This window comes from Microvirga yunnanensis (assembly GCF_025460875.1).
In genome coordinates, this window is sequence record NZ_JAMXFI010000030.1 from 1 (window position 1) to 57,291 (window position 57,291).

Annotated in this window: 51 protein-coding genes, 1 tRNA gene and 3 pseudogenes (1 of these 55 only partly in view); 30 read left to right on the plus strand and 25 right to left on the minus strand. The window is 61.1% G+C overall.

Annotated elements, in window-relative coordinates:
- Window positions 1-662 (plus strand): IS91 family transposase (locus tag NF876_RS16310; RefSeq protein WP_262269840.1); only part of this gene is annotated, 662 nt, incomplete at its 5' end.
- 604 nt (window positions 663-1,266) lie between these two features.
- Window positions 1,267-1,827 (plus strand): cupin domain-containing protein, encoded by a 561-nt coding sequence (locus NF876_RS16315; protein ID WP_262269841.1) that lies wholly within the window; start codon window positions 1,267-1,269, stop codon window positions 1,825-1,827.
- 36 nt (window positions 1,828-1,863) lie between these two features.
- Here the strand turns inward: NF876_RS16315 and NF876_RS16320 are convergent, their stop codons facing one another.
- From NF876_RS16320 to NF876_RS16340, 5 genes are all read right to left on the minus strand, one after another.
- The gene (locus NF876_RS16320; RefSeq protein ID WP_262269842.1) at window positions 1,864-3,654 is read right to left on the minus strand and encodes a twin-arginine translocation signal domain-containing protein; all 1,791 of its coding nucleotides are present in this window, start codon (window positions 3,652-3,654) and stop codon (window positions 1,864-1,866) included.
- A gap of 751 nt (window positions 3,655-4,405) precedes the next feature.
- On the minus strand, window positions 4,406-4,789 hold the full coding sequence (locus NF876_RS16325) for a hypothetical protein (RefSeq protein WP_262269843.1): 384 nt from the start codon (window positions 4,787-4,789) through the stop codon (window positions 4,406-4,408).
- Between the two features lie 133 nt (window positions 4,790-4,922).
- A complete protein-coding gene (locus tag NF876_RS16330; protein ID WP_262269844.1) occupies window positions 4,923-5,342 on the minus strand; it encodes a GFA family protein in 420 nt (139 codons plus the stop codon).
- A 46-nt stretch (window positions 5,343-5,388) separates the two neighbouring features.
- Window positions 5,389-5,577, minus strand: coding sequence for a hypothetical protein (locus tag NF876_RS16335; RefSeq protein WP_262269845.1), 189 nt, complete (start codon window positions 5,575-5,577; stop codon window positions 5,389-5,391).
- Window positions 5,578-5,902: 325 nt separating this feature from the next.
- Window positions 5,903-6,280: a hypothetical protein gene (locus NF876_RS16340; protein WP_262269846.1), complete on the minus strand. Its 378-nt coding sequence runs from the start codon at window positions 6,278-6,280 to the stop codon at window positions 5,903-5,905.
- A gap of 261 nt (window positions 6,281-6,541) precedes the next feature.
- Here NF876_RS16340 and NF876_RS16345 point away from each other — a divergent pair, with 261 nt between their 5' ends.
- From NF876_RS16345 to NF876_RS16355, 3 genes are all read left to right on the plus strand, one after another.
- Complete coding sequence (locus NF876_RS16345) at window positions 6,542-6,745, plus strand: hypothetical protein (RefSeq protein WP_262269847.1); 204 nt, start codon at window positions 6,542-6,544, stop codon at window positions 6,743-6,745.
- A 27-nt stretch (window positions 6,746-6,772) separates the two neighbouring features.
- Window positions 6,773-8,047, plus strand: a complete 1,275-nt coding sequence (locus NF876_RS16350; protein ID WP_262269848.1) for an IS701 family transposase — start codon at window positions 6,773-6,775, stop codon at window positions 8,045-8,047.
- A 200-nt stretch (window positions 8,048-8,247) separates the two neighbouring features.
- Window positions 8,248-8,957 (plus strand): IS5 family transposase gene (locus NF876_RS16355; RefSeq protein ID WP_262269849.1). Its coding sequence is split into 2 segments (ribosomal slippage): window positions 8,248-8,527 and window positions 8,527-8,957, totalling 711 coding nucleotides; the frame shifts between segments, so codons are not numbered across the junction.
- A 13-nt stretch (window positions 8,958-8,970) separates the two neighbouring features.
- On the opposite strand, the gene NF876_RS16360 is transcribed toward NF876_RS16355, so the two are convergent.
- The 4 genes from NF876_RS16360 to bcsN form a co-directional block, all read right to left on the minus strand.
- Window positions 8,971-10,068, minus strand: a complete 1,098-nt coding sequence (locus NF876_RS16360; protein WP_262269850.1) for a family 8 glycosyl hydrolase — start codon at window positions 10,066-10,068, stop codon at window positions 8,971-8,973.
- Window positions 10,065-12,632, minus strand: a complete 2,568-nt coding sequence (locus tag NF876_RS16365; RefSeq protein WP_262269851.1) for a cellulose biosynthesis cyclic di-GMP-binding regulatory protein BcsB — start codon at window positions 12,630-12,632, stop codon at window positions 10,065-10,067. The genes NF876_RS16360 and NF876_RS16365 overlap by 4 nt, the downstream gene beginning before the upstream one ends.
- Window positions 12,633-12,641: 9 nt before the next feature.
- Window positions 12,642-14,837, minus strand: coding sequence for a UDP-forming cellulose synthase catalytic subunit (bcsA, locus tag NF876_RS16370; protein ID WP_262269852.1), 2,196 nt, complete (start codon window positions 14,835-14,837; stop codon window positions 12,642-12,644).
- 158 nt (window positions 14,838-14,995) lie between these two features.
- Window positions 14,996-15,964 carry a cellulose biosynthesis protein BcsN gene (gene bcsN, locus NF876_RS16375; RefSeq protein WP_262269853.1) on the minus strand — a complete coding sequence of 323 codons (969 nt, stop codon included), beginning with the start codon at window positions 15,962-15,964 and terminating at the stop codon, window positions 14,996-14,998.
- A gap of 325 nt (window positions 15,965-16,289) precedes the next feature.
- On the opposite strand from bcsN, the gene NF876_RS16380 reads away from it, so the two are divergent.
- A complete protein-coding gene (locus NF876_RS16380; protein ID WP_262269854.1) occupies window positions 16,290-17,477 on the plus strand; it encodes a multidrug effflux MFS transporter in 1,188 nt (395 codons plus the stop codon).
- Here the strand turns inward: NF876_RS16380 and NF876_RS16385 are convergent.
- Window positions 17,468-18,364 carry a LysR family transcriptional regulator gene (locus NF876_RS16385; RefSeq protein WP_262269855.1) on the minus strand — a complete coding sequence of 299 codons (897 nt, stop codon included), beginning with the start codon at window positions 18,362-18,364 and terminating at the stop codon, window positions 17,468-17,470. The genes NF876_RS16380 and NF876_RS16385 overlap by 10 nt on opposite strands.
- Before the next feature lie 140 nt (window positions 18,365-18,504).
- On the opposite strand from NF876_RS16385, the gene NF876_RS16390 reads away from it, so the two are divergent.
- From NF876_RS16390 to NF876_RS16415, 6 genes are all read left to right on the plus strand, one after another.
- Window positions 18,505-19,701, plus strand: coding sequence for an acyl-CoA dehydrogenase (locus NF876_RS16390; RefSeq protein ID WP_262269856.1), 1,197 nt, complete (start codon window positions 18,505-18,507; stop codon window positions 19,699-19,701).
- Window positions 19,702-19,754: 53 nt separating this feature from the next.
- The gene (locus NF876_RS16395) at window positions 19,755-20,624 is read left to right on the plus strand and encodes a 3-hydroxybutyryl-CoA dehydrogenase (protein ID WP_262269857.1); all 870 of its coding nucleotides are present in this window, start codon (window positions 19,755-19,757) and stop codon (window positions 20,622-20,624) included.
- A gap of 156 nt (window positions 20,625-20,780) precedes the next feature.
- Window positions 20,781-22,352, plus strand: coding sequence for a Re/Si-specific NAD(P)(+) transhydrogenase subunit alpha (locus tag NF876_RS16400; protein WP_262269858.1), 1,572 nt, complete (start codon window positions 20,781-20,783; stop codon window positions 22,350-22,352).
- A 10-nt stretch (window positions 22,353-22,362) separates the two neighbouring features.
- On the plus strand, window positions 22,363-23,793 hold the full coding sequence (locus tag NF876_RS16405; RefSeq protein ID WP_262269859.1) for an NAD(P)(+) transhydrogenase (Re/Si-specific) subunit beta: 1,431 nt from the start codon (window positions 22,363-22,365) through the stop codon (window positions 23,791-23,793).
- A gap of 61 nt (window positions 23,794-23,854) precedes the next feature.
- Entirely contained in the window at window positions 23,855-24,691 is an 837-nt protein-coding gene (locus NF876_RS16410) for an MBL fold metallo-hydrolase (protein ID WP_262269860.1), read from the plus strand.
- A 274-nt stretch (window positions 24,692-24,965) separates the two neighbouring features.
- Window positions 24,966-25,925, plus strand: a complete 960-nt coding sequence (locus NF876_RS16415) for a D-2-hydroxyacid dehydrogenase family protein (protein ID WP_262269861.1) — start codon at window positions 24,966-24,968, stop codon at window positions 25,923-25,925.
- Window positions 25,926-26,241: 316 nt separating this feature from the next.
- Here the strand turns inward: NF876_RS16415 and NF876_RS16420 are convergent.
- Window positions 26,242-26,766: pseudogene (locus tag NF876_RS16420) on the minus strand (IS6 family transposase); the annotation flags it as partial.
- On the opposite strand from NF876_RS16420, the pseudogene NF876_RS16425 reads away from it, so the two are divergent.
- From NF876_RS16425 to NF876_RS16440, 4 genes and pseudogenes are all read left to right on the plus strand, one after another.
- A pseudogene (locus NF876_RS16425) lies at window positions 26,717-27,488 on the plus strand (IS5 family transposase). The pseudogenes NF876_RS16420 and NF876_RS16425 sit on opposite strands and share 50 nt — an antisense overlap.
- Before the next feature lie 153 nt (window positions 27,489-27,641).
- Window positions 27,642-28,346: a GntR family transcriptional regulator gene (locus tag NF876_RS16430; RefSeq protein WP_262269862.1), complete on the plus strand. Its 705-nt coding sequence runs from the start codon at window positions 27,642-27,644 to the stop codon at window positions 28,344-28,346.
- 22 nt (window positions 28,347-28,368) lie between these two features.
- Window positions 28,369-29,469, plus strand: a complete 1,101-nt coding sequence (locus NF876_RS16435) for an LLM class flavin-dependent oxidoreductase (protein WP_262269863.1) — start codon at window positions 28,369-28,371, stop codon at window positions 29,467-29,469.
- A 10-nt stretch (window positions 29,470-29,479) separates the two neighbouring features.
- Window positions 29,480-30,436, plus strand: coding sequence for a flavin reductase (locus NF876_RS16440; RefSeq protein WP_262269864.1), 957 nt, complete (start codon window positions 29,480-29,482; stop codon window positions 30,434-30,436).
- A gap of 35 nt (window positions 30,437-30,471) precedes the next feature.
- Here the strand turns inward: NF876_RS16440 and NF876_RS16445 are convergent, their stop codons facing one another.
- The 6 genes from NF876_RS16445 to NF876_RS16470 all read right to left on the minus strand — a co-directional run bounded on the left by NF876_RS16445 (window position 30,472) and on the right by NF876_RS16470 (window position 37,724).
- Window positions 30,472-31,395 carry an NADP-dependent oxidoreductase gene (locus tag NF876_RS16445; RefSeq protein ID WP_262269865.1) on the minus strand — a complete coding sequence of 308 codons (924 nt, stop codon included), beginning with the start codon at window positions 31,393-31,395 and terminating at the stop codon, window positions 30,472-30,474.
- A gap of 2 nt (window positions 31,396-31,397) precedes the next feature.
- The gene (locus NF876_RS16450; RefSeq protein ID WP_262269866.1) at window positions 31,398-33,260 is read right to left on the minus strand and encodes a dipeptide ABC transporter ATP-binding protein; all 1,863 of its coding nucleotides are present in this window, start codon (window positions 33,258-33,260) and stop codon (window positions 31,398-31,400) included.
- Window positions 33,257-34,114, minus strand: a complete 858-nt coding sequence (locus NF876_RS16455) for an ABC transporter permease (RefSeq protein ID WP_262269867.1) — start codon at window positions 34,112-34,114, stop codon at window positions 33,257-33,259. Before NF876_RS16455 ends, NF876_RS16450 begins: the two co-directional genes overlap by 4 nt.
- A 2-nt stretch (window positions 34,115-34,116) precedes the next feature.
- Window positions 34,117-35,133, minus strand: coding sequence for an ABC transporter permease (locus NF876_RS16460; RefSeq protein WP_262269868.1), 1,017 nt, complete (start codon window positions 35,131-35,133; stop codon window positions 34,117-34,119).
- Between the two features lie 95 nt (window positions 35,134-35,228).
- A complete protein-coding gene (locus tag NF876_RS16465; RefSeq protein ID WP_262269869.1) occupies window positions 35,229-36,764 on the minus strand; it encodes an ABC transporter substrate-binding protein in 1,536 nt (511 codons plus the stop codon).
- 267 nt (window positions 36,765-37,031) lie between these two features.
- On the minus strand, window positions 37,032-37,724 hold the full coding sequence (locus NF876_RS16470) for an EthD domain-containing protein (protein WP_262269870.1): 693 nt from the start codon (window positions 37,722-37,724) through the stop codon (window positions 37,032-37,034).
- A gap of 335 nt (window positions 37,725-38,059) precedes the next feature.
- Between NF876_RS16470 and NF876_RS16475 the strand changes: the two genes are divergently transcribed.
- From NF876_RS16475 to NF876_RS16495, 5 genes and pseudogenes are all read left to right on the plus strand, one after another.
- Window positions 38,060-38,782 carry a GntR family transcriptional regulator gene (locus NF876_RS16475; protein ID WP_262269871.1) on the plus strand — a complete coding sequence of 241 codons (723 nt, stop codon included), beginning with the start codon at window positions 38,060-38,062 and terminating at the stop codon, window positions 38,780-38,782.
- A gap of 11 nt (window positions 38,783-38,793) precedes the next feature.
- Window positions 38,794-39,576 carry an HpcH/HpaI aldolase family protein gene (locus NF876_RS16480; RefSeq protein WP_262269872.1) on the plus strand — a complete coding sequence of 261 codons (783 nt, stop codon included), beginning with the start codon at window positions 38,794-38,796 and terminating at the stop codon, window positions 39,574-39,576.
- Window positions 39,577-39,579: 3 nt separating this feature from the next.
- Window positions 39,580-40,298 (plus strand): annotated as a pseudogene (locus NF876_RS16485) (cyclase family protein).
- Between the two features lie 75 nt (window positions 40,299-40,373).
- The gene (locus tag NF876_RS16490; RefSeq protein WP_262269873.1) at window positions 40,374-41,765 is read left to right on the plus strand and encodes an FAD-binding oxidoreductase; all 1,392 of its coding nucleotides are present in this window, start codon (window positions 40,374-40,376) and stop codon (window positions 41,763-41,765) included.
- Between the two features lie 11 nt (window positions 41,766-41,776).
- Window positions 41,777-42,949: an alpha-hydroxy acid oxidase gene (locus NF876_RS16495; RefSeq protein ID WP_262269874.1), complete on the plus strand. Its 1,173-nt coding sequence runs from the start codon at window positions 41,777-41,779 to the stop codon at window positions 42,947-42,949.
- An 8-nt stretch (window positions 42,950-42,957) separates the two neighbouring features.
- Here the strand turns inward: NF876_RS16495 and NF876_RS16500 are convergent, their stop codons facing one another.
- The 5 genes from NF876_RS16500 to NF876_RS16520 form a co-directional block, all read right to left on the minus strand.
- Complete coding sequence (locus NF876_RS16500) at window positions 42,958-43,476, minus strand: flavin reductase family protein (RefSeq protein ID WP_262269875.1); 519 nt, start codon at window positions 43,474-43,476, stop codon at window positions 42,958-42,960.
- A gap of 83 nt (window positions 43,477-43,559) precedes the next feature.
- Window positions 43,560-44,675 carry an aminotransferase class V-fold PLP-dependent enzyme gene (locus tag NF876_RS16505; protein ID WP_262269876.1) on the minus strand — a complete coding sequence of 372 codons (1,116 nt, stop codon included), beginning with the start codon at window positions 44,673-44,675 and terminating at the stop codon, window positions 43,560-43,562.
- Window positions 44,676-44,760: 85 nt separating this feature from the next.
- Complete coding sequence (locus NF876_RS16510) at window positions 44,761-46,035, minus strand: cysteine desulfurase-like protein (protein ID WP_262269877.1); 1,275 nt, start codon at window positions 46,033-46,035, stop codon at window positions 44,761-44,763.
- Window positions 46,036-46,079: 44 nt separating this feature from the next.
- Window positions 46,080-46,757 (minus strand): amino acid ABC transporter permease, encoded by a 678-nt coding sequence (locus tag NF876_RS16515; protein ID WP_262269878.1) that lies wholly within the window; start codon window positions 46,755-46,757, stop codon window positions 46,080-46,082.
- Between the two features lie 67 nt (window positions 46,758-46,824).
- Entirely contained in the window at window positions 46,825-47,622 is a 798-nt protein-coding gene (locus NF876_RS16520; protein ID WP_262269902.1) for an ABC transporter substrate-binding protein, read from the minus strand.
- A 514-nt stretch (window positions 47,623-48,136) separates the two neighbouring features.
- Between NF876_RS16520 and NF876_RS43450 the strand changes: the two genes are divergently transcribed.
- The 9 genes from NF876_RS43450 to NF876_RS16560 all read left to right on the plus strand — a co-directional run bounded on the left by NF876_RS43450 (window position 48,137) and on the right by NF876_RS16560 (window position 53,963).
- Window positions 48,137-48,352 carry a GcrA family cell cycle regulator gene (locus NF876_RS43450; RefSeq protein ID WP_373696672.1) on the plus strand — a complete coding sequence of 72 codons (216 nt, stop codon included), beginning with the start codon at window positions 48,137-48,139 and terminating at the stop codon, window positions 48,350-48,352.
- A gap of 337 nt (window positions 48,353-48,689) precedes the next feature.
- Window positions 48,690-48,896, plus strand: a complete 207-nt coding sequence (locus tag NF876_RS43160; RefSeq protein ID WP_315975047.1) for an HU family DNA-binding protein — start codon at window positions 48,690-48,692, stop codon at window positions 48,894-48,896.
- 154 nt (window positions 48,897-49,050) lie between these two features.
- Window positions 49,051-50,274, plus strand: coding sequence for an LL-diaminopimelate aminotransferase (locus tag NF876_RS16530; protein WP_262269879.1), 1,224 nt, complete (start codon window positions 49,051-49,053; stop codon window positions 50,272-50,274).
- Window positions 50,275-50,344: 70 nt separating this feature from the next.
- A complete protein-coding gene (gene ilvA, locus NF876_RS16535; protein WP_262269903.1) occupies window positions 50,345-51,922 on the plus strand; it encodes a threonine ammonia-lyase, biosynthetic in 1,578 nt (525 codons plus the stop codon).
- Between the two features lie 50 nt (window positions 51,923-51,972).
- Window positions 51,973-52,048, plus strand: a tRNA-Ile gene (locus tag NF876_RS16540).
- Between the two features lie 75 nt (window positions 52,049-52,123).
- Window positions 52,124-52,339 (plus strand): hypothetical protein, encoded by a 216-nt coding sequence (locus NF876_RS16545; protein WP_262269880.1) that lies wholly within the window; start codon window positions 52,124-52,126, stop codon window positions 52,337-52,339.
- Entirely contained in the window at window positions 52,336-52,599 is a 264-nt protein-coding gene (locus tag NF876_RS16550; RefSeq protein WP_262269881.1) for a hypothetical protein, read from the plus strand. The genes NF876_RS16545 and NF876_RS16550 overlap by 4 nt, the downstream gene beginning before the upstream one ends.
- A 216-nt stretch (window positions 52,600-52,815) precedes the next feature.
- Window positions 52,816-53,004, plus strand: a complete 189-nt coding sequence (locus NF876_RS16555) for a hypothetical protein (RefSeq protein WP_262269882.1) — start codon at window positions 52,816-52,818, stop codon at window positions 53,002-53,004.
- Window positions 53,005-53,561: 557 nt separating this feature from the next.
- On the plus strand, window positions 53,562-53,963 hold the full coding sequence (locus NF876_RS16560) for a hypothetical protein (RefSeq protein WP_262269883.1): 402 nt from the start codon (window positions 53,562-53,564) through the stop codon (window positions 53,961-53,963).
- Between the two features lie 347 nt (window positions 53,964-54,310).
- On the opposite strand, the gene NF876_RS16565 is transcribed toward NF876_RS16560, so the two are convergent.
- The 3 genes from NF876_RS16565 to NF876_RS16575 form a co-directional block, all read right to left on the minus strand.
- Window positions 54,311-54,433, minus strand: a complete 123-nt coding sequence (locus NF876_RS16565) for a hypothetical protein (RefSeq protein ID WP_262269884.1) — start codon at window positions 54,431-54,433, stop codon at window positions 54,311-54,313.
- A gap of 156 nt (window positions 54,434-54,589) precedes the next feature.
- Window positions 54,590-54,835, minus strand: a complete 246-nt coding sequence (locus NF876_RS16570; RefSeq protein WP_262269885.1) for a hypothetical protein — start codon at window positions 54,833-54,835, stop codon at window positions 54,590-54,592.
- Window positions 54,836-55,397: 562 nt separating this feature from the next.
- Window positions 55,398-57,291, minus strand: the 3' portion of a protein-coding gene (locus NF876_RS16575; protein WP_262269886.1) for a cadherin domain-containing protein. The gene runs 137 nt beyond the window's last position; the window shows 1,894 of its 2,031 coding nt (coding positions 138-2,031); the start codon falls outside the window, past its right edge — the gene reads right to left on this strand; its stop codon occupies window positions 55,398-55,400.

A 57,291-nucleotide genomic window follows, 5' to 3' on the forward strand; every position in this document is an offset into this window, starting at 1 on the left:
TGGCGTGTCGGCCCAACTTCTTCCTGCCCGTGCGGGTGCTCTCGCGGCTGTTCCGACGCCTGTTCCTGGATGGGCTTGCTCGCGCTCAGGCGGCCGGGCGCCTGGGCTTCTTCGGAGCTCAGGCGCATCTGGCCGAGCCGGAGGCGTTCGGCGCCCTTCTGGCGGCGCTGCGGCGGATCGAGTGGGTGGTCTACTGCAAGCGCCCGTTCAGCGGGCCCGAAGCGGTGCTGGCGTACCTGGCGCGCTACACGCACCGCGTGGCGATCTCGAACTCCCGGCTGATCGCCTGCGATGCGGAGGGGGTCCGCTTCCGCTGGAAGGATTATCGGGCCAAGGAACGTCAGCGCACCAAGGTGATGCGGCTGAGCGTGGATGAGTTCATCCGTCGCTTTCTGCTGCACGTGCTGCCTGACGGCTTTCACCGCATCCGCCACTATGGCTTGTTCGGCAATGGCGTGCGTCAGGCAAATCTCGCTCGTGCGCGTGCGCTGCTGGCGGCGGCCGACAAGCCTCTGGCCGATGCTCCTGCACCCGACGCCTTGATCGCGCCGTCGCGGTGTTGCCCGTGCTGCGGCGGGCGCATGATCCTCATCGAGCGGTTCGCCCGCGGATGTGCACCGCGTTCTGCGCCCCCTCACCCGATCTGGATCGACACTTCATGACCTCCCGCCGGCCCGCCCCTGACCTTTATGCGGCTGATGACGGGTGCTGCATCCGGTGCACGGGCGCTCGCTGTATTGCCTTGTGCGGTGATCACCACGCAACCCCATCCGTGTCGTTGGCACTCCAAGAGTTTCCTCAGCCGGACTCGCGGCAGCCTTCACAGCGAATTCACCCACACCGGATCCGGTCAGTGATCGTTGCTCAGCACCCGATGCCGACGCCACAATCCCCATAACATCCGCAGCGTCAGCACGGTGCTCCGCGGTTTCCTCCTTTGAGGCTTGTCGAACGCCTGCCGCTCGTGCCGCGGTTCCGTTCCGCCGCGGCAGGCATCCAACAAGCCTTAACAAACTCGGTAGTAGCACGGTTTTGAATGAAAGTCCGCTCATCCCAGCAGTGCGGAAGTACGGCTAAGGTCAGCCCCGTGCGATGACCCGCCATTCGCGGGGAGCATCATCACCGGACCGCCGATAGATGTCCGAATTCGCCGCTACCTGGATCTTCCTGCCGTATCTAAAAGGCCGCTCTTGAGCTTGTGGGATACCGGCTGATATGCCTAAGTTTGCAGTATTCAAAACTCTGCAAGCTGATGATTGAGGGGCCATGGATCCGCTGTCGTTCACGCCGGGACTGACCTTGGTGAATGCCTTCAATGACGAGACGTTTGTCTTCACCACGCCCGAGAGTACCGAGGCGGCCGAATTCGAGGTCCGCCTGGGACCGGGAGGCTCCGGTGGCGGCAATGCGATGGTCCATATCCATCCCAAGACGGACGAAACCTTCACGGTTCGGTCGGGCCGGCTGACCGTCTCCATCGATGGTCAGATGCATGAACTCCGACCCAGTGAGATGATCACGGTTCTCGCCGGGAAGCCGCATTTCTTCCGCAACGCTCATGACGGTAACACGGTGGTGATCATCCGCTTCACGCCAGCGCAACATCAGCTGCGGTTCTTCCTGAACTTCGCCACCATCGCACAGAACCGCCCCGAATGGTTCGGCTCCAAGGGAGAGCCCAGCTTTCTGCTGATGGCGCTCACCCTCCACACCTTCAAGGACCACTTCTATGTGGCCGGCCCACCGGTCTGGGCGCAGAAGATGCTCTTCGCAACGCTCGCGCCCATTGCGCGGCTCATAGGCTACAAAGTCGTCATCAGTCCCTGAGCGGAAGCCGGCGGTCTCTCACCCGCCCGGCTGCTGTCAGATTGTCACGCGGCTGCCATCGAAGCGCGTGAAGGAGAAGCCGTCGAAGGGTTCGCGGAGGGTCATGCGCTCGTCCCGCAGCATGGCGATAGCCACCTCCTCGCCGAGCGCCATTGAGGCGGAAGCGTCAGAACGCCAGTGGATGCCTGCCCAATTCCGTCCGAACCCGAAATTCACCGCAAGCTTGTTCAACTCTCCACCAACCGTGAGCGGCGGGCCGCTATAGGGCACGAGCCTCGTCGGGTCAGCCGGATCGGGTTGTACCGGGTTGGCGACGACGCGGCTCTCGTCGAAAAACGCCTTTAATATGGTAGCCGTGACAGCGCCAACGCTCGTGGCCCCGCCGGGATAGGTGGAGTGAAGGGGCGCAGCCTCCGGATAGGTTTGTGACAAAAGATAGGTGCCGTATTTGGCTTTACTGCGATCGAGGGCTTCCGATTTCAGGAAGTCATCATGCAACGGGTAGTCGGTCACGCCATTGGCGAGGCGATGGTGCGCCAGACCGCCGTAGGCTTCCGGTCGCACAGTCCGGTGCACGAAATATTTCTGCCAGTAGGACGCGCGGACGGAATTACTGATCCCCGTGGCGAGGAGTGCCTGCACATAGCCCAACCCGAAGGTGGCACCCGCAGGGGTTTGGGTCTTCGATTTCCGATACGGGTTTGAGGGATAGGACACGGCCTCTGCCGGCGGAAACATCCCGGCGTAGTGTTGGTCCGTCCCACCACTGGGGGTCGCAAGGATCAGTGCTGCCGCCCACCCGAGGGCAGGACCACTGTGGATGTACTCCGCGAGATCTCGTCCTGTCGTGATGTATCGCGGTGTCGCGTCAAACTGCAACTGGCGTTTCGGTGCGGCGCCGTTCTGGATCGCCAGCCATTCCTCGTATTCGGTCAGGAATTCGTTGGCGGGCAACGCGGTGCGAATTTGAGCACTCATCCACTGTGCGGCATAGGGCACGTCCCGGAGCAGGAATTGTGAGATCAGCGGCCCGTCCAAAACGCCTGGAGGCGTGACGGAGCGGCCCTTCGGGTCGGCCGGATCGAAATAAAGCACATTGGCACGGAACAGCGTCCCGGGTGTGACCCGCCCGCCAGACTTCGGCCCCCGGAAATCCGCAAGCTTGTTGAGTTCTTCGGTTGCTGCAAGCACGTCGCGGTTGGAGGTGTCGTCGCGCAATTCGGTAAGCGGAACATCACGCAGCAGGGATTGCCAATAGACCTCGACCGCCTCGCCGCCGCGCTCTGCACTTGCAAGGGCTGGTGCCGGCGGTATCGCAATCTGAGTAGGGTTTATTCCACTGAGACTGACAGCCTGTGTGCCTATGGGGTTGACCAGTTTGCGGGTGCCGCCGAGCGGGATCTTCTCGAAATCAGCGGGATCACCCGATTGGCAAGCGGTGTAGAGGGCCCGCCAGGCCGCTTGCTCCACTTCGCCGCGTCTGTCGTGCGGCAGCCCCCGGGAATCGGAACCGATCTTGTTGGGGTAGCGCGCCTCATCGCCATTCGTCGGGTGGGGCGCGATGGGAATTTTCTCGTTGTCGCTCGCACAGATCTCTCGGACTTCGAAAGCGCGGCGCTTGAACGCCGCGTCGAGCGGTCGCGGGTCCGCGCTCACAGGCTGTGCCGCGGCCGGGGCGATCCCGGGCATGCTCAGCGGAGGCGCAAGCACGGCGGCGCCAACCGTGATGCCCGCCCCGCCGAGCAGCGAGCGGCGAGTGACCGCGGGGGGCAACAGAGCCGGCGATGCCCGATTGGATTCAGTTGAAATGATGGGGTGGTCAGCCATGGAGATCTCCTCCCTAGCAGGCACCGCTCTGGGTCGGTGTTTCTCCCTTTTCAGGATTTAACCGGTATTCCCCAGACAGACGGCCCGTTGGCGTGCCTTCGGAAGCAGAATACCCCTGGCGGCGCTATCTGAACAGCACCAAAAGGCTGTTTCGCGGCCTGAGCCCTCTGTTTATGGGAGCCATGCCCCTGTCGCGTATCCTGAGGTCCTGGCCTAGAGGAATACATGACTGGCATGCTTCCTATCTATCATGCCGCCTTCCTGGATAAGGTTTGCGGCATCCTCCCAACTGACCCACGCATCCATGCCCTGCTGGCCGGCGGCTCCCTGATCCACGGCCGCTTGGATGAGTTCTCTGATCTCGACTTCGTTGTCGTCGTTGAGGAGAGTTCTTACCCTGAGGAGCTGCGGCCAGAATGGAGATGGCTCGCCGCCTCGACCCCTTGCTGGGTGCCTTCACGGGCGAGCACGTCGGGGATCGCTGCTTTCTGTTCTGCTTCGATAGGCCCGAGCTGCTGCATATCGACTTGAAGTTCGTCACGATGCCGGATTTGGATCGGCTCATTGAGCGTCCGGTTGTCCTCTGGTCGCGGGATACAGCGGCCGTCGAGGAGGGATTGAATCGCGCGGCCATTTCCTGGCCGAACCGGGATCCAGACTGGTTTGAAGCCAGGGCTTGGACTTGGCTTCACTACGCAGCCGCTGGCGCTGGCGATTGCCCTGCCGTCAGGATAACCGAGGGAGTAGGTCTTCAGACCTTCATCTCGATGCGGATACCGTGGAGGGTCTGGTCGGAGCCGTTGAGCACACGACCCGCCGGCTGTGGGGCCATGTGAACGACGAGACATCCCTTGCCGTCCCAGGATTGAACGGCCTGGATCACGTCGCGATTGGGTGGCAGTTGCGTGCCGTCCGGCGCGAAATCGTAAATCGGCGGCTTTATCGCGTCGAACACGAACACGGACGGCCAGCGATGGTGATGGACGGGTTCCTCGTCGTTCGGTTGGAGGGTGACCTCAAGAACCCGGAGCCGGTCGTTCTCGAACAAGACCTTGTGGTGGTCCGGGGCGGCAATCACAGCATCCAGTGCCGGATCCCAGGTTGAAGGATCGATATTCCCGCGGTTGCTTGCCATGGCGTTCTCCCTTGTCGCCCCCGAGCCGACGCCAACCAGCACTAATCTACCAGCACTCTGAAGCTTCTGGGAGCGGCCAATCCTGCGTTAGTTTCCGACATGGTCGCTCTTGGAATACGCGGCGGCAACGGTTTTACGGGCGTCGATCCGGCCCCATCTCAAAGCGCTCCTGGCTCTTGATATCGGTGGTCCAGGGCAGGACCGAACGGCACCAGATCTGCCTTCGTGGCACCAGGTCGTACCGCTGCTGGATCGTTCCAACCCGCAGGTTGTAGACCTTGGGTTCGTCACCCTCCGCGGTCGAGTAGATGGGCGACCCACACTCGGGGCAGAACCCGTGTAGCCGTCGCGCTCCACTCGTTCCAATCTTCACATAGTTCTTCACCTGACCCGAGAGCAGCGTGAAGGCCCCCTTACGCGTCGGAGCCACGGTGCGGAAGGCTGATCCCGAGAGCGTCTGGCAGTCGGTGCAGTGGCAGAGCCACACTTTCTCGGGCTCAATCTCAGCCTCGAAGGTGATGAAGTCGCAATGGCAGCGCCCGTCGACCTTCATGGCACCTCTCCTGTTCGTTTCAGAGACGCTCCCACATCGAGGCGGATCAGGCTCCTTGGGGTCTCACCACAGCTTCGCCTGGCAACGGGAGCGGCGGGTTTGCGCTGTCGACAAACTCCACAGTCTTAAAGATCAGTTCGGTGTCCCCGATGTTCTCCAGGTCGTGGACCTTGAACTCTCCTGGTCCGTAGGTGAGATGGCTCGTCTGGCCGGCCACATAGGTGGCCTCCACCACCGAGCCGTCCTGTTGGTGCGAGCGCGCTGTTCCAGGTGCTATCGCAACCCAGAAGTAGTCCAGAACATGGCGGTGGAAGCTGAGGCGCTCTGAGGGCTTAGCCGGACTTCCCAAACCCGGACCCGGCCGTCGTGCGACAGGAGCCACGTCCCCACGCAAGGATTGAACTGGTTATTTATGAATTCGTCTTGGCGTGCGGCTGACCACGTTGCGCTTGGTTCAAGAAGCTGTGGCATTCGGACCTTCGTTGTGAGCACCGTATCCTAGTTCTGGAATGGGGAGCATCCCAGGCCCTCGCCTCCTCCATTCACAAGGGAGCCCCAGATCAGCCCAGGCGTCCAACTTCCAATCGAACGCTCTCTGCCTTGGGAGTCTTGAACTCGACCCGAATGCCCCGAACCCCGTGCGGCGCGTCAGCCGCGGCCTCAATGGCGTGCAGACGTTGCGGTGGCAGGCGCAGGGCCCGGGGCAGCACGGGGTTGATCGGCGTTCCGCCAGAGGCAGGGATCTCGTGCCCGTCCGCGTCGAAGTTCCGGTAGTTCGGCCGGGCCAGAACGATCATGAGGCTCGGCCAGCGGTGGTGATGTAGGTTCTCGCGCTCGCCAGGTGCGACGCCGACCTCCAGCACCCGCACGTAGTCGTCCTCAAAGAGGAGGCGATGATTGGCCGGTGCGGCGACCAGCGCATCCAGATGGGCGGCCATTCCCTATCATCAGTCTCAGGCATGTGGCTCTCCAGGAAGAAGCACATGCTCATGATGCCATCAGCACGGTGCGAAAAATAGGTCCCTCGAGAGCAGCCAAGGTCGGCTCAGGGTCAAGCCATGAGGGTCCCGCTGCTGCACGAACGGCAGCTCTGACCGCCGAAGCCGACACTGCTTAGGCAGGGAGTACTCCCCCAAAGCTCTCGTGGACCACAGCTGAGCCATCTACACTCAAACACACAGAATCAGGAGGGTCCGCGCATGCGCCAAAGTCTGTGGCTTCTCTCCCTCGGCGTCTCGATGTTCGCCAGCGTGGTCCAAGCCGCCCCTTACATGATCGTGGGCAATGACGAAAAGCTCGTCTGGGACGACCAAGGTAAGCCCGTCCTCTCTCCCGCAGGCCGCGATAGCGTCTTGATCATCGACCTAGCATTACAGTTGCGCCTGCCGGTCATGGGCACATAATCTCCGGATCGGACCCAGGAGGCTGCCATGACGGGTGTGGCCATCGAGCAGATGCTCGAACTCTGGTGTGTGGAGTTGCGTCAGGTCAAAGCTCATCTCCAATCCCTGTTTGCTCATCCCAGTGTCGGCGCCTCGGCGGCGGCTTTCCTCGATGGGGTGCTCGGGCCGGAGCGGCGCAAGACCGGCTGGATGCGGGCCGAGGCCGCGGGCGACTCGGGGCCGTGGCGCCAGCAGGCGGTGCTCGGCCGCAGCCACTGGGACGCCGATGCTCTGAGAGACATGGTGCGCGACTATGCCCTCGAGACGCTCGCCTCCCCCGGGGCGGTGCTGGTCCTCGACGAGACCGGCTTTCTCAAGCAGGGCCAGCACTCCTGCGGCGTGGGCCGCCAGTACACCGGCTCGGCGGGCAAGATCACCAGCTGCCAGATTGGTGTGTTTGCGGCCTATGTGTCGGACAAGGGCTGCGCCTTCATCGACCGCCAGCTGTATCTGCCCAAGGATTGGATCAACGATGCCATCCGGCGGCAAGCCGCTCATGTTCCCGACAGCCTTCGCTTCGTCACCAAGCCTGAAATCGCCGCCGAGATGATCGCACGAGCGCTGGCCGCGGGCGTTCCGTTCGACTGGGTGGCCGCCGACACGATCTATGGTGTGGGAGCCATCGAGAGGCAGTTGCGCCGGGCCGGCAAGGGCTATGTGCTCGGCGCCCAGGCCGCTGACCGGTTCAACTCCTGGGACAAGAGCCCACCGTTGGCCGGCACGGCCGCAAAGATTGCTAAGGCTCTGGCGCCTGAGGCCTGGCAGCGCCTGTCGGCGGGAGACGGCACCAAGGGAGCACGCCTGTATGACTGGGCTTATCTCGAACTCGCCGATCTTGCGGCGGAGGAATACAACGAGGCGCTCACCGGCCTGTGGACGCGCGGCCTGCTGATCCGCCGCAACCTCTCTGATGGGGATCTGGCGTTCTTCTCGACCTGGTGTCCGGCCGGCACGCCGATCGACACGCTGGTGCAGGTGGAAGGCCGGCGCTGGGCGATCGAGGACGCGTTCGAGACCGCCAAAACCGAGTTGGGGCTCATCCACAACGAAACCCGCTCGTGGCACGGCTGGCATCGGCATGTGTCGCTGGTGATGCTGGCGTTTGCCATGCTGGCGGCGGTGCGCGAGCGCGCCAACAGCTTCACCTCACCCCAAAAAAGAAGCGACGAAGCCAGGCTGCAGCGTTGGTATGCTGGTCTGTCCAGGAAATCCGCCGCGTGGCCACACGCCTCCAGCAACGCCGGATCGAGCCTGCCTTTGTAATCGCCTGGTCCGCGTGGCGCCGCGCGCATCAGGCGATGGCGCAAACATCACACCGCAAGCGAAGGGCGCAACTGTAATGTTAGAGCGCGTTGACATTCAGGATTCCCGCGGGCTCGCAAGTCTGATTCAAGCTCCTTTTGGGAGCGGAGGTTCGGGTGAGCGGAGTGCGTCTGATTTGGAAAGATCACCAATGGGATCGGATGGAGCCGCATCTGCCAGGCAAACGCATGGATCCCGGCCGAACGGCGGTCGATAGCCGGTTGTTCGTGGAAGCCGTGCTCTGGTTGGCCCGAACCGGGTCGCCGTGGCGGGATCTGCCGGAACTCTTCGGCAACTGGAACAGCGCCTTTGTGCGCTTCTCGCGCTGGTCCAAGAGGGGCGTCTGGGACCGGCTTTTTGCCGCCATGGCCGATGAGCCCGACTTCGAATACATCATGATCGACTCAACCATTGTCCGGGCGCACCAGCATGCGGCGGGCAAAAAGGGGGGCCTGAGGCTCGTGCGATCGGACGCTCCCGTGGCGGGCTGACCACCAAGATCCATGCCGTCGTCGATGCTTTGGGCAATCCGCTCCGCTTCATCCTGACGCCGGGACAGGCGAGCGATATCACTCAGGCTGAAGCCTTGATCGCTGATCTTCCCGCCGACCATGTCTTGGGCGACAAGGGCTACGACGCCAAGCCGTTGCGCGAGGCCATCGAAGGCCAGGAGGCCGTGCCGGTCATCCCGCCCAGGACAACCTCGCCACAAGTCCCCTGCGACTACGCCCTTTATTGCGAGCGCAACCTCGTCGAGCGCTTCTTCTTGAAAATCAAGCACTTCAGGCGCATCGCCACCCGCTACGAACAGACCCCGCGGGCGTTCATGTCACTCCTTTGCCTCGTCAGCGCATTCATCTGGACCAAATGAATGTCAACGCGCTCTAGACGCATTGCGGATATTTTTCACCAAGCAGGGACTTCGCCAAAAGGTACAGGGTCGACGGATAATAGAGGCTCGGCTCGAAGGTCTTCAGCGAGTCGGGAACAGGCGTTCCGTCGAGCGCACAGGCGAATGCCGCGGGCAGGATGGCGTAGCCTTGATCGGTCAGTCGCTCCCGGACCTGTCCGGTCACCACATTGACCACGGCAACCCCTTCGTTCTCCGCAGACCAGCGCTGCTTGAGAGCCCTCAGCCACTCCAAGTCAGTCATCCCAGCTCTCAACAGGTAAAGCGGTATCCTTAACGAGTTGTAACCGAACTCGGGAGGAAAACCATCCGCCGGCTGGGGCTGAAGTCCGTTCTGGAGCGAAATCCAGTCGGCTGGGAGCCTGATGCGGCCCGAAGTCCCCTGTTGTAGAAGCATGACCCCGTCCCGCCAGACGCGGCTCCATTCATATTCGGGCGCCAGGGCCGCAAGGACCGGAAAGGCCTCGAAAACCCAGTAGGAGAGGTTGACGACCGGGCCGTCGGGACGGTCACCCGAGCCGAAGCCTAGGACGCCGGGCAGGAGGATCAGGGAGCGCCCGCTTCGGCTGAACGTGCTTTTGCCGATCGCCTTGGCGAGCTTCTGCGCGGCTGTCGTGTAGCGCGGCTCATGCCAGGCGGATCCGGCCTTGGCCAACGCATAGGCGATGAGCAGATCGCCGTCGGAGGCGTTGTTGCGATCGGTGACCCGCGGCTTGCCCGCGGGATCCCATTTCCATGCGGCCAGGCCGTCGTCCCGGATAAGAAGTTCGGTGAATGTGAAATGCCAGATCTGCTCGAAGGAGCGTCTGTCGGCGGCCGCCAGAGCAAGCAGCAGCCCGTAGCCCTGGCCTTCGCTGTGACTGATGTTGCCGTTGGCGGTATCGACCACCCGCCCGGTATCCTCCACGAACCGCGAGCGATAAGCCTCCCAGTCCGCCGGGGAGACGCTCCCGACGACGTTCAAAGGCTGAACGGAAAGGCTCTGGGATGAAGCCATCGACGCCACCAGAAGGGAGAAGGCGGCGACGATCCAAGGCAGGAGCCGGGCAGGCGAGGGCGTCCGGTTCCTCATGAGCGGCGCCCCAGACGGTTCAGGAGCAGGGAGGTCGCGATGCCCAGGAACGCACAGCAAGCCAGCAAGAGAATCGCATAGGGGAGAATGTTGGCGGACATCCAGTTTGCCGCGACGAGCGGCAGATTCGTCAGGGAGGGGGGCAGCGTCTGCACGAAGCGGTAGTCCTTGATCGGCTCGATTTGCAGCTTCATCTCCCGGGGTTCGAGGGCCACGGCCCGGCCTGCGACCTGGGACCAGAGCGTCGGATTGGCCAGGCGGGCCGTTTCGGCCGCCAGACCCTTATCCGTCCGGGCCGTCACGAGGGTCCAGACCCCGGATGATTCGGTGCGGCTTTGCGCGATGAGCAGGGAGGCGCGCTGCGGCGGCTCGTAGGGGGCCTCGGTGCGCTCATCCAACGACAGGGAGCGGAGGGAGAGGCTGAAGGTCCTTTCCAGCCAGTCCTGCACCGTACCGATCGTCTGCTGAACGACACCGCGCCTTTGGAACGTTTCCGACCACCGCTTCCGGACTTCGTCGGTCGAGGCTGCGGCGAGACGGTCGGGGGAAACCTGAGCGGCCGGAAGGCTGAAATCCGTGCTCGCCGTCTGCTGGCCGGTCTTTTCGCCGGCCGCCGGCGTCGAGGGCCAGATCATGCGCAGATGTTCCGATACCTTCACGCGGTTGAGCAGACCTGCGGGGATCTGATCGACAGCGCCGATGAAGAGCACGGATTCATCATCCGCCGATGCCGCGTTGGAGAACTGCGCGCGCACCGGGGTGCCGGCACTGCGTGCCATGCGGGCGAGCAGGGTGCCGGCTGCGGAATAGTTCGGGGGATCGAGCCGGGCCAGGACCACCGTCGTCGGAAGGTCGTCGTCCGGAAAGTGACCTGCGCTCATGACGGCGAGATCCGGCAGACGGCCGATCCGCCCATAGGTGGGAAATTCGAGCGTGGTCGTATCGAACAGGACGAAGCGGTTCGCTTCGGACAGGGTTTCTCCGGGGGCGCAACGCTCGTCCGCGTCCGTCAGCAGGATGGCCTCGACGGTGATGTGGTTGAGCCCCGACTTGAAGTTCTTGAGAGGCACTCTGATCTTGTGCCGCCGGACGATGTCTCCTTGCGAGGTGATCGTCATCTGCGTGCTGATCATGCCGTTGACGAACACGTTGACATGGCTGCCCGGACGCACGGCTGACGTGTACGCCGCGTCGAGATTCAGGATGGCCTCGCCATATTCCGTGGCGTAGAAGTCCGATGGCAGGTTGATGGAAAAGCCCGTCTTCAACCGCCGCCCCGAGAATTCCTGCGTCGGGACACCCAGATCCGCGAAACGGAAGGATTGCGCGCCGAAGGCGGTCGGAACCTCCGGCCATTGCCACGAGGCGGTGTCGATCATGCCGCGCTCGGTCTGCGTGGCATTGATGCCTCTTGCGCCAACGATGCCGATAGCGGTGTCGAGATCCTGCCAAGTGGGTCCGGACACCACCAGGGTCGAGCCCAGGGAGCCTGTCTCCTGCATCATCATGGTCAAGGGCTGAACCATGGCGGCATCCGGCACGCCTGAAATCAAGCCGCGCAGCTCGCTGGCCAAGCCCATGGCGACCTTGATCGTCCCGACCGGGGAAGGACCGGGATCGGCTTCCACCACCTGGATCACAGGATGGGCATAGCGTCCGCGCAGAGCAACGAGCTGTACGAGGCGGAGCAGCCGGTCCCGGACTTCCGGGCGGTAGATCTTGGGGGCGACCACGCGAATCGTCGTCACGCCCGTATTGTCGACGCCGACGGCCGGCAGGTCGTCAAGGCCGCGCAGCGTCTTGGTCGCGCCGTCCGCGAACACGAGCTTCGTCGAGGCCGAGTCCACATCCGTCCAGAGCTCGTAAGTGGCCTCGATCGTGCAGTCGGTCCGGTGACGCTGGAAAGCTTCCATCCGGATGATGTTCTGCCCGGCCCGCAGGAGGCCGGGGCGGATCGAAGCCGTCATGTGCTTGACGTCGGTTGACGATGAGATCGGCGTGTCGACGACCGACTCGCCGTTGATGGCGATTCTCAAGCGCGACCCTTCGGGCATCACCACGACGGCATTCTTGTAGCCGAGCGCGATGCTGGCCCCACTCGAGGCCTCGTCCTGAGTCAGATGAAAGGTCCAGGACCGTGCATCCGTCTCGCCCTCGAGGCGGATCGTCTCGAACGGAAGCACCGGCCGTTCAATGCGGGCGGGGTTGCGGACCGCCGCCGTTCCCGTCGCGGGTGGTGCGGCGGGTCTGGCGGGAGATGTCCCGGCCTGGGCTGGAGGGGCCGCGGGAGCCGGACGTTGCGGGCTCAGAGCGGATGGTGCCGCCGTGCCGGATTGCGGCGCAGGCGCTGCTGCGGGAGGGGGCGAGGGCGACGGGCCGGGCTGGCGCATCTCGAAGGGCGCCGCGGACGGGGCTTGCGGCCCCGGATCCTGCTGCGGCGCGGGCCGGATCGTCGATGGAGCGCTCGCTCCGTCGGGCGACATGCCGAAGGGAGCCTGTGCGACAGCGTTCTGCGCGACCAGGGCCTGAGCGGCCAGCAGAGGGAAGATCAAGACCCGACGCACGATAGACCTCTACTTGACGGCTGGAGCCACGGCCGGCGCCGGAGGGTTGGAGGCGCCGATCCTCTGCAGGCCGAAGAAATAGGAGAGGCCTCGCCCAGTCTGATAGAACGCGACCATGAAGAACCAGAGCGTGCCGCGGAGGACGCCGATGTCATGGTGCCGGTTCTTCTGGAATTCGCTCCATTGATCCGCATTGGCGAAAACGAGATCGGCGATCATCCGACGATGTTCGGGCTTCTCGATCATGAATCGGCAGCCGAGCAGCAGGCCCTTGTCGTCCATGCCGACCTTACGGATCTCCATCGGCAGATGCTGGACTGGAAGACTGGTGAAAGGCTGGAATTCGAGCGTGCCCGACGCCCCCTTCTTCAGCTTAGGCTCGGCGGAAGGCGGGACGTGAACTCTTGCGCCGCCGACGGAAACGTCTCTCAGGACCGCATCGATGATCTCATCGCCCATGATGAAGCGGCAGGGCCGTTCGACCCGCACCCGGTGGCTCTGGCGCCGCGTGGCCCGCTCCGACACCACGCCGAGGGCACAGCCTGCGATGATGAGGTTGAGAACGTTCCAGGCGCCCGTCACCAGGGTGAGGTCGGCCTTGTAGGGCTCCGCCCAGACGCGGATGCTGGTGGCGATGACGCCTAGGATCAGAATGCCGAAAATGATGAAGTAGGGCGTCCCCAGTTCCGAAACGCGGCTTTCCTCCATCGATTCATTCTTCGCCGTGACCTTGAAGGTGGGTTTGCTGGGATTTGCGATCACCGAAAGGACTGCGGGCAGCAGGTAGATCGTCTGGATGTATTCGTAGAGGTCCGAGATCCACGGCCAGCGATAGCGACCATAGAGATAGTTCTGCATCATGAAGTTCACCATCATGTAGGTGAAGGTGTAGGCGAGGAATTCGCCTCCGGATGCAGTGAAGATTTCCAGCGAGAAGAACAGATAACAGAGCGGCGAGACGAGGAAGCAGAACCGCGAGAAAGGAAACAGCCAGAACATGCTGCTCGACATGTAGCAAAGGCGCTGCGAGATCTTCAGTCCGCGTTTGAAGGGCGGGAACTTGTAGCGCAGGATCTGCATCATGCCCTGAGCCCAGCGTGACCGCTGACCGATGAAGCTGGCGAAACTGTCCGGTTGCAGACCCGCAATCAGCGGCTTGTCCACATAGACGCTCGTCCAGCCGCGGGAATGGAGTTCCAGGGCCGTCTCGCAATCCTCGGTGATGCTCACGCCGCTGAAGCCGTTGGTCTCCTGGAGGGCCTCGCGTCGAAGCACGGCGGCCGAACCGCAGAAGAAGGCCGCGTCCCACTTGTCGAGACCGCGCTGGATCACCCCGTAGAACATCTCGTTCTCCGACGGCATCGTCTGGAAGGTGCCCAGATTGCGCTCGAGCGGATCTGGATTGATGAAGAAGTGTGGGGTCTGAACCAGAAACAGGTTCTTGTCCGTGGTGAAATATCCGACCGTTTCCGTCAGGAAGCTGCGCGCCGGGGCATGGTCGGCATCGAACACGGCCACCAAGTCCCCGGTCGAGTGCTCCAGCCCATTGTTGAGATTGCCGGCCTTGGCATGCAGGTTGCGTGCCCGGGTCAGATACTTGACCTCCATGAGGTCACAAAGCGCCTGCAATTCGGCCCGCCGCTCGCGGGCCTGCTGGGCCGTGGCGACATTGCTCGAATTGCACTTTTCGTCCGTGCCGCCGTCGTCCAGAAGCCAGACCGTAACCTTGTCCGTCGGGTACGTCATGGCTTTTGCGGCCGCCAGGGTCGTGGCCAGGAGATCGGCGCCCTCATTGTAGCTCGGGACGAAGACATCGACGGTCGGCAGATTTTGCGGGTCGATCTGCGGTGCCTTGCGCGATTTCAGGGGGCTCGACACCACGAAAAGGCTCAGGAACAGCATCATGACGCTGTACATCTCGGCCAGATACAGCAGGAAGCCCGGGATGAAGCTCGCGATCTCCGTGATCGGCGGGATCGTGCTGGTGGTGCGCCAGAAAACGTAGCGCAGGACGATCGCCGTACCGAGAGCCAGTGCGATCAGGCGCCAGATGCCCTGGGCGCGGAAGAACTTGAGGATGATCATGCAGGCCACGACCGTGAGGCCTGCAACGAGATGTGCCTGGAGGCTGATGGGGAGAGCTACGATCGAGACGATCAATACCGCCGCCACAGCCCACAAGGCCACGATAAGACCTGCCCGCATCGCCTGGATTCTCAGCTAAGATGTTCGCGTGGGAGATTGCACGCTTAGTCCAAGACTAAAGTCGGGTCCATTAATATATCGCCAGTGTTGATTAGGCCTAATGTCACAGCAGTAAATAGAGCGTTATCTCATGCAGTAACGTTATGAGAATGCTCGCGCTACTGGGCGGGCGGCGGGACGACCGGGAACCCGGCCGGCGGCGCCGTTTCCAAGGGGGCAGGGACTGGCGCGGCCGGCGCGACCGCATCCCTGTCGACAGCACGCCTCGGCACTCCCGCAGGAACGGACCGGCGAGGCTCGCCAGACACGATCCGCCGGCGAACGACCGTCGTGCCTCCTCCGCGGTCACCGAGTCCCAGGGGGTACATGGGCGCATCCCGTTCCCCGAAACTGGCCGGCGGCGAGGGCGGATCTCCGTACGGATTCCACGATTCCTGACGATAATAGGCCGCGATCGAGTAACCGTAGAAGACACGCAACAGTTGATCGACACTGGCGTCTGCATCGCATAGACGCAACCGGACCGAGACGGCGCCACCAGGCACGAAGATCGCCGGCTCGCCGGGCTCGATCCGCTGCCAGGCATAAAGGCACAGGTCGCCGGTGGCGGACCGTCCCGTGGCGAAGCCGAAGGGGCCTAACCGGTTCTGAACGTAGACCAGCGAGGTTTCCATCTCGACGCCCGGAATACGCTCTTCCATCTCTCTCTGAACTCGGTCCGGCGTCAGAGTGGGGAGGGACAGGCTATCGGGGATATCCATGCTGCCGGAGGTATTGTTCAGCAGGCTGACATAGAAGGCGTTCTGCCCCGTCGTCCGTGAGGCCGTCGAGAGGGCGATCTCCTGCGAAAGGCCGTTCTGGTACTGCTGCTGCAAGACAGCAACGACGGATGGACCGCCGGGTGGCGGAACGACGATTGCGCGCGTGGCTGGGACTTCCGTCATGAGGCTCGCAAAGCCCAGATCCGAGCGGCCCGCGCAGGCAGCGACCGTCATCAGAGCCGCGCCGGCAGCAAGAAGACCCAATGACTTGCGAAACTTGGCCGCTCCCCAAGCGACCGTGCCCGTCTGCGATGCGGACCGCGAAACACCGGGGTTCGTCTGATGCGGAGGGATCAAGGCGGTCATGAAGGACTTTGATAAATCTGGAGCCGGTCGCCCGTGAGGACAGGTCTTCTGCGGATCAGCCCGTCCGGTCGGATGGTTAATCAGCTATGACCAGTCATGGTTAACGAACCGTAAGCATTACGGCCAGAGCGGAATAAAATCCGACCGCGGGTGACGACCGTCTTGAACCCGCGCACGGGAAGGCATACAAGCTGCACGCCTCCGGTTCTCACGGCCCGAGGTGCTCTCGGATCCTTTCTGCCCGCATTGCCTGACCCGTTCCTGCCATGGGCGGGCCGTTTTCTCTATCCCGGCCTGCGGTCGGGGCCTAGGAAAGCCGTTCTCCATGAATTCCGCCTTTTTGCGCAATGCGCTCGTCCTCGGCATGCTCTCGGCGGTCGGGCCTTTCGCCATCGACATGTATCTGCCGTCCTTTCCGGCCATCGCCCGCGAATTCCAGGTCGACGTCAGCGCCGTGCAGATGAGCCTGATGAGCTTCTTTCTGGCTGTGGCGGTCTGCCAGATCGCCTATGGGCCGCTCTCCGACCGGTTCGGCCGCAAGCCGCCACTCTATTTCGGCCTGGGGCTCTTCATCCTGGCGGGGATCGGGTGCAGCTTTGCGCCGAATGTCGAGACGCTCATCGCTTTCCGGTTCCTCCAGGGCGTCGGCTCCTGCGCCGCCATGGTGATCCCCCGGGCGATCATTCGTGACCTGCATACCGGGCATGAGGCGGCCCGGCTCATGGCGACGACCATGCTCGTCTTCAGCGTCTCGCCCATTCTGGCGCCCCTTGCCGGCAGCACTCTGACGGCGTTCTTCAGCTGGCGGGCCATCTTCTGGGCCATTGCAGCCATCGGCCTGGCGGGCCTCGCTGTCGTCCTCTTCCTCCTGCCGGAAACCCACCGGTCGAATGCCGGGGGAAAAGGCGTCGCGCAGGCCTTCGCGACCTACAGAAGCCTCCTGAAGGACCGCCGTTTTCTGGGGCTTGCCTTCATCGGCGGCTTCAGTCAGGCGAGCTTCTTCGCGTATCTGGCTGGATCATCGGTGATCTTCATCGAGCATTTCGGCCTGACTCCCTCGGCCTACAGCATGGTCTTCGCGTCGAACGCCATCGCGTTCATCGGCAGTGCGCAATTCAACAGCTTCTTCATGCGACGCTTCGGGGCGGAGCGGGTGGTGAGAACCGCCATCTCGGCCTTCGCCGCCCTGGTGATCCTGCTGTTCGCGCTCACGATTCTCGGTGTCGACAACGCCTATGTTCTGTGGGGGCTGCTCTTCGTCTCCTTCGGCTGTCTCGGCTATGTCATTCCCTCGACCGCCGTGCTGGCGCTCGAGGAACACGGTCCGGTCGCCGGAACCGCTTCGGCGCTCATGGGCACCCTGCAGCTCAGCACCGGTGCCGTCATCATCGTGCTGGTCAGCGCCTTCTATAATGGCACGCCGCTTTCGATGGTCAGCGCCATCGTGGTCTGCGGGATCGTGGCATTCACCCTGAGCTTCCGCACCATGAAGCCGAAGCAAGCCTACCCCTGACGGATCTTTCCCAGGATCCAGTCGCGGAAGGAACGCAGGAGCGGCGTCTCCGCCTTGTGCTCGGGATAGACGAGATAATAGGCGCCGCCGCTGACGAGAGCATGGGGAAACAGGATCTCGAGACGTCCTGAGGCGAGTTCGTCGGCGATCAGGAAATGCGGGATGAGTGCGGCGCCCAAGCCCGCCGCCGCGGCCTGGGCCACCATGGCGAACTGCTCGAAGCGGGGGCCGCGCAGAGGATTGCCGGCCTCGACGTCGACGCTGGCGAACCACTCCGCCCATGCGGTCGGCCGGGTGCTTTGCTGAAGCAAGGTGGCACGGGTGAGATCCTGAGGCGAAAGCAGGCCTTCCCGCTGCCGGTAGACCGGACTGCAGACGGGCACGACTTCCTCGGTCCTGAGAAGCTCGCAGACCGCGCCAGGCCAGTGCGGCTCGCCGAAATGGATGGCCGCATCGAAGGGCTCGGCGGCGAAGTCGAACGGGACGAGGCGTACGCCGAAATTGACCGTTGCGCCGGGATGGCGGGCGAAGAAGTCGGGGATGCGCGGGATGAGCCAGCGCGTGCCGAAGGTCGGCAGAGTGGCGAGGTTCAGAACGCCGCTCGTTCCGGAAAGCGCAATCGCCTGATGGGTGGCGTTGGAGAGTTCGGACAGGGTGCCGCGCACCTGGGAGGCGTACATGCGTCCCACATCGGTGAGCACGACCCGCTGTCGCGTGCGGCTGAACAGGGAGACCCCGAGGGATTCCTCCAGCTGCTGGATCTGACGCGAAACGGCGCTCTGCGTCAGGTTCAGCTCCTCGGCGGCTCTCGACACGCTGCCGTGACGGGCCGTCGCCTCGAAGGCCAGGAGGTTGCCAACATTGGGCAGAAAGCCGCGACGAAACAAACCTTCATTCCATTTCAGAATAACCTGCTGCGAAGATGTCGATTTACATTTCTCCTGTCCAGCGCGATTTTGCCGCCCAAATTCACAGCCTTGGTGAGCCTTCACGGCTGACCGCGCACGCTCTGGGAAGGATGATTGTCATGGCCGGTGCTCAGGATTACGCGAAGCTCAAGTGGGACGACCCGCTCCTCCTCGACGATCTCCTGACGGATGACGAGCGCATGATCCGCGATACGGCTCGCGCCTATGCCCAGGAGAAGCTCCTGCCGCGGGTGATCGAGGCTTATCGCGAGGAGAAGACCGATCGCTCGATCTTCAACGAAATGGGTGAATTGGGACTTCTCGGCGTGACCCTGCCCGAGGATTACGGCTGCGCGGGCGCCTCCTACGTGGCCTACGGCCTCGTCGCGCGCGAGGTCGAGCGGGTCGATTCCGGCTATCGTTCGATGATGAGCGTGCAGTCCTCCCTCGTCATGTACCCGATCTATGCGTATGGGTCCGAGGAGCAGCGCCGGAAATACCTGCCGAAGCTCGCTTCCGGCGAGTTCGTGGGCTGCTTCGGCCTCACGGAGCCGGACGCGGGGTCCGATCCGGCCGGCATGAAGACCCGCGCGGTCAAGACCGACGGCGGCTACCGGCTGACCGGTTCGAAGACGTGGATTTCCAACTCTCCCATCGCGGACGTCTTCGTCGTCTGGGCCAAGTCGGAGGCCCACGACAACCAGATCCGCGGCTTCGTCCTGGAAAAAGGCATGAAGGGCCTCTCGGCGCCGAAGATCGGCGGCAAGCTCTCCCTGCGCGCCTCGATCACCGGTGAGATCGTCATGGACGGCGTCGAGGTGGGCGAGGATGCCCTCCTTCCCAACGTGTCCGGACTCAAGGGACCCTTCGGTTGCCTCAACCGGGCCCGATACGGAATTTCCTGGGGTTCCCTGGGCGCCGCGGAGGATTGCTGGCACCGGGCGCGCCAATACACCCTCGACCGCAAGCAGTTCGACCGGCCGCTCGCCGCGACGCAGCTCGTGCAGAAGAAGCTGGCCGACATGATGACCGAGATCACCCTCGGCCTGCATGCTTCGCTTCGGGTCGGCCGCCTTTTCGACGAGGGCCGCGTCGCGCCCGAGATGATCTCCCTGGTCAAGCGCAACAATTGCGGCAAGGCTCTGGAGATCGCCCGCCAGGCCCGCGACATGCACGGCGGAAATGGTATCCAAGAGGAATATCATGTCATGCGCCATGCGCAGAACCTGGAAACCGTGAACACCTACGAGGGCACCCATGACGTGCACGCCCTGATTCTGGGCCGCGCGCAGACGGGCCTGCAGGCTTTCTTCTGAGAAAGGGCATGTTGCTAGGCGCCTCAAGGCTCGTGTTTGAATAGGACTCGCTTATGCAGAATATAGGTATAGTGGGCTCGGGGCAGATGGGCAGCGGCATCGCCTATGTGTGTTCGCTCGCCGGATTCAACGTATGGCTCCATGATATTTCCATGGATCGGATTAATGCCGGCCTCGACTCAATCAAAACGAATATGATGCGGCAAGTCGAAAAGGGAATTGTCTCACACCGTGAAGGGAGTGCCGCCCTTGAGTGCATTAAGCCAGCATTTTCCTATCAAGATCTCTCCACCTGCGATCTCGTCATCGAGGCGGCGACCGAGAACGAGGAGGTGAAGCGCAAGATCTTAACTAGCCTCTGCCAGTCTCTACGACCCGACGCGATACTCGCCACCAACACCTCGTCGATATCGATCACCCGACTGGCAGCCTTCACCGACCGGCCGGAACGCTTCATCGGCATCCACTTCATGAATCCGGTGCCGGTGATGCAGCTCGTCGAGCTGATCCGCGGCATCGCCACCGAGGATCCGACCTACGAATCCGCCAAGGAGTTCATCGGCAAGCTCGGCAAGACCTCCACGGTTTCCGAGGACTTTCCGGCCTTCATCGTCAACCGGATCCTGCTGCCGATGATCAACGAGGCGATCTACACCCTCTACGAGGGCGTCGGCTCCGTGGAGGCCATCGACACGGCCATGCGGCTCGGCGCCAACCACCCGATGGGCCCGCTCCAGCTTGCCGACCTCATCGGCCTCGATACCTGCCTGTCGATCATGCAGGTGCTCTATGAGGGCCTGGCCGATTCCAAGTACCGCCCCTGCCCGCTCCTGGTGAAGCACGTGGAAGCCGGCTGGCTCGGACGGAAGACGAAGCGCGGCTTCTACGATTACCGGGGCGAGAAGCCCGTCCCAACACGTTAGGGCTGGATGCTGATGACTAGTCAATTCGACGCTTCAATCGCGAAGCAGGCAGTACTCCATCATCTTTTTGAGGATCAAAGGCGACAATTCCTAGTCGAACAGGAGCGGTTCGTGAACGAAATTCCTTCCTCTGAATTGCAACGGGAACGCTAGACAATGAAGATTGGAGCTCCAAAGGAGATCATTGCCGGTGAGAGTCGGGTTGCGCTGACGCCCGAGTCCGCCCTCCAGCTGCAGAAGCTGGGTCACACCTGCTTTGTCGAGGCCGGGGCAGGGGAGAAGGCGGGCTTCTCGGATGCCGCTTATGCTGCTGCTGGGGTGAGCATCTTACCAGATGGAGTTGCCCTCTACAGTGCCACCGACGTGATCACGAAGGTGCGGCCGCCGACGCAGGTTGAGGTCCACCAACTCCGCCAAGGCCAGACCCTGATCTCGTTCTTCTACCCAGCTCAGAGCTCTGAGCTTCTGGAGCAGGCAAGGGAACGTGGCGCGACCGTGATCGCCATGGACATGGTGCCGCGCATCTCGCGTGCCCAGAAGATGGACGCGCTCTCGTCCATGGCCAACATCGCCGGCTACCGGGCGGTGATCGAGGCCGGCAACCACTTCGGCCGCTTCTTCACCGGCCAGGTCACCGCCGCCGGCAAGGTGCCGCCCGCCAAGGTGCTGGTGGTGGGCGCCGGCGTCGCTGGTCTGGCGGCGATCGGCACGGCGACCAGCTTGGGCGCTATCACCTATGCCTTCGATGTGCGGCCTGAGGTCGCCGAGCAGATCGAGTCCATGGGGGCGCAGTTCGTCTTCCTCGAATTCGAGCAGACTCAGGACGGGGCCGCCACCGGCGGCTATGCCGCGCCGTCCAGCCCCGAGTTCTGCGAGAAGCAGCTCGCCAAGTTCCGCGAGCTCGCCCCCGAGATCGACATCGTCATCACCACCGCCCTAATCCCCGGCCGGCCCGCCCCGAAGCTGTGGACGGCCGACATGGTCCAGGCCATGAAGCCCGGCTCGGTCATCGTCGATCTCGCGGCTGAGCGGGGCGGCAACTGCGACCTGACCGTGCCGGACGAGAAGGTGGTCACCGAGAACGGCGTCACCATTATCGGGTACACCGACTTCCCCAGCCGCATGGCCGCCCAGGCCTCGACGCTGTACGCCAACAACATCCGCCACTTCCTCACCGACCTGACGCCGAACAAGAATGGGGTGATCGTCCATAACATGGACGATGACGTGATCCGGGGCGCCACGGTCACGCACCAGGGCGCGATCACCTATCCGCCCCCGCCACCCAAGGTGCAGGCGATCGCGGCCGCCAAGCCCAAGGAGAAGGTGAGGGAGCTCACGCCGGAGGAGAAGCGGGCTAAAGAAGCAGAGGCCTTCCGGAGTCAGACCAAGACCCAGGTCGGGCTGCTCGTCGCGGGTGGGCTGCTGATTGCCCTGGTCGGCGCCTATGCGCCGGCGAGCTTCATGGCCCACTTCATCGTCTTTGCGCTCGCCTGCTTTGTCGGCTTCCAGGTGATCTGGAGCGTCAGCCACTCCCTGCACACGCCGCTGATGGCCGTGACCAACGCCATCTCGGGCATCGTGGTGCTCGGCGCCCTGCTGCAGGTCGGCTCTAGCCACTGGCTGGTGGTCAGCCTGGCGTCTCTGTCCTTCCTGATCGCCACCATCAACATCGTCGGCGGCTTCCTGGTCACCCGCCGGATGCTGGCCATGTTCCAGAAGTCGTGAGGATCGTCCGATGAGCTTTGGTCTTGTCTCTGCCGCCTACGTGGCGGCCGCCGTCCTGTTCATCCTCTCCCTCGGTGGTCTGTCGGGCCAGGAGAGCGCCAAGCGGGCCGTGTGGTACGGCATTGCCGGCATGGCGCTCGCCGTGGGTGCCACCGTGTTCGGGCCCGGCGTCGGCAACTATGCGGTCATTGCCGCCATGCTGGTGATCGGCTCCGCCCTCGGATGGTATGTGGCCAAGAAGGTCGAGATGACCGAGATGCCGCAGCTCGTGGCCGCCCTGCACTCGTTCGTCGGTCTCGCGGCCGTGTTCATCGGCTTTAACGCCGATCTCGAGCTCACCCGCGTGCTCGCCCTGGACGAGGCCTCGCGGCAGGCGCTGACCGGTTTTGCCGGGGTGCTGGCGCACAAGACCGGGGTGGAGATCTCCATCCTGCGGGTCGAGGTGTTCCTGGGCGTGTTCATCGGGGCGGTGACGTTCACCGGCTCGGTGATCGCCTTCGCCAAGCTCGCCGGCAAGGTCGATGGCAAGGCCAGGAAGCTGCCCGGCGGCCATGGGCTCAATGCCGGGGCAGCGCTGCTCTCGCTCGTCCTGCTGGTGCTGTACGTGCAGGGGGCGGGCATCTGGGCTCTGGTGGCGATGACGCTGCTGGCGTTCTTCATCGGCTACCACCTGATCATGGGCATCGGCGGGGCCGACATGCCGGTGGTGGTCTCCATGCTCAACTCCTACTCAGGCTGGGCAGCGGCGGCGATCGGCTTCACGCTGGGCAACGACCTCCTGATCGTCACCGGTGCGCTGGTGGGCTCCTCCGGTGCGATCCTGAGCTACATCATGTGCAAGGCGATGAACCGCTCCTTCATCTCCGTGATCCTGGGCGGCTTCGGCGCCACCACGGGTCCGGTGATGGCGATTGCCGGCGAGCAGATCGCCATCGATGCCGATGGGGTGGCGACCGCATTGGAGGAGGCCGACAGCGTCGTGATCGTGCCGGGCTACGGTATGGCCGTGGCGCAGGCGCAGCAATCGGTGTCGGAGCTGACGCGGCGGCTGCGGGCCAAGGGCAAAGAGGTGCGCTTTGCCATCCACCCGGTGGCCGGCCGCCTGCCGGGGCACATGAACGTGCTGCTGGCGGAAGCCAAGGTGCCGTACGACATCGTGCTGGAGATGGACGAGATCAACGAGGACTTCCCGGAAACGGACGTGGTGATCGTCATCGGCTCGAACGACATCGTCAATCCAGCAGCGCAGGAAGATCCGAACAGCCCGATTGCCGGCATGCCGGTCTTGGAGGTGTGGAAGGCCAAGCAGGTGTTCGTCTCGAAGCGCGGGCAGGGGACCGGCTACTCCGGGATTGAGAACCCGCTGTTCTACAAGGACAACACCCGCATGTTCTACGGCGATGCCAAAGCCAGCATCGATCTGCTCGTCCAGGCAATCTGAAGCGGATGATGTGAAGACTTCTGCTGCAGACTCACGTCATCGTTCGATAGGTGTCGCTTGAATGCCGTTTCTTACTGAACCAGACCCGGAGCGCAGAGTAGCTCTGCCGGTCATTCCGGGCATTTCACGGATTGTCGCTAACAACCCCAGCCTGATGACCTACCATGGCACCAACACCTATCTCATCCAGGCAGACGAAGGCTTTATTGTTCTCGATCCAGGGCCTGATGATGAAGGTCACCTCGATGACATTATGGCCGCTACTCAGGGGCAAGTCTCTTCGATCCTTCTCAGCCACACTCACTCGGATCATCTCGGCGCGACCGCTGCCCTCAGGACACGTACTGGTGCGACTACTTACGCTTTCCATCTCAGTGCTGACCCCGCCTTCTCGCCCGATGTTCTGCTGCGGGATGGTGATACGGTGGCAGGAATGACAGCCATTCACACGCCAGGTCATGCCAGCGATCATCTCTGTTTTGCCCGACCGGATGGACTTGTCTTCAGTGCCGATCATGTCATGTCCTGGTCAAGCAGCATCGTCTCGCCTCCTGGCGGTGATATGGCTGCCTATGTCGCAAGCCTGCGTCTGATGCTGCCGCGCGACGATTACCTCTACTTGCCAGGGCATGGGCCGCCGCTGCCGAACCCAAGGCCGTACGTCGAAGAGCTTCTCAATCACCGCATCAAGCGTGAGGAGGCTATCCTGCATGCGCTCCGCATGGAGCCCCATACGACCTGGAACCTCGTGGATCGGCTCTACTCGAAGTCGCATCTCTGGCTGAAACGTGCGGCCGAGCGGAACGTAGTAGCCCATCTGCTCAAAATGCAGATGGAAGGACTTGTTGTACAAGAAGGGGATTGCTGGCGGGCGAGAGATAGCTTCAGCTCTCAGTAAGGATTTGGAATGAGCTGCAGCCTGCTCCTGCTCGCGCGCGGCGCGTCCGACCTCCTCCTAAACAGAGAGATGATGGCAGCGTTGAGAGGACAGACAGCCGCAGCCCTGACGGGTCGACGATCCGAGGTAACAAGAGGTTGGGGTCCTTCGTTAAGATCGAGCAATTCTTCTCAACCATGTGCGTGGCAGACAAAGCTGTGCCTCCTTGTGCCCGTTATAGGCGGTATATAATTGTGGGTTGCTTACAAAAGAGAACTTATACTACGAGACGAACATGATCAAAGTTGCCGTTTTGGACGATTATTGCGACACCGCCCGCGGGGCGGCGAACTGGTCCGTGCTCCCTGAACGAGCAACACTGACCGTTTTCAATCAGCCAATTGCCCAGTCTAAGGCTGTTGAGGTTCTCCAACCGTTCGATGTACTCTGCACGCTGCGCGAACGGATGCCGCTGCCTGGAAGCTTGTTGCGTCAACTCTGCAATCTCAAGCTGATCGTCACCGTGGGAACGGACATCACCAACCTTGACAGGTCTGTAGCAAGCGAGATGGGCATCACCGTCATCTCAACCAGTATGCAGCATCCGGACGCCGACCTAGCGGCGTTGATGAACTCGACGCCCGAGCTGACTTGGGGATTGATGATGGCAGCCATGCGCCACATCGCGGAAGAGGATCGAAATATCCGTCAGGGTGGCTGGCAATCTACTCTAGGAATGCCTCTCGCGGGTCGTACCCTAGGGCTTCTAGGCTTCGGCAAGGTCGCAAAGCGCATGGCTCACTACGGGCGAGCATTCGACATGAACGTCATTGCATGGAGTCCCAGCCTGACGCCCGAGGCTGCACATGCCGCCGGAGCCCGGCGTGTGGAACGGAATGAACTCTTCCAGGAGGCCGACATCCTCTCGATCCATGTTACCCTCAACGATGAAACCCGAGGCTTCGTTGGTAGCGATGAGTTCGCCCTGATGAAGCACGGATCCTATCTGATCAATACCTCTCGCGGTCCCATCATCGATGAGAATGCGCTTCTGGCGGCACTCCGGGCGGGAACGATTGCCGGGGCGGGGCTGGATGTCTTCGATGTCGAGCCATTGCCCGTCGACCATCCCCTGCGAGGCATGCCGAACGTGACCCTCACTCCGCATCTCGGATACGCGACCCGTCCCATGCTGGAGGCTATGTTCCATGGAATGCCCGCAGTCATCGCGGACTTCTTCGCCGCGGGCAGATAGCCATCGAGGCTCTGGCCCATGACGATCAGAACAGGAAACGCTTCTGAAGGAGCTCAGTCATTCCATGACGAACCAGACGGCCACCGTTATAGGAGCTACGGGCCTCGTTTGACGCTCCATGGTTGACCAGCTTGCTTCTGCCTCTCATGTGGCCAAGGTCGTCACGCTCATGCGACGACCTGCTCCCCATGTATCGCCAAAGGTCAGCGACCGCGTCATCGAATTCGAGGACATGGAGAGGTTCGCATCCCTCTTTGAAGGGCTCTGTCGCGAATTCTGGTTGAAGTTGAAGGAAGTAATGGAACGTCGCTCTGCGTCAGGCGGCGAGTTGCTTGAACTGCTCCGCGCGAGAGATGTAGATTACAGGCGTACTTCGCCTGTCCCTTGCGCATCATGTGAATCATCTCGAGCCCGCCCAGGATAGCTCGAGCGGACACCAGCGACTTGAACCCGAGCATCGGCCGCACCCACCTTTTGATGGCCCAATGATCCTGCTCGATGCGATTGTTCAGGAAGGCACTTTGACGGATTCGGATCGGCTTCAGGCTGCGCCTTGACCGATCCTGGAGCCGGCTTTCCGTGTCGCAGCTCAGAATGGCCTCTCTGTCTGGCTGCCATCGATGACGATCCGCTGCGGACGGCCATGCCGCTTCAGCGCCTTGAGCAGGAACCGTTTCGCGGCGGCCAGATTGCGCCGCTCGCTGAACCAGAACTCAATGGTGTCGCCGCCGCTGTCAATCGCGCGGTACAAGTACATCCACTGCCCACGGACCTTGATATAAGTCTCGTCGATATGCCACTTCCGGCTCACAGGACGCTTGCGCCGACTGAACTGCTCCAGGGGCCGTCTCACGGTCTGGTTCTCTGAGGAGGCGATCGCCGCCTGGCGGGCCGAGCCTCGAAGGACACGGGGTGGTCAACCACACTACTCGGCTCTTGCGGTCCGGACGGCGTTGACGCTCCGGGCGATGTTTTGGCTGGCGTTGCGCCAAACCGAAGGACTGATCGGTTCGCTCCTCCAGCTCCGGGGCCTCGATCTGGCAGTGCCCGATCACTCGACCCTGAGCCGACGCGCCGAGATCCTGGGGCCCAAAGTTATCTCCAAGCTCGAGAGGACCCGTTCACCTGCCGGTGGACAGCACGGGCCTGCGGCTCTGTGGACCCGGCGAGTGGCTGGTCGAGAAGCATGGGACCCGGAGGCGCCGGTCCTGGCGCAAACTGCACATCGGTGTCGACGCTCAGACCGGGCAGATCCTCGAAGCTGACGTGATCGTCCCACCCCGATCAACGGCGGTGCCGAGCGACATGGCAGAGAGCACTCCGACCCAGCGCGACCGGCATCTCCAAAGCATCGCCGGGCATGGACGCATGAACTGGCAGAAGCGGTCCGAGTACACGCGTCGAGCGCTGGTAGAGGCATCCATAAGTCGGCCCAAACGAGTGATTGGAAATGCCTTGCGCTCGCGGACGGAACCCCGCCGCGCCACTGAGGCCGCCATTGCAGTTCAGACCTTGAACCGGATGCTCGAGCTTGGGCGCTCGACGTCCATACGCATCACTTGAACAATGACGTAGGGTCGCCTGAGTGCGCCCTCTGGTCGACCCGTGCAACACAGCCGCTTGACGCCGCCGCTCCGGCAGCCCTAAACTGTATTCTGTCGACGGTCGGCGGGTTTATCAAGCCTTTCGCATTAAAATCGCCTCGGAACTGACCGCATGAGCAAACTTGTCTTCGAAACTGTACGCAGGGCACCGCCTCTCGCCGAGCAGATCTACACAACCCTCCGGCAACAGCTGCGTCGTGGCGCCTTTTCGATGGGCGAGCGCCTCGGCGACGCGGCGCTCGCGAAGACGTTGGCGGTCTCACGTGCCCCAGTGCGTGAAGCGCTCTCGCGCCTTGTCGCCGACGGTCTCCTCGAAACCGGTAAGGGTGGGTTCCAGATCCCTGTTCCGACCGTGAAGAGCATGGAAGAGGTCTTCGACGTGCGCTCGCTCCTGGAGCCGCCCGCCGCTTCACGCGCTGCACAGGCTTTGACCCCGTCTGCGGAGGCAGCACTGGACGAAGCCCTTAAGGCTGCACGCAATGCCGTGGCACAGGGCGACGAAGCAGGCTTCCTGGCCGCGAATTATCTCTTTCGGTCGGCCTGGATCGACTGTGTCCCGAACCTGCGCCTTCGCGACACCATCCTGCGTTTCGACGACCAGGCGGGGCTCGTCAGGCGGGCGACGCTCGTCCTGCCCGCTGCACGAGAGGAGGCCTTGCAATTGCTTGAGCAATGGACCGAGGCTTTCCACCGTCGGGATTCCCGCGCCGCAGGCGATTTCGCCTTGGCCTTCATCACCGCCGCATCACGTTATTTTCGCGAGCTTGCCGAACGCGAAGAAGTCTTCCGTAGCGTCACCTCCGTCCCCTCGGCCTAACACCTTCCTGATGGAGCCTTCGATGACAACGCACATGTCGCACCCCATGCACGGTCCAAACAAGTTCAAGCTCGGCGTCTTCTCCATGAATGCGGACGGGGGTCTGACCTTGACGAAGGTTCCTGAGCGCTGGCCCGCGCGCTGGAGCGAAATCACCGAAGTCGCCCGTATGGCGGATCGGGCAGGCCTTGAATTCCTGCTGCCCATCGCGCGCTGGAAGGGTTTCGGCGGTGAAATGAACAGCCGTGAATGGTCGTATGAAACGCTCACATTTGCGGCGGCGCTGGCGGGCGTGACGGAGCGCATCGCCGTGTTCTCAACGGTGCATGTGCCGATGGTCCATCCGGTCTTTGTGGCCAAAGCTCTGGCGACCGTTGATCATGCATCCAACGGACGCGCCGGCCTCAATATTGTTTGCGGCTGGAACCCGGAAGAATTTGCGATGTTCGGTCTGGACATGATCGAGAACCGCTATGAGCAGGGGCTCGAATGGTTCGAGATCGTCCAGCGCATCTACACGGCAACCGAGCCGTTCGACTTTGAGGGCAAGTTCTACAAGCTCAAGAATGTATCGGGGCAACCCGCGCCCGTGCAGCGCCCGCGCCCTGTCACTCTCAACGCAGCCTTTTCCCCGCCGGGCCGCGACTTCGCGGCGCGTGCGGCCGACTTCCTGTTCACAACTTTCACCGAGATCGAAAAGGGAAGGGAGCCTATCGGGGACATGAAGCGCCGCGCGCTCGAGCAGGGGCGTGATGTGGGCGTCTATACGACCTGTCATGTCGTCTGCCGTCCGAGCCAAGCCGAGGCGGAGGACTATTACGAGTTCTACGCCTCGACGATGGCCGATCAGGCCAGTGTCGATCACTACATGGGCCAGAAGGAGAAGTTCGCCCACTCCCACGAGGCCGACGCCTATCGCCTCCACCGTAAGCGCTTCGCTGGCGGCGCGGGAACCTATCCGCTAATCGGAACGCCCGAGCATATTGCCGAGGAGATGGTACGCATGAGCGAAGTGGGCTTTGCCGGCACCACGATCTCATTCGTCAACTTCAAGGATGAACTTCCCTACTTCCTTGAGAACGTGCTGCCGCTCCTTCAGAGGGCCGGGCTGCGGGTTGCGTGAGGAGAGACGCATGAATGTCCTCGACAATTCCCTTCTCGACGAGGGCAATCCTGCCTTCGACCAGAGAGCATTCCGGCGGGCCTTGGGGCAGTTCGGCACCGGGGTGACGGTGATCACCACGAAGGCCGGTGAAGAACTCGTCGCCATCACGGCCAATTCGTTCTCTTCGGTTTCCCTCGATCCTCCCATGGTCCTCTGGTCGCTTCGGAGGGAATCGCGCAACCTTGTGGCCTTCCAGCAGTCGGAACGCTTCGCGATCAACATTCTGGCGGCGGATCAGATCGAGCTGGCGGGCCACTTCTCTAGGTCGACGACAGACAAGTTCGCCTCTCGCTCTTGGCGGGAGGGGATCGATGGGCTTCCTCTTATCGACGGAAGCGCGGCGCAGTTCGAATGCCGCCGAGTCGCTCAATACGAGGGTGGTGACCACATCATCTTCCTCGGCGAAGTGGACTATTTTCGCTGCTTCGACAGGGTCGGTCTCCTGTTTGCGCAAGGGCGCTATGCGCTTGCTCTCGACCATCCTGGCCCGCCCTCCGATCTTCCTCTCCAAGTCACGGCGCATCCCCGGGACGACTTTTTCCTTCCGCTGCTGGTGCGTAGCTATGCCTATCTGTCTGGTGCCTTCGCCGAGCACCGCGATGCTGAAGGAGTCGACACCAACCAGTCCCGCGTTCTAGCCTTCCTAGCGACCCGCGCTGGCGCTTCTGCTGAGATCATCGCCCGCATGACATTCCTGGGCGAGGCGGCTGTCGAGGACTCGATTGCGAAGCTGGTCGGCATGGGATGGGTCGCCCCGCGGCCGCCCGGCACGTTGGCCATTACCAAGGAGGGACTCGAGGGCATGCACCGCATCCTTGAACGGGCCCATCGGTTCGAGGAGGAGCAAGTGGCGGACCTCGACCCTGCGGACGTGGCTGCGACGCGACGCGTCCTGCTTGCCCTGGCGTCTCGAGGGGGACACTGAGCGAGCGCTGTCTGGCGCGAACAGACAGCGCGCTTTCAGCGGACCGTCAAAACGATCTTTCCCCGTACGTGACCCTCGTCGGACAGCTTCTGGGCTTGCGCGAACTCTTCGAAGGGAAGAACCTTCTCCACCGTGGCGCGCACCACGCCGGCGGCGCTCCTGTCGACGATCCCCGCCAAAGCATTTCTGCTCGGCAGGACCTGCGCCATCTGCACCTGTACCCCGAACTCCTCACCGCGATCTTCGATGGGCTCGGCATTGAGGTAGACCAGCTTGCCGCCGCGGCGCAGGACTGGATAACTGCGCCGGTGCACCTCTCCTCCAAGAAGGTCGAAAACGACGTCGAGATTTTCGACACAGTCTTCGAAGCGAGCCTCATTATAGGCAACAACTCGCGAGGCACCGAGGGACCTCACGTATTCCACATTGCGTGAGGAACAGGTGGCCGTGACCTCCGCTCCTATGGACTTCGCCAGCTGCACAGCCAAGCTGCCGACTCCTCCCGCAGCCGCATGGATCAGAACACGCATGCCTGGTTCGAGTGCCGCGGTCTCAACGAGGCCAATCCAGGCGCTCGTGCCGGCAAGCGGCAAGCTCGCCGCTTCAACGAACGTCATGGCATCGGGGATGGGAACGGCAAGACCAGCGGGCAGCGCCAGTTCCTCCGCCCATGTGCCCATGCCACGGGGAGCCATGAAGCAGACCCGCCTTCCGACGAGATCGGCAGCGACGCCTGCCCCGACCTGTCTGACGATCCCGGCTCCATCGCGCCCGGTTATGGCAGGAAAAGCTCCCGGCATTGGCTTCAGGCGGCCGGAACGGATCTTTCCGTCGACGGGATTGACGCTCGCCGCGTGGACCTCGACGAGCACGTCGCCGGGGCCGCATTCGGGCGATGGCCTCGTCGACATCATGAGAACCTCGGGTCCGCCATATTGGGTGTATTCGATCGCTCTCATGGTCACGCACCCACCGCCGATCGGGGCCGGTCTTCGGGAGACCAATCCGTATCCGCGTCGTCGGGCGGAACAGAGGCAAGCAACGTCCGCGTGTAGGGATGCTGAGGTGAGGCGAACACGTCCTCGGTTCGGCCGCTTTCAACGACCTCTCCGCGATGCATGACCAGAACCCGATCGCACAGATAACGGACGACAGAGAGGTCATGGGAGATGAACAGCATCGCGAAGCCACGCTCCTCCCGCAGGCGGAGCAGCAGGTCGAGCAGCTGCGCCTGCACGGACACGTCTAGGCCTGATACGATCTCGTCAGCCACGAGAACCCGCGGGACAGCGCACAGGGCGCGAGCGATGTTGACGCGCTGCTTCTGGCCGCCTGAAAGCTGTGATGGGAAGCGCAGGGCCGTCTCCGGCGCAAGGCCGATTTCTGCCAGGAGCTCACGAGCTCGCTCAAGCTGCTCGCGGCTGCCTCCGCGGTTTCCTGCAGCCTCAATGGCTTGGGTGACGATGCTGGCCACGCGACGGCGCGGGTTCAGGGCTGATTGAGGATCCTGGAACACCATCTGGACGAGGCCGCGGCGGAAAGCCTTATCCTCTGCTCTGTTGGCGGTCACATCACGCCCTGCCAAGGTTATCTTGCCCTCGGTCGCCTGTTCGAGGCCGACCATAAGCCGCGCCAGCGTGCTCTTGCCGCTCCCGCTTTCCCCGACGATCCCGACGAACTCGTTCTCGTGCAGGGAGAAGGACACGTCCTTGACCGCGCGAAATTCGGTTGCCTTGCGGAACAGCCCCGGTTTGGAGGAGAAGGATTTGGAGACGTTCTCGACCTGCAGGAGCGGAGCGCCCGAGACCCCGCTGCGCACGGTCGCTGCCGCGGGAGGCACGATAGTCGGTGTCGCCGCCGGGCGAATGCAGGCCGTGATGTGGCCGGGACCCACATCGACGAAGGGGGGGTCCTTGACCCTACATTCGGTAATCGCGACAGGACATCGGGAAGCAAAGCGACAGCCGGTGAGCTCCTTGAGCATTCGCAGGCCTGGCATGCGTTCGGGAAGAACGAACAGGCCCCGGCGCGCGCCACTCATGTTGGGATTGGCGAGCTGCAGGGAGCGTGTATAGGGATGTGTCGGAGCGGAAAACAGTTGCCGCGCCGGGCCACGCTCGGCTGGCCGGCCCGCGTAGAGTACCAGGATCTCGTCGCAGATCTGTGCAGCGAGCCTCAGGTCGTGGGTGATGAAGATCACGGAAGTCCCGTCGCGTCGTTGCATCCCGGCGATGAGCTTGACGATGCGCGCTTGGATCGTCACGTCGAGCGCGGTCGTCGGTTCGTCGGCGACGAGCAGGCGAGGGCGGCTGGCAAATGCCATTGCGATCAGGACGCGCTGGCACATGCCGCCGGAGAGTTGGTGCGGGTACTTGTCGAGAAGCTCCGCTCCGTGGGGAAGGTGAACCGACTCGAATGCTTCCACAGCATGCGTCCGCCACTGGCCAGGGGACGTGTGTCCGATCCGGCCGAGGTGCTCCCGCATTTGCTGGCCGACGGTCAGGACCGGGTTCAGGGCGGACAGCGGCTCCTGGGGGATGAAGGCAATGTCGCGTCCGAGCAGGCTGCGACGCTGGTCGGGCTGCATCCTCACCAAGTCCTGCCCTGCGAAATCTAAGCTTCCACTCGTAACGGAGAAGCCACGTGGAAGGTACTGGGCGATGGTTCGCCCGATCATGGACTTGCCGGCGCCGGATTCGCCGACGAGCCCCAGCACCTTTCCCGGGTGCAGATCGAAACTTAGGTCCGAAATGACCGGAAAGGAGCCATTGCCTGTCATGGCGCCAACGGACAGGTTACGGGCTGCGAGAAGGCTCGTGGTCATGCGCGCTCCGTTTGACTCAGGCGGGTGTCGAGCGTCCTCCGAAGCCCGTCGCCCAGAACATTAAAGCCGAACACCGTGATGAAGATGGCGAGGATTGGGCAAACCAGATTCCACGGCGCCTGGTAGATGTTCTGGCGTGCATCAGCGATCATCTGACCCCAGGTAGGGATCTCCGACCCCACGCTCATCCCTACGAACGACAGGATGGCTTCCACGATCACCGCTACACCCATCTCAAGGCTCATGAGGGTAATCAGGAGAGGCAGCGTCGCAGGCACGATCTCGCGTGTGACGGTGCGCCAGTGCGAGAACCCGAGGAGGCGGGCTGCGGCGACATAGTCTTTGCGCGTGACCACGAGGACCTCGCTTCGCAGAACTCTGCAGAAGCGGGTCCAGTCGACGAGGACAATAGCCAGGATGACATTCTGCAGGCCGGTGCCGAGGCCGACCATCAGGATGAGAGAGAGGATGACTGGCGGAAACGACAGCCATACGTCGACGACCCGCCCGATGAACCAGTCAATCCAGTCACCGAAGTAGCCGGCCACATGGGCGAGGATTGCCCCGAGGCTCATGGCTCCGAGGGAGGCGACCACTGCCACGGTGAGAGCGATGCGAGCGCCAAAGATCATCCGGGAGAGAACACAACGGCCAAGGCTATCGGTCCCTAGCGGGAACATCGGGTCACCCCCCTCTGCCCAAGCTGGCGGGAGCAGCATTGCGATGAGGTTCTGCTCCGAGGGATCGTTCGGAGCCAGGTAGGGCGCGAAAATGGCGCACAAGACGATGAAGAGGATAATCGTCAGTCCAAGGACGACGCGGCCGGACTTCAACCAGGCAGGCGTTGCTCTCATGGTCAGCGCACTCTCAGCTTGGGATTCAGGATCAGGTACAAGCTGTCCACCGCGATGCTGATGATCAGCACAACAATGCAATAGGTGAGGCCGACCGTCTGGATAATGGGAAGATCCGCGTTGCGGATCGCGTCGACCATCAGGTTCCCCATGCCGGGATAGGAGTAAATCACCTCTACGAGGAGCGTTCCACCGAACAGGAATCCGAACTGCACGCCCATGAGGCTCAAGGTGGGCAGGATGGCGTTCTTGAGCGCGTGGCGGATGAGGATGCGCCGCTCCGACAAACCGCGCAGGCGCGCCTGCTGGATGTAATCGTCCTGGTAGACGTCGAGAAGACTCGACCTCAGCACCCGCATGATTGAAGGAGAAAAGGAAATGCCGAGGGCGAAGCACGGCAGGATCATGTGCTTCAGAGCATCCCAGAACACCGCAAACTGTCCGGTGATCAGTGAATCGAAGAGCAGGAACCCAGTGACCATCGGCCTGTCGAAGCCGGGACTTAAGCGGCCCGTGAAGGGCAGGAGCTCAAAGGCGACGCCGAAGAGCAAGATCAGGAACAAACTCCAGAGAAACTCCGGCAGCGAAAGAAGCACAATCGAGCCGAAGTCGAGGGCAGTTTCCGAGTGGGTTGCGCGCCTATGAAACATCAAGAGGCCACCTGAGATGCCGATCACGGACGCAACGATCATTGCGAGAAGCGCCAGCTCGATGGTGGACGGCAGTGTATCCTTGATGAGGGTGGAAACATCCTTGCGAAAATGGATCGAGCTCCCAAAATCACCATGCAGGACCTGCGAGAGCCAGATGACGTATTGCTGGAAAAGCGGAAGATCCAAACCCATCTCGCGCCGCTTGGCGTCGATTTCATCGAGCGTTGCATTTGGAGGTAATGACATCGCGGCCGGATCGACCGGCAGGATGCGGAGGATCATGAAGAGCAGCGCGGAGACGACAAGCAGAATCGGTATCGTAATGAGCAGCCGCTTCCCCAGCAACTTGGCGATGGTCGGCAGCATGGGACGTCCCTTTTCTTAGGAGCCGTGGGCCGAGCGCCCGACGAAGCGTCGCCGGGCTCTGCGGAAGTGATGATCGAACAGTCAGGTCGATCAGGCTATGACCACTTCATTGTGTTGCCGAGAATCCAACCGTTCCCATATTTCGTAAACGAGAGGTTCTTCTTGCGAACGATGGTCTGCACGCTCTGCAGCAGCGGCATGGCTGAGCCGGTTGCCACGGCTTCCTTGTTAATCGCCTGATAGGCAGCGATGCGCTTCTCGTAAACCGGCTCGTTGAACAGAGCCAGAATTTTTTCTCCGATTTCCGGGCCCTTCCAAGCGGAGAAGGGCATCTTCGGATTCAGAAGATAGCCCGCGAAGATCTCCGGATCGCCTGTGGCATTATCCCACGAATAGAGCGTCGCTTCAGGAAGCTTGTTGCCGCGGTTGAGCTCGAAGTACTTGGCGTACTCGATTGTCTCCAGCTCGGCATCAATCCCGACCTTCTTCCACATCTGCGCGATGGCTCGAGCGATGTCATAGTCGCTGGGGAAGTGCCCGTTCGTGACGGCAAGCTTGAGCTTTACTGGCTTTTCCGAAGAGAAACCGGACTTGGCGAGCAACTCCTTGGCTTTGTTGACGTCGTACGCGAAGGTGAAGTCCTTGACATACCCAGGAGTGCCGGGTGTTGCCACGACCGACAGCGGTACCGCGGCTCCACCGTAGAACGCTTTCGAAAGCGCCGCTTTGTCTATGGCGTGATGCGCCGCAAGCCGCACATTGGGGTCGGCAAAGGCGAGATCGTTGCGGATCTGCATCAGGATCACGCGGGTGATCGGAAGATTCTCGGCGGACAGCTTGGGGTCCTTGCCGAGGCGTTCGACCTCGCGGACCGGAATGCCGATGGTCAGGTCGATCTGGCCGGACTGGATGGCGGCGATGCGGGCGGACGCGTCCTTGATGATGTCAAAGGTAATGCGGCGGATCGCTGGCTTAGGTCCCCAGTAATTGTCGTTGCGCTCGAGGACTATCCGGGAGTTGAGCTGGTACTCGACAAGCTTGTAGGGGCCCGTACCGATCGGCTTTTCGCGGAAGGCTTCAGGACCAACCGCCTCCATATACTTCTTCGGCACGATGAAGCTGCCCATAAACGCCAGCCATTGCGGCGCCGTCGGAGCAGGAGAGCTGAACTTGATAACGCCTTTTGTCGGGGATGCGATCTCAATCTCTGCGATGTGGCGCCAGGAATTGGCTATGTCGAGCTTATGGCCAGCCTTGATCCGCTCGAAGAAGGTGTAGCGGAAGTCCTCCATCGTCATCTTCTCGCCATTGTGGAAGACGACGTCATCGCGGATCTCGATTGGCATGCTGAGACCGTCAGGCGCAAGCTCCCATTTGGTGATCAAGCTTGGGATGATCTCGAGCGTTGGGCTTTGGTCGAGAGGCTGATCAAACACCATTTTGAAAATAGGTTGCGCGTCTGGCGTGAACCGCTGGTTGGGATCCCAAGAGGGAACGTCGGATGGCCAGCCGATCGTGACGGAATCGGCTACCTGCGCCCAGGCAGCCGAAGGCCCAGCGATCAACTGTCCACCGACCGCACTGAAAGCCAGCATTTGAAGTAGATTTCTGCGTTTGATCTCGAATGTCATGTCTTCCCTCTTTGTTGGCCCTCCCGATCCATTGTGACTTCGGTTGGGCTGTTTATTGTAGCTACATGGCAGCTTCTCTGCTCTTATCGGTGACGTCTTGGAGCAAGTCGATCTTATCCGATCGATGTTTTTCGCAAATACAACCTGACCCGGAGACGTTTGCTTCCACCTTACTTGAGTCCCAGAAAGTATCTATTGTCGTAGCAACACATCGTTTGCTGAGCTTATTCCCGCTGCTTGCTCCTTCTTGCCCCCGCTGCCAAAGCGCTAGCCGTGTAATCGGCGGCGCTGCATAAGGAAGTGGGAGTTGCGTCCCGAGAACGGAGGAAACTCTCGGAAATGCTCGCGCAGTTCCTCTCGGACTGGGGATTGCATGGCGCCATTGAAATCATCGACGCTGTCGAATACGACTTCGTTGCCAATTAGGTAATCGAGTCTCGGCCATTTGGAGCAAACCAGATCCGGCCTTGGGAAGTAGCACATGATCGACCGAATGCTTGGCAGCTTCGCCTGCGTTGGCGGGTGACTGCTGACATAGTTTTCGATGAAGGCGGCCTCGTCCTCCGCTGGCCTATAGTAGCGCACAACATAGGAAATAGGAGCGGTCAGAACGCTTGCGGTTGCTCTCCCGTCCCACCCGTAAAAGACACGCTCGAACGCACTGACCGTCGCCTCGAAGCCGGCCGGCAGCGCCTCCAGCACTTCTGTGAACGACGCAGCATTCATCGCCTGTTGCAGCGCGGCGTCGCTTTCGAACTCTAGGATTGCTATGAGAAGCGGATTCGATTCCTGGTGGTTGTAAGGATCGCGGCTCTTCTCAGACGCTGGCTCGTAGACATCGAGCGACCGCAATTGCGGCAGCACGATCCAATGCACCGACGCCACCGCAGCAAGCCACTTGTTGAGCGCGGGATGCGCAGCCTCGTCGCCTATGACGGTAATTTCGCAGATCCAGGACATGTCAACTCCTCCTCCGCGGCAACCTGTCCCCGCGCACCCGCGGCTCGGAATTGCTTTAACCTTAAAATGTTCCTGTTCCTGACCCCGCGTCAAGCGGAATGACGCGACTTGTATCCAGAAAACGTCCTTCAGGCGCCATTCCCCGTTGAGCAGCAGATCGAAGGCGTGAGGCCCTGCAGGCCTGTCAAAGCTGCCGACCATTACAAAACAGATATGTTTTCAATAAGATAGCTGATGATTGTCACGAACTCTGAAGCTGGGCAGTCAGAAGGGACAGGTTTTAATTGCAGAGCTCTGAAAAAGAATATTGAATACGGTTCTATGGAGTGCGAGCCTTGGCGAGGGAAGCGATGACGGTGGGCCGGATACAGGCTGGGCGTTCCGACAGCCTGCGTCAGCAGATCTACTTGGACCTCCGTGGCAAGCTGCAGCGGGGCGAGATTGGGCCTGAGGAGCGGCTGATCGATGTTGCCATCGCAGAGGCAATGGGCGTGTCGCGCATGCCAGTTCGCGAGGCTCTCCTCCAATTGATGAATGAGGGATACCTTGTTGGCACCACCCGAGGCTTTGCGCTTCCCAAGCTGACCCTGGAGGACGTCACCGATATCTTCGAGGTACGCAAACTGCTCGAGCCCCGTGCCGCAGCCAACGCTGCCAGGGACTTGGCCGAGCGGGAGCACGTGCACCTGAAAGAGGCGCTGTCCCGAGCAAGGCACGCTGTGGCCTCGCAGGACGTCATCGAACTCGCCTTGGCGAACGTGTCGTTCCGGGAGACATGGCTCAGCGGGGTGCGCAACCAACGCCTCGCAGCTACGATCTCGCGTTTCGTCGATCATGTTCAACACGTTCGCTTCGGAACTCTGCACGATCCAAACGTCCAGCCCGTCGTCATAGAAGGGTTGGAAGGACTCTATGACGCCTTCACCCGCCGCGATTCCATTACCGCTCACGACCGCATGGCAGCCTTCATCGCAGAGTCGGAAAAGAGCTTTTTCATCAAGTACCGGAACAGCCCTGTTAACGCCGATGAGCCTGACAGGTGGACCATAAAAGCATAAGGAAGGCGAACATGTTCGAACGGAACGGTCCGGATCTGCGCACGCGCTTGCAGCAGGGTGGACCTGTAGGAGCGTTCTGGTTTTCCCTGGGTTCGCCCAGCCTAGTGGAAGTCTCTCTCGAAGCGCAGCCGGACGTCGTAGTCCTCGATGCGCAGCATGGCTTATGGGATCGCTTGTCGATTGAGCATGCCATCGGGATCGTAGGTTCTCGATCTCCGGTCCTTGTTCGCACAACCGATCACAGCCACGCATCCCTCAGCCAAGCCCTTGACGCCGGTGCTGAGGGCGTGCTCGTTCCTCTGATTGAGACGGCAGAACAGGCGGCGGCAGCGGTCGCCGCGTCCCGCTTCCCGCCACATGGCGAGCGCTCAGGCGGTGGCATCAGGCCGCTCAAGCACAATTTTGCCGCCTATTACACGGTTGCTAACGCGCGTACGGTCGTCGGTGTCATGATCGAAACCGAGCGCGGCGTCCGGAACGCCCGCGCCATCATCGAAACGCCGGGCATTGACTTCGTGCTTATCGGGACCGGCGACCTTGCATTATCCCTCGGCTCGTTTCCGCAGGTCGACCCCCGGCATGAGGAAGCCTGCCGAACCGTACTCGAGGCATGCCGGAGCGCGGGACTGCCGTGTGCGATCTTCACCCCGGACGCCAGTGCCGCAGCGAAGCGGGCGAAAGAAGGCTATGCACTGGTCGTCGTCGCTAACGACATTGATGCGGTCTCCCGCAGCTTCCAGATGGCCTCAGACCAATTCGCCTCCGGTGCTCCAGGGCTGCCGCAAAGGGACTAGATCATGCAGAGCGGACTCTTGGCGGAATTGGCGGACAGCATCGCGAACGGGAGTATTCGCGTTGCCGATTTAACCCAGGCGCTGCGTCCATCTGCGCCTATCGTTCAGCTTCCCTCTTCGTTTGCGCCGTCCAATCCGTTCCGCATTCATGAGTTCTCCCGCAATAATGAGCGTGGCGCGGCTTGGTACTGGAACAACTTTTCATGCGGCGAGCACACCGACACAATTCCCGTGCAGCGCCTGATCGCCCCAGCGGTCGTGATTGATTGCTCGAGGGCGATTGCCGAGAATGAATCGTTCATTCTGGAGCGCGAGCACATCGAGGAGTGGGAGAAAGTTTACGGTCGAACCCGGAAAGGGCATGGGTGCTGATGCGCACGGACTGGTCGAAGCGCGAAAATCCTGCCGCCTTCCTCAACATGCTCGAGGACGGATCTCATTATCCTGGGCCTAGCGCGCGGGCGATCAAGTTCCTGCTTGAACAGCGCAATGTGAATGGCTGGAGCGTCGAGGCAGTTGGCACTGATCAGGGGCAGGCGTTCGCCTTCGAGCCGACCTTCCCGGCTCACGCCCTGATGCATGCCGCGAACCGGTTTGGATTGGCAAGCCTGTGCAACCTCGACCAGTTTCCCCCGACTGGGGCGGTCCATATTACGCCGCCGCCGAAGATTGAGAAGCGATCGGGCAGCCCGCTGCGGGTTTTGGCCCTCGTGGCATCCTGAGGGATCGGGGTGGTCCAGGCTGGACCGATGCCATATGGATATTCTACCTCTACGGCCTTTTGAAGGTTGAGCGCCATGAATGAAGAATTTGCATTGGCTTTGAAAGCAGAACTCGCGGGCGCCGTTGTCTTTGGTGCGGATATCCCGGAGCGGTTCCACGCCGATTGGAGTGGTCTTGCGCCGGTGCGGCCGCTCGCGCTGATCCGGCCGAATAGGACGGAGGAGGTTGCTGCGGCACTGCAACTCTGCAACCGCTTCGGGGTGCCCGTAATTCCACAAGGTGGCCTTACCGGCCTGGCAGGCGGCGCGCAACCTCGCGCGGATGGAGTCGTTCTATCGCTCGACCGCATGACCGGGATCGAGGAGATCGACACTGTCATGGCGACCATGACGGTGATGGCTGGCACGCCGCTCGGCACAATCCAGGCGGCGGCGGAGGAGGCGGGGCTCTTCTTCGGCCTCGATCTCGGTGCGCGCGATTCCTGCACCATCGGCGGCAATCTCGCCACCAACGCCGGTGGCAATCGGGTCATCCGCTTCGGCATGGCGCGGGAGCACGTGCTCGGCCTCGAGGTCGTTCTGGCGGATGGCACCATCGTTCGATCCTTGAACAAGATGCTCAAGAACAATGCCGGATATGATCTCAAGCAGTTCTTCATTGGCTCCGAGGGAACGCTCGGCATTGTCACCCGGGCTGTCTTGCGTCTTCAGGGAAAGCCAGGGGCCATGACCAGCGCTTTTTGCGGCTGCCCGGATTTCGATGCAGTGCTTGCGCTCATGCGATCGGCGCGCCGCCGCATGGGTCCCTCCCTCACGTCTTTTGAAGTGATGTGGCCGAGCTTCTACGACTTCATGACGAAGGGCCTTGCGGAGTTGCGGCGTCCCTTCTCCGAAGCTCACGGTGCGTATGTCCTGATCGAGTCCAGTGGGTTGAACGCCGAGCAGAACACCGAGCTCTTGCAGAGCGTTCTGGCTGATGCCCTAGAGGAAGGGTTCATCTCCGACGCGGTCCTCGCAGCATCAGAGCGGGATGCAAGGGACCTCTGGGCAGTGCGGGAGAGTGTCTCCGAATACAGCCGGCTGATGGGACCGCTGACGGCTTTCGATGTGGGGCTGTCCAGTCATGTCACAGGCGAGTTCGTTCGCGAGATTGAGGCCACCTTCAAGGCACGGTGGCCCGATGCCATCGTCCTGAGTTATGGCCATATTGGAGATAGCAACCTCCATCTCGTGTCCAACATCCCTTCGGCGGGCGATCATCAGCCCCATGACGAAATCGCGGATCTGGTTTACGGGGCCGTTGGCCGTGCAGGCGGCACGATCTCCGCCGAACATGGCATCGGGCTGCTCAAGAAGCCTTATCTCGCCCTCACCCGTACGCCCGAAGAGCTGGCCGTGATGGAGCGTATCAAGCGAGCGCTTGATCCAAACAATATCCTTAACACTGGCAAGGTTCTGTCGGTCTGAGGACAAGGCTCATGGGCAGGCACTACTACTCCGGGCGCAATGTCGAGAAGGCTCTGTCCGTCGAGGACTTGCGCCACATGGCCCAGAGACGTCTGCCTGGATTCGTGTTCGAGTATCTGGAGGGAGGCGCCGAGAACGAGGTCACCCTGAAGAGAAATCGGATGGCCTTTCATCAATTGGAGTTCGTTCCCCGCACCCTGGTAAGAGCTGGCTCGGTCGACGCCTCCAAGTCGATCTTCGGCGGCCGCTCGTCGCTGCCGATCGTTGTTGCGCCGACGGGATTTTGCGGGCTGTTCGCACGGGACGGCGACCTGTGCCTTGCAAACGCCGCTGCGTCGGCGGGCGTTCCCTTTGTGCAGAGCATCGTGTCCAATGCTCGCATCGAGAGCGTCGCCAAGACTGCCGGCCTGCGGCACTGGATGCAAATCTACGTCTTCCGCTCGCCGGCCTTCACGGAACAGGTCGTGGCGCGCGCCCTGGCGGCGGGCTGCGAGGCACTCGTGATCACGACCGATGCAACGGTCTACGGCAATCGCGAGTGGGACCGGCGCAACTATGCAAAGGGCACCAATCCGACCTTCGCCAACAAGCTCGACATTCTGCGGCATCCCCGCTGGATGATGGACGTTCTGGCGAAAGGCATTCCGCCTTTCCAGAACCTGCTGGATTTTCTGCCGCCCGGGCAACGGAAGCTCGCGGATGCAGCGACATGGTCGCGCAATGAGGTCGATCCGGATTTGGACTGGGAGCGCGTTGCATGGATCCGATCTCTATGGCCCCGAAAACTGATCATCAAAGGTGTTCTCTCCATTGATGATGCAGGGAGAGCGCGCGACGTTGGAGCCGATGGGATTGTCTTGACCAATCATGGCGGACGCCAACTCGATGGCACGGTCTCGCCCATGACAGTCCTGCCATCCATTGCAAGGGACTTTCGACAGGACATGACCATCCTGATCGACAGCGGGTTTCGCCGGGGCACGGACGTGGTCAAGGCCCTTGCCCTTGGTGCGGATGCGGTTCTTCTCGGTCGTGCGGCCCTCTACGGCCTTGCAGCGGGGGGCGAGGCAGGAGCGAAACGAGCGCTCACGATCCTAGGAGAGGAGATCCGACGAACGCTTGCTCTCCTCGGACGCCCGTCCCTTTCGCTGCTCGACGATACCTGCCTGAAAAGTGCGCTGTAGCGTCAGCCTCATACCTCGAAATCGCTTCGCAACTTTCCGCGGAAGAAGACAAGTGGTGGGCGGGACGAGTCGATCCTCGTCGCGACGGCTATCCCAATTACGATAGAGACATCGCCACGCTGAATGACATCATCGACCACGCAGTCGAATGCACCGAGAGCCTGTGTAAATACCGGTGCCCCGGTGGTGAGCGTATCCCACTGACCTTCAACGAAGCGGTTGGATCCTGAAAGCCCACCTTTTCCACTGAATGCATCGGCGACAGCATCCATCCCCGCGGGCAGGTAATTCACCGCAAAGTGCCGACTCGACAGAATCGTGGCGAGTGCGCTCGTCTTCTTGTCGACGGACACTAGTACAGTCGGGGGATTGGCGGTCACGTGCGCAGCGGACAATGCCAGAAACCCGGCAGGTCCGAACTCGTCACGAGCGGTCACGATCGTAACGCCGGTCACCCGCTCCGATAACGTTTGCCAGAAGGTCTTGATATCGACTTGGGAGAAGGCGGATTCCTTATCGGCTTCCATTGAATCATGACTCCCTTCCTGGTGAGGATACCATTAGCGGTGACCGGGGTGGGGCGTAACATCGCGCAAGGGAGCGGCCGGCTTCAGACCGACAGTTCCTGAATACCTTGACAGATAAGGTCGACGTCTGCCTCGGTCGTTACGATCCCCGGGGAGAGCCTTATGATCTGGCCGCGCGCGTCGCAAAAGAGGTTGCGGTCTCGCAGTTGGCCCACGAGGGATCGGACATCGACGTGGTCGCCCATCCGGATCATCAAACTTCCACCGCGGCGATCGTCATCAAGCGGGGAAATGATCGTTAACTCTGATGTTTGGGCGTGATCAATGATCCGCCGAACGAGCTTAAGGTTGTGGGCCCTGAGCGTGTCGATCCCAGTGCTCTCGACGAACTGCAACCCGGGCAGCGACGCCACACTCGCCAGGATCGCAGGGGTGCCATGGTCGAATCGGCGCGCGTCCGGCGCATACTCAAAGTCATCCAAACCCCACGAAAACGGATTAGCCTGGCTGAACCAGCCGCGGAACTCCGGCTCGCACTGCTGGAGAATGCTCGGGTTCACGTGGATGATGCCGGCGCCCGATGTGCCGCAGAGCCACTTCAAGGAGGAGGACACGACGAAGCTTATGTCATTGCTCACCTGGAAGGGAGCGATTCCGACGCCCTGGGTGATGTCCACACCCACGAGGCTCCCCATCTCGCGCCCATGCTGAGCGAGCGCTGCTACATCGCATCGGTGCGAGGTTGTCGAGGTCACCCATGTGAGCAGAGCCAAGCCGACACTCTTGTCCCAGTGCGCCATTAAGTCCTCGTCACGGACGTAAGCTTCTCCAGGCCGCAGAGGAACGGTAGCCAATTGGAAGCCGAACCGCTCTGCCAGCTTGGCAAGCAGGAAGTGCAGGCTCGGAAAGCAGTCAGCGGCCACGAGAACGCGGCGACCTTTGAGATAGGATGGCGGAAGCGAGCCGATAAGGCTGAAAAGGGCCGCAGTCACGTTCTCGGCAGTCGTCAGTGTCCCTGGCGCCGCGCCGATGCAACGCTCCCAGTGCTCGATAAAGGTCTGGCGCATGGCGAGCGCCGTCGGCCATTGACCATCATCCTCCGCCGACCACTCCTCGGAGAAGTGTGTCAGAGCCTCGCTCATCGCCCGATTCTTGCCCGGAAAGGTACCGATGGAATGATAAAGGAAATAGCCTGACATATCATGACGTCCATTGTGGAATGCCGGTACCCGGCCTCTCGAGGCAGGAAGCTGGCTTATCGAGCCCGGAGCGGTCCAAGAGATCTCAAGGGCCACCTGCGACGAGACCTTCCAATACCTGCCCGAAACGGTGGATCTCTTCAACGGTATTGTAGTGAACCAGAGAGGCTCTTACGGCGCCACGGTCCATGGCAAGACCCAACCTCGCCATAAGTCGTGGCGCATACATATGTCCATCTCTGATCCCAATGTCGGCGCAGGCCATGGCTTCCGCGATTGATTGTGGCGTGAGCCCGTCGCGATTGAAACAGAATGTCGGGACGCGGCTATACACATGATCTTCATCCACAATGCCGTAAACGGTTGCACCGTTCCTTCTGAGAACCTGCAGCATCGCGCGAGAGAGTAGCGCCTCGTAGTCACGGATAGCTCCCATCGCCGCTATGATGTTCTGGCGCCGCGAGCTGCCCTGCGCGGAGCCGCAGCGACGGCCAAGCTCCTCCAAATAGGATATGGCAGCATTCATGCCCGCCACATTCTCGTAGACGAAGGTGCCAACCTCAATCTTGAACGGCGGCAGGTCGGGGATGAAGTCCTCCCGGAACGTCGGAAGGCGCCTCAGGCTGTCGTAGCGTCCCCACATGAATCCCATGTGAGGTGAGAAATTCTTGTACCCTGAACAGACCAAGTAATCGCAATTCCAGGCTTGGACATCGATTACTCCATGCGGCCCGAAATGAACGCAATCGAGGAACACCTCGGCTCCCGCTGCATGAGCAAGGGCGCCAACGGCCGCCACATCGACCAGGGTTCCGATGGAGTGGGAGGCCACTGTACACGCGACGAGCCTGGTTCTGCTTGAGAGCAACGGCTCCAAATCATCGACATGGAGTCTGCCGTCGTCGCGCATCCGCCACCAGAGGATCCGGGCGCCCGAACTTTCCAGAGCAAGCCATGTGGCGATGTTTGCGTCGTGATCGAGGTCAGTGACGATGATCTCGTCCCGTTCCTGCAGCATTTGACCGATGCCCAGGCTGACGAGACGCATGAACGATGTTGCGTTCATGCCGAATGAGATTTCGGCAGGAGCCTCTGCATTGACCAGAAGGCCAACGCTTTGCCGCGCCTCCGCTATCGCTTGATCGACCGAACGGCTTTTCTGGTAGCGGCCGCCTCTTTGCACGTTATTCTCAATGAGGTGATGGGACACAGCATCCAGAACACCTTGAGGCACCTGTGCGCCGGCCGCATTGTCAAAAAAGATGAAATCGCGACTGCGTTCGAGAGCCGGAAAAAGGCGCCGTATGGCTTCGACCGGGAATGTTTTGCGGTCGGTAAGCTCATAGGCATCCGAGGGCATCAGCAGTTCTCCAGAATTGCGGACCGTACGCACGTCGCATAGGATTAGCGGGCTGCGCGTTGTGCCTTGCTTCGCTCCTCAAGGTGAGACACCAGGCGGACCATGGGCCAAAGCATCGCCAGATAGATGATTGCGGCCCCGATCAGAGGCGTCGGATTCGCCATCATCGCCTGCGCGTCCGTTGCCTGCTTCAGGAGATCAGGCATTGCCACAACGGACGCCAGGGCCGTGTCCTTGAAAATCGAGACACAGTTGCTGGTCTGCGGCGGGACGACCATCCGCAACGCCTGCGGGAGGATGACCTTCCACATGGTAAGGCGAAAGTTAAGCCCCAAGCTGGCAGCCGCTTCGAACTGCCCGCGGGGAACATTTTCAATGCCCGCCCGGCAAACTTCAGCCGTGAAGGCTCCAAGAACGGCTGAAAGCGCAATGGCGGCCGAGGCAAAGGATGACAAGCGGACCCCAACGAACGGGAGCGCATAGTACAACAGGATCAGCACCACCAGAATCGGCGCAGCCCGGAAGATGTCAATGTATCCAATCGCTAGGAGACGAATGGGTTTAGGTGCGTAAAGCCGCAGGAGGCAGAGCAACAACCCCCAGATGCAGCCGCACACAATGGCAACGCTGCCGAGCAACAGCGTATTAGCCAGTCCTCGCAGAAGTATCGGAAAGGCGCTGACGAGAATTTCGCCGTTAAAAAATGTTTCAATCAGACCCATTGGGGGTCACCACACTTTATCAAACCTCTCGAGGAAGCGGGGTGTGTTGGACACCCCGCATTTTTCTTTACTGCGCGGTTGGAATCGGCATCGGTGTGACGGTGCTGGTCCCTTCCGTGGGTGGAACGCCAAACCATTTCTGGTGGATCTTGGCCAGTGTCCCGTCTTTCTTCATGGCAGACACCGCCTCGTTGATCTCCGGCAGCAGCTTCGAATTCTTCTGCGCCATCATCGCGAAGCGCTCGCCCGTGGGGATTCGAACGAGTAACTTCAAGCCAGGCATTTTGGTCATCGCGTACTGGAATCCGGCAAGCTCACCGGCCCCGCCTTCCACGCGGCCATTCTGCACATCAAGCATCAGGTCCTGCTGGGCGTTATAGCTCTTGATCTCCGCGATGCCGTAGCGTTGGGCGTTCTCCTTGGCCCACTTCTCGCCTGTGGTCCCCGAAACGACGCCAATCGTCTTGCCCTTGAGATCTTCGAGCTTGGACACCGCCGAGCCAGCGCGGCCTAAGATTGTGCCGTCGCTGTCATAATATGGCTGGGTAAAGGATTGGCTCTTCAGGCGATCATTGTTGACCGAGATCGACGACACAGCGAAGTCGATGCGCCCAGACGCCGTTGCTGCAAAGAGTGCTTGGAAGCCAAGGTCCTGGAACTCGACCGTGCGCCCGACCCGCTTGGCCGCTTCGGTCGCCACATCGATCTCGAATCCCTCAAACGCACCACTCGGCGTCTTAAACTCCCATGGGGGGTTTGCCGGATAGGCACCCACGACAATAGCACTCTGAGCCAGAACCGGTGAGGCCGCAGCTAACAATAGCGCGGCAATCAGAGATCCCAATGTTTCACGCCGACAAATCATCATGATCATCCCTCTGTCTATTGCTTGCAGAGCAGGTGCACCCCCGTCTCTGACACGCATTTCATATGTTATTTTATGTCAGCTGGGCAGCTGAAAGTTTTCTTATCACTCTGGACCCTTGGATTCTCTCTTGCTGGTGAAAAGATATTTTAAGCTTAAAGCTCCCACAGCTTCGCAGCGCCGCCAAGCGGATTCTTTGAGGTCACGTAAGCCTGAGTTGCCAGCTTGCTGCCCAAGGTTTTGTGCCCTATTAGAAGCAGATGATGAAGCGACTTGTCTCTCACCGGCCGCAGGCTATCGAACTTTGGCTGACGGCCACGGCGGCTTCGGCGGCGATTGCCATAATCAGCCTGTGCGCTCAGTTGCCGTAGGAAGGCTCCTCAACTGTCTTGCCATGCGGGGATCACGGTATTCCGATCGGCCATTGATCAAGCTGTTGATAGCTCCCGCAGGTGTGGAACTCTTCTGAGCCCTCATCGTGTTGCTCTCTGGTCCTGTACCAGATGTCTGAGCCATGCCTGAGATCAGTGAGCCGTCACCACAAACCCGAACTACCCTGTTCAAACTCCAGGCGCGGCAATGCCGCTTCATCGTCTCGGACGATCAGTCCAAAGCACTCTTCTGCGGAGGAGAGACGCAGGAGGGATCCAGTTGGTGTCCTTGGCACAGGCGGCTGGTCTACACGCGGTCGCCCATGGCCGGACCCAGTGCCGGAAAACACCCTGGGTAAGAACTGGGAACTGCCATTCCTCAGCAGATCAGTCCTCAGAGAGGTCTCTGCTGGGTAGAACAGCCTGAACCTGCGGAAATCGCCGTAGACAACTGCATTGCCAGCTTAAGCCTATTGGCCCCACGTTCACTTAGCCTGCATGTTGATCATGCGTTACGCGCATAGGCCGGTTTAGGAAATTTCATTTTAAATTTTTGGCTACTTTGAAAATTTCGTTGCGGCAGGACGCATCTCTACCCTGCGGCGTCGTTCCCTTCAGAGGGAGTGTCCTCTGTAACTCAGGTCGCTGGCGACAGCGGCCTTTTTCTTGACCACCAGACCAGCCCAGAGAGCTATGATGACGGGCAAGACCATCACCCGGGCGGTTTACGAGAAGGTCGGCGTCTCACAGGCAGAGTCGTCGCGTCTGGTCGAGCAGGTTCTTCAGGAGGTGAGCGTCACCCTTGTGACAGGGGAGAGCGTGAAGCTGTCGGGCTTCGGCATCTTCAGCGTGCGCCGGAAGGGCAGGCGGATGGGACGCAATCCCAAGACTAATCAAGACTAATATGGAGGTGCCCATCGAGCCCTGCCGGTCTCTGACCTTCAGCTCCTCGCCCCTTCTGCGGATCTGTGTGAATGGCGGCACATCCGAGCCCCACTCAAGGCGGAGCCGGAAGGAGCCTCGTGTGCCGGCCGGATCGCGAATGGAATGAAAAACCATGTCTGATTTTTACCGGATCAAGCGCCTTCCGCCCTACGTCTTCGAGCAGGTCAACCGCATCAAGGCCGCCGCTCGGGCCAATGGCGCGGACATCATCGACCTCGGGATGGGCAATCCGGACCTTCAGGCTCCCCAGCACGTCATCGACAAGCTCGTCGAAACCGTCGGCAAGCCGCGCACCGACCGCTACTCCGCCTCCAATGGCATCGGCGGCCTGTGCCGCGCCCAAGCCGGGTACTACGAGCGGCGCTTCGGCGTGAAGCTCAATCCCGACACCCAGGTGGTGGCGACGCTCGGCTCCAAGGAGGGCTTCGCCAACATGGCCCAGGCCATCACCGAGCCGGGCGACGTGATTCTGGTGCCGAACCCGAGCTATCCGATCCATGCCTTCGGCTTCCTGATGGCCGGCGGCGTGATCCGGTCGGTTCCGGCCGAGCCGACCCCCGAATTCTTCGTCGCAGCGGAGCGCGCCGTCGCCCACTCGATCCCCAAGCCCGTGGCGCTCGTGGTCTGCTATCCGTCGAACCCGACCGCCTATGTGGCCTCCCTCGACTTCTACCGGGACCTCGTGGCCTTCGCGAAGAAGCATGAGCTGATCCTGCTGTCGGACCTCGCCTATTCGGAGGTGTATTTCGACGAGTCGAACCCGCCGCCCTCGATCCTGCAGGTGCCCGGTGCCATCGACGTGGCGGTGGAGTTCACCTCCATGTCCAAGACCTTCTCCATGGCCGGCTGGCGCATCGGCTTCGCGGTGGGCAATGAGCGTCTCCTGGCGGCCCTCGCCCGCGTGAAATCCCATCTCGATTACGGCGCTTTCACGCCGGTGCAGGTGGCGGCCACCGCCGCCCTGAACGGGCCGGACGACTGCATCCGCGAGATGCGCGCGACCTACAAGCGCCGCCGGGACGTGATGGTCGAGTCCTTCGCGAAGGCGGGCTGGCCCGTGCCGGTGCCTACCGCTTCCATGTTCGCCTGGGTGCAGATCCCCGAGAAATTCCGCTCGATAGGCAGCCTGGAATTCTCCAAGCTCCTGGTGGAGAAGGCCGACGTGGCGGTGGCCCCCGGGATCGGCTTCGGCGAGCACGGCGACGACTACGTGCGCATTGCCCTTGTGGAAAACGAGCAGCGCGTCCGTCAGGCCGCCCGCAACATCCGCAAGTTCTTCGACCATGCGGACCAGACGCTCCACAACGTGGTGCCCCGACCGGTACAGGCACAGTAGGTTTGTCATTCTCATGGCCTGAATTGCCGGGAGCGTACCAGGAGCGTAAGGGAGCACTTGCGCTGCATCGATCAAGCAGGAAGGTGTTTCTCCCGTGCAAGGCTACATCCGGAAGATCTTGACAGCTCGGGTCTATGATGTGGCGATTGAGAGCCCACTCGATCCCATGCCGCGCCTGTCGCAGCGCCTGAAATGCCCTGTTCGGCTCAAGCGCGAGGATCTTCAGCCAGTATTTTCGTTCAAACTCCGTGGAGCCTACACCAAAATGGCGGGCCTGCCGCGGGAGGCGCTTGAGCGCGGCGTGATCTGCGCCTCGGCCGGCAACCATGCCCAGGGTGTTGCTCTCGCGGCTCAGAGATTGGGCGCCAAGGCCACCATCGTGATGCCGCGCACCACGCCCGCGATCAAAGTGCAGGCGGTGAAAGGGCAGGGCGGTCGCGTGGTGCTCCACGGCGAGAGCTTCGACGAGGCTTATATCCATGCGCGTCAGCTCGAGACGGAGAAAGGCCTGACCTTCGTTCACCCCTATGACGATCCCGATGTCATCGCTGGGCAGGGGACCGTCGGCATGGAGATCCTGCGCCAGCATCCCGATCCGCTCGAGGCGGTGTTCGTGCCGATCGGGGGAGGGGGACTGGCGGCGGGCGTTGCCGTCTATACCAAGTTCCTGCGCCCCGAGGTGAAGGTGATCGGGGTTGAGCCAGAGGATGCCGCCAGCATGGCCGGCGCCCTTGCCGCCGGTGAGCGCATCATCCTGAACCAGGTTGGGCTGTTTGCCGATGGTGTCGCCGTGCGCCAAGCGGGTGAGGAAACGTTTCGCCTGTGCCGCGAACTGCTCGACGAGGTGATCACCGTCAGCACGGACGAAATCTGCGCCGCCGTGAAGGACATCTTCGAGGACACGCGCGCCATCGCTGAGCCATCTGGAGCCGTCAGTCTTGCTGGCCTGAAGCGGTATGTGGAGCGGGAAGGAGCGCGGCCGCAGGGGCTGGTGGCGATCAACAGCGGCGCCAACATGAACTTCGACCGGCTCCGCCACATCGCCGAGCGCGCCGAGATCGGCGAGCACCGCGAGGCCTTGCTGGCGGTCACGATCCCGGAGCAGCCCGGCAGCTACCGCCGCTTCATTCAGCTGCTCGGCAAGCGCTCGATCACCGAGTTCAACTACCGCTATTCGGATCCCCAGGCGGCGCAGATCTTTGTCGGTGTCCAGCTCTCGGAGGGTGATCCCGAGAAGCACCAGATCATCAGCATGCTGCGGGAGCAGGGCTATCCCGTGCTCGACATGAGCGACAACGAGATGGCCAAACTGCATGTGCGCTACATGGTCGGCGGGAGCACCCCTGGCCTTGAGGATGAGCTGGTCTTCCGCTTCCAGTTCCCGGAGCGGCCCGGTGCGCTGCTCAAGTTCCTCAACGGGCTGTCCGGCAGCTGGAACATCTCCCTGTTCCACTACCGCAACCATGGCGCTGACTACGGACGGGTGCTGGCCGGCATCCAGGTTCCAGCCGCAGAGCGGGCGCAGCTTAAACACAGTCTGGATGAGCTGGGCTACCCGTACTGGGACGAGAGCGACAATCCGGCCTATCGCAGCTTCCTGAGCAGTGATGGCATAAGACACAACACGCCCTCGGCTGGCCTGCTGTGACCCGCACGATACAGCCAAAGTCCTGCCGATGCGGCATCATCGGCCTGTGTGGGCCTGTAGCTCAATGGTTAGAGCCGGCCGCTCATAACGGTCTGGTTGGGGGTTCAAGTCCCTCCAGGCCCACCACATATCAAGCCAGCCCAGCAAGGGCGTGTTGCCCATTACAGACCTCAATCCTGCACACCCGAACCGACCCGTCTCATGATGACCGATCCCTCTCCCTCTCAGGATGTCAATCTCGTCGACCATCAGGGCTATCGCATCCGCCTCTGCTCGAGCGGCCTGGACTGGATGGCTCTCGTGGAATGGCCCGACCGGCAGCCCACCCTGATGATGGCCCCGGAGCGGGAGACGGTCCTGGCCAAGGCCCGTGAGTGGATCGATCACCAGTTGGCCTCTGATGGGATCCCGCAATGACCTACAGCCTGATCCAGCTGGCGCCTGGCGCCTATGACCTTCTCCTCGGCGACACCATCGTGGCCAGCGTGGTCAGGAGCGGCCTGCGCCAGCCTTACACCTGGACCGCCGAGCTGCTAGAGGAACTGCCCAAGACCGAGCGGCCCGCACCATTCCGGGAAATTGAGCACAGTTTCCCGTCCTTGGAGGAGCTGTGCACCTGGCTCGGCCAATCCGCCGTGAAGACCAACAACCGAGGCACCGCGTCTCAGGGTGACTGAGAGAGAAGCGCCCCGGCCAAGGCGCTGTCTGAAACCGCAACCGGGGCGCTAGTGTGCCAAGGGAATGACGCACAGCTTGAATGTACGTCATCCTGAGCCAACGGCAATGCTGCTCTCAAAGGCCGGTGGATCAGGAGCATCAAGACCCGCCCTGTGACCTGCCGGCTACAGACATCAGCGCCGAAATCGGACACATAGCGTCGCCGAGCGACACGATTGGATCGCCCCCTCCACCATTTTCCAGAACCTGCCGAGTTCATCGAGGTCTTCATCATGCCGCCGACAGAGGTTGCAGCGCCTGTCTTTGCTCCGACACATGCCCCGACATTCACACAAGCCGCTGCGCGGTTTGTCGCTTCCTTTGCCGCCCTGATCGGCCTCAGCCTGCTGCTGGCCGCGCTCTAAGGCCACATTGTTCGGCACCTGTGCTCGTTGCGATACAGCCAAAGCGCTGGACATCAGACATATTGGTCGCATCCTTGAAGGAACGGCTGGGGGGCCGCTTTTCCCTGGGAGGGAAGCGCCTCTGCTACGCACAGGACGCTTCTCTTTGCCAGGGCGGGCAAGGTGCCATAGATTTCCGGATATGCTCAAAGGTTGCAGCGAGGTCAGATTGACACTGTCAGGTAAGGCTTTGCTGCCATTCGTCGTTCCAGCACATCCGTCAACGTGATTTCCAGCCCAAAGTCATTGATCAGATGAAGCGTCATCAAAAGTCTTTTTCTGTCGAAATCAAGAAATCCCGCCTTTCAGATCCGCGTCACCACCTTCCGCCGCGGCGCCTGTTCGCCCTGCCGCCGGATGAGCCCTCAGCCTCGATCCAGAAGACAGAACCTCCAACGGTCGTTGGACCTCTGGCGGGCCCTCGTATTCTGCCGAGCGTCGTCGAGTCTTTTCCCAGCAATCTTGAGCCAGTTGAGCCTGTGCGTCGCAAGCGGTCCTCCAGGCCAAAGGCTGGCAGGGTGCAGATCGAACTCGATCTGCACGCAGCCGCCGAGGGGGAAGCGGGCGAAGGCTCATTCCATGCGTCACCGATTGCAGAGGCTAGGCCTCAGACCGGCGTGATTTCTCCTGCCGAGGAGAACGCAACTCTTGTCCAGGCAACTCAGCTCCAGGACATGGAAAGTCGGAAGGTGAACGCACGGGTGCGGCGAACGAAGCCCTCTGACATTGCCGAGCCAGTGGAGGCACCACAAACCGGGGGACAGCTGATCCCTAATCCTGAAGCGGGTGGCCTGATCGCCGCTTCGGATATCGTGACATCATCGAAAGCGATACCTGCCAAACGGACCAGGCATCAAGCCGCCGCTAAACTTCCGCGCAGCGAGCGCTGGAAACGGCGCCTCCATCCCGCCGCTTGGTGAGGCTGGCAGAAACCGCAGCAAGATTGACCCGCCTGCCAATTCAACGGCCTGGGAAGCTGCTCTATGTCCGGGACAATCGTGGCGTCAGATCTTCCACCCAGAACATGGAACTGGTCATCAACCTGTTGATCTGGGATCAGCCGCCAAGTGTGAGAGCTATACCTGAGATCACCGAGCCATCATCGCAACAGACCTGGACGACCCCATCCAATCTCCGGACACGGCAATGCCGCTTTATTGCCTCCGATGAACAGTCAGAGGCGACCTTCTCAAGACTTTTCCCGGTGGGGTAAAGGGGGCCATCCCGCGGTTTGGTCTTAATGCGGTATGATTCCGGCGCGCCCGCGTTAGCCATTGATGGACAGCGATGCGTTGATGACATCCTGCAGCTTCCTGATCCGGGCGAGGACTTCGTCGAACAGCAGTGGGGCCATGTAGCGATAGTCGGCGGGTAGATCCTTGATCCGCACTCGGCTGGCATGAGCTGCAAGGTGCCCGGTTGCGCGGTGTCGTAGCTTGCCCAGCCTGACTGAAAGAAAATGAACTTGTGCTTTGATACATGTTCTAGAAGCACAAAATCAGTTGCGGCGGCTTTACCCTCGTTAGTGTTGAGGAGCATGGCCAGATCATAATAGTGCCGCGAGAAAAATTGAGGTGTGGGCGGCTCGGCCATCTGATGGGCCCCAGCACGCAGCGCTGGATTTTTCTATGAGAAAATCGAAACCATTTTCTTGTGGTTGGAAAATCGCGCCCAGTTGTACGCCGAAAATCGGGACGATTTTCGTTGTCCCTTCAAAATACCAAAAATGACATATGCCGACGAGCATCGAAACGGGTGTTCGAAAATTGCCACGCTGGTTTGCTGCTAACATTCAGGATACGCATTTGAGGGGTGATAATTTCAGGCTTCCGATGAACCTCATTAGGGCGGCACAGGTGGTATATCTGGCATTTCCGGCTCTAAGGTATTGATTGCATTACTGGCTTGGGTGTACCGGAAGATTGCACCGGGGAGTACCTAATAATAAAACCGGCACAGTCGAACTGGCACGAGCATCGGACACCCGGCACAAATCCCGGAACAGTGAGCTAAACCCCAGCAGCGAAACAAGAATTATATATATTCTAGAATAATAATATATATTTCGTCTTCCTCTGGCACCTTGGTCGGCACGGGGCTATATCATGGACCAGTCACTGCTTTTTGCGTTATGTGCCACTGCGGTGGATCCAGACGTGACATCTGAGTGTCGGCAATCAACGCACTGCTTTTTTCGAACCAACCCAGATTTCCCACAACCCTCATTGTTAGCCCGCCACAGCAGATGGTGCTGAAGCGATTGGCCCATATGCCAGAAGGCTAACCTTTATCGTGAGTTAGCTGACTCAGCGGCTCAAGAAACTGATGCATTTGAGCTGAGAAACTCCTGGTTCTTAGATGACGAAGAAATCTTTGTAGGTCATCGCAAGCCCCTTCTTGAGTTGGGCGAACTCGATAGCCTGCCCTGCGCCTGAGCCATCGATATCGTAGGACAGAACACCAGTCTTCTTGTTGTAAATGACGTAATCGTCCTTGTCCTTAGCCTTGTCGAGAGCGAAGAACTTGCTCGACAGCAGCTTCGACTTCGTCGGCGAGCCGGAACCCAGCTTTTTAAAGATGGCATTCTCCAGGTAGAGGCTGTCGTCCTTCACCGAGAAGTCCTTGATGGCATCGAAGTTGACCGTGCGGTCTGTCTTAGACGTCCCAAGCTTGGTCGAGAACACAAAAGCGTCTTTACCAGAGCCGCCCGTCAGGTTGTCGTTGCCGAGCCCACCGTTCACCTGGTCGGCGCCCGCGCTGCCGTTGATGGTGTTCTTGCCCTTATTGCCAACGATGATGTTGTTGAGTGCATTGCCTATGAGCGAGATGTTTCCACTGCCCCCTGCGACCAGATTGTACGATCCTTCGGGCAGCGTGGCGCTCACCGCCGTTGTCACTGTTACTGAGGGTTGAGGCGTCTCCACAGGAGGATCAGGAAGCGTCACCACGGGCGGATTAAGAGGCGTGACCACGGGGGGATTGGGAGGCGCCACAACAGAAGGGTCAGGATCCAGCGGCGGCGGGTCGTCGACGTCCTGAACCACAATGGTCAATTCCTGGTCGAACTCTGCGCCTGCTTGGTCTTTGACGCGCACTTTGATCTGGTGGCTTTGAGCTTGCTCAAAGTCCAGTAGAGCGCCATTCGCAACCTGGAGCTGGTCGCCGGAAATCCTAAACCGACCACCACCATCGTTGATCAGTTCATACGTGAGGTGTTCACCATAATTCGGATCAATGGCTGACACGGTTCCGATATATGTATGAGCCGGCGAGTTCTCAGAAATCGTATGACTGCTAAGCGTGACCTCCTTCGGTGCTGCGTTGAACTCAAAGCGTTGCTGGAAGACTTCACTGTAGGTCCCTTCTTGCTTGCCGACCCAGGTTACAACCCAGCTTCCATCCGCAAGAGCGGTGAGCTGAGAGAAGCGGCCTTGGGAACCGTCGTTATATGAAGTGACGGGCTGATCAGAAGAGAAAATTGAGAGCCCGTTCTTGTCAAACGCTTGTTGGTAAACTTGGACGTCTGATCCGACGCCATAAACATCCCAAGAGACAACCCATCCGCCGTTCGGCAGGAAGGTCATACGCTCATTCAGGAGCGTACCTGATGTCGATTGATTGACCCTAACTGGGGTCTGATCAATCAGGCTCCCGTGGTCATCATAGCGTTGCAGGTAGATATCCCATCCGGTGTGGGAAGCGTTATTGAGTTTGTACAGCCTGAGCTGCCCTCCACCGGGCATATCGTAGAAACTTGAGTCTCGTTCCATAACAACTTGTTCGGAAGTGGCAGGAGAACCACTCCTCAGATAGCGTTGCTCGTAAAAGTTCCTCGCACCTGTGTGGTAGTCCTCCCAACTCACTACCCACCCGCCATCAGCGGTAGCTTCCACCTTCGGGATTTGCTGGTTCTGAGCAGTGATTCTGTTGACCAGCATATCGTTCAGGTAAACAGTTCGGCCATCCTTCGTGTAGTGCTGCTGATAGATGTCGTACCCGGTCCCATCACCATTCCAGGCCGCCCATGTCACAATCCAGCCGCCATCGGCTAGACCCACCACGTCGGAGGATGTCTGGTTCCCGGAAGTCGCCATGTGGACCCGCTGATCCAGTTCAGAAAGAGCGTGGCCGTCTTTGTCATAGCGTCGCTGGTAAATTCCGCGCCCGACGAAGCCTTGGAAATTGTCAGCTTCCCAAGTCACGATCCAGCCACCATCAGCCAAGACGGCAATACTCTGCTGTGTGTCG

What these genes read in the sequence shown, in the direction of transcription:
- NF876_RS16315 (WP_262269841.1), top strand. Translation starts at nt 1,267, where the DNA reads ATGGATCCGCTGTCGTTCACGCCGGGACTGACCTTGGTGAATGCCTTC.
- NF876_RS16320 (WP_262269842.1), bottom strand. Translation starts at nt 3,654, where the DNA reads ATGGCTGACCACCCCATCATTTCAACTGAATCCAATCGGGCATCGCCG.
- NF876_RS16325 (WP_262269843.1), bottom strand. Translation starts at nt 4,789, where the DNA reads ATGGCAAGCAACCGCGGGAATATCGATCCTTCAACCTGGGATCCGGCA.
- NF876_RS16330 (WP_262269844.1), bottom strand. Translation starts at nt 5,342, where the DNA reads ATGAAGGTCGACGGGCGCTGCCATTGCGACTTCATCACCTTCGAGGCT.
- NF876_RS16340 (WP_262269846.1), bottom strand. Translation starts at nt 6,280, where the DNA reads ATGGCCGCCCATCTGGATGCGCTGGTCGCCGCACCGGCCAATCATCGC.
- NF876_RS16345 (WP_262269847.1), top strand. Translation starts at nt 6,542, where the DNA reads ATGCGCCAAAGTCTGTGGCTTCTCTCCCTCGGCGTCTCGATGTTCGCC.
- NF876_RS16350 (WP_262269848.1), top strand. Translation starts at nt 6,773, where the DNA reads ATGACGGGTGTGGCCATCGAGCAGATGCTCGAACTCTGGTGTGTGGAG.
- NF876_RS16360 (WP_262269850.1), bottom strand. Translation starts at nt 10,068, where the DNA reads ATGAGGAACCGGACGCCCTCGCCTGCCCGGCTCCTGCCTTGGATCGTC.
- bcsA (WP_262269852.1), bottom strand. Translation starts at nt 14,837, where the DNA reads ATGCGGGCAGGTCTTATCGTGGCCTTGTGGGCTGTGGCGGCGGTATTG.
- bcsN (WP_262269853.1), bottom strand. Translation starts at nt 15,964, where the DNA reads ATGACCGCCTTGATCCCTCCGCATCAGACGAACCCCGGTGTTTCGCGG.
- NF876_RS16380 (WP_262269854.1), top strand. Translation starts at nt 16,290, where the DNA reads ATGAATTCCGCCTTTTTGCGCAATGCGCTCGTCCTCGGCATGCTCTCG.
- NF876_RS16390 (WP_262269856.1), top strand. Translation starts at nt 18,505, where the DNA reads ATGGCCGGTGCTCAGGATTACGCGAAGCTCAAGTGGGACGACCCGCTC.
- NF876_RS16395 (WP_262269857.1), top strand. Translation starts at nt 19,755, where the DNA reads ATGCAGAATATAGGTATAGTGGGCTCGGGGCAGATGGGCAGCGGCATC.
- NF876_RS16400 (WP_262269858.1), top strand. Translation starts at nt 20,781, where the DNA reads ATGAAGATTGGAGCTCCAAAGGAGATCATTGCCGGTGAGAGTCGGGTT.
- NF876_RS16405 (WP_262269859.1), top strand. Translation starts at nt 22,363, where the DNA reads ATGAGCTTTGGTCTTGTCTCTGCCGCCTACGTGGCGGCCGCCGTCCTG.
- NF876_RS16410 (WP_262269860.1), top strand. Translation starts at nt 23,855, where the DNA reads ATGCCGTTTCTTACTGAACCAGACCCGGAGCGCAGAGTAGCTCTGCCG.
- NF876_RS16415 (WP_262269861.1), top strand. Translation starts at nt 24,966, where the DNA reads ATGATCAAAGTTGCCGTTTTGGACGATTATTGCGACACCGCCCGCGGG.
- NF876_RS16430 (WP_262269862.1), top strand. Translation starts at nt 27,642, where the DNA reads ATGAGCAAACTTGTCTTCGAAACTGTACGCAGGGCACCGCCTCTCGCC.
- NF876_RS16435 (WP_262269863.1), top strand. Translation starts at nt 28,369, where the DNA reads ATGACAACGCACATGTCGCACCCCATGCACGGTCCAAACAAGTTCAAG.
- NF876_RS16440 (WP_262269864.1), top strand. Translation starts at nt 29,480, where the DNA reads ATGAATGTCCTCGACAATTCCCTTCTCGACGAGGGCAATCCTGCCTTC.
- NF876_RS16445 (WP_262269865.1), bottom strand. Translation starts at nt 31,395, where the DNA reads ATGAGAGCGATCGAATACACCCAATATGGCGGACCCGAGGTTCTCATG.
- NF876_RS16450 (WP_262269866.1), bottom strand. Translation starts at nt 33,260, where the DNA reads ATGACCACGAGCCTTCTCGCAGCCCGTAACCTGTCCGTTGGCGCCATG.
- NF876_RS16455 (WP_262269867.1), bottom strand. Translation starts at nt 34,114, where the DNA reads ATGAGAGCAACGCCTGCCTGGTTGAAGTCCGGCCGCGTCGTCCTTGGA.
- NF876_RS16460 (WP_262269868.1), bottom strand. Translation starts at nt 35,133, where the DNA reads ATGCTGCCGACCATCGCCAAGTTGCTGGGGAAGCGGCTGCTCATTACG.
- NF876_RS16465 (WP_262269869.1), bottom strand. Translation starts at nt 36,764, where the DNA reads ATGACATTCGAGATCAAACGCAGAAATCTACTTCAAATGCTGGCTTTC.
- NF876_RS16470 (WP_262269870.1), bottom strand. Translation starts at nt 37,724, where the DNA reads ATGTCCTGGATCTGCGAAATTACCGTCATAGGCGACGAGGCTGCGCAT.
- NF876_RS16480 (WP_262269872.1), top strand. Translation starts at nt 38,794, where the DNA reads ATGTTCGAACGGAACGGTCCGGATCTGCGCACGCGCTTGCAGCAGGGT.
- NF876_RS16490 (WP_262269873.1), top strand. Translation starts at nt 40,374, where the DNA reads ATGAATGAAGAATTTGCATTGGCTTTGAAAGCAGAACTCGCGGGCGCC.
- NF876_RS16495 (WP_262269874.1), top strand. Translation starts at nt 41,777, where the DNA reads ATGGGCAGGCACTACTACTCCGGGCGCAATGTCGAGAAGGCTCTGTCC.
- NF876_RS16500 (WP_262269875.1), bottom strand. Translation starts at nt 43,476, where the DNA reads ATGGAAGCCGATAAGGAATCCGCCTTCTCCCAAGTCGATATCAAGACC.
- NF876_RS16505 (WP_262269876.1), bottom strand. Translation starts at nt 44,675, where the DNA reads ATGTCAGGCTATTTCCTTTATCATTCCATCGGTACCTTTCCGGGCAAG.
- NF876_RS16510 (WP_262269877.1), bottom strand. Translation starts at nt 46,035, where the DNA reads ATGCCCTCGGATGCCTATGAGCTTACCGACCGCAAAACATTCCCGGTC.
- NF876_RS16515 (WP_262269878.1), bottom strand. Translation starts at nt 46,757, where the DNA reads ATGGGTCTGATTGAAACATTTTTTAACGGCGAAATTCTCGTCAGCGCC.
- NF876_RS16520 (WP_262269902.1), bottom strand. Translation starts at nt 47,622, where the DNA reads ATGATTTGTCGGCGTGAAACATTGGGATCTCTGATTGCCGCGCTATTG.
- NF876_RS43450 (WP_373696672.1), top strand. Translation starts at nt 48,137, where the DNA reads ATGCCTGAGATCAGTGAGCCGTCACCACAAACCCGAACTACCCTGTTC.
- NF876_RS43160 (WP_315975047.1), top strand. Translation starts at nt 48,690, where the DNA reads ATGACGGGCAAGACCATCACCCGGGCGGTTTACGAGAAGGTCGGCGTC.
- NF876_RS16530 (WP_262269879.1), top strand. Translation starts at nt 49,051, where the DNA reads ATGTCTGATTTTTACCGGATCAAGCGCCTTCCGCCCTACGTCTTCGAG.
- NF876_RS16545 (WP_262269880.1), top strand. Translation starts at nt 52,124, where the DNA reads ATGATGACCGATCCCTCTCCCTCTCAGGATGTCAATCTCGTCGACCAT.
- NF876_RS16550 (WP_262269881.1), top strand. Translation starts at nt 52,336, where the DNA reads ATGACCTACAGCCTGATCCAGCTGGCGCCTGGCGCCTATGACCTTCTC.
- NF876_RS16570 (WP_262269885.1), bottom strand. Translation starts at nt 54,835, where the DNA reads ATGTTAGCAGCAAACCAGCGTGGCAATTTTCGAACACCCGTTTCGATG.